Source organism: Paenibacillus tundrae (assembly GCF_036884255.1).
Classification (GTDB): domain Bacteria; phylum Bacillota; class Bacilli; order Paenibacillales; family Paenibacillaceae; genus Paenibacillus.
Genome location: NZ_CP145605.1, coordinates 3,481,929 through 3,539,599 on the forward strand (window position 1 = coordinate 3,481,929; position 57,671 = coordinate 3,539,599).

At 41.8% G+C, this 57,671-nt stretch carries 42 protein-coding genes and 4 pseudogenes (2 of these 46 cut by a window edge); 10 read left to right on the plus strand and 36 right to left on the minus strand.

The window, feature by feature from the left end; translation table 11 throughout:
• On the plus strand, positions 1-1,149 hold the 3' portion of the coding sequence (locus V6W81_RS15615) for a glycine betaine uptake BCCT transporter (RefSeq protein ID WP_145047761.1). It extends 408 nt beyond the left edge of the window; only the last 1,149 of its 1,557 coding nucleotides appear in the window; its start codon lies off the left edge, out of view; it ends in the stop codon at positions 1,147-1,149.
• A 991-nt stretch (positions 1,150-2,140) separates the two neighbouring features.
• Here the strand turns inward: V6W81_RS15615 and V6W81_RS15620 are convergent.
• The 5 genes from V6W81_RS15620 to V6W81_RS15640 form a co-directional block, all read right to left on the minus strand.
• A complete protein-coding gene (locus tag V6W81_RS15620; protein WP_338539637.1) occupies positions 2,141-2,992 on the minus strand; it encodes a PRD domain-containing protein in 852 nt (283 codons plus the stop codon).
• Between the two features lie 16 nt (positions 2,993-3,008).
• Positions 3,009-4,451: a glycoside hydrolase family 1 protein gene (locus tag V6W81_RS15625; RefSeq protein WP_338539638.1), complete on the minus strand. Its 1,443-nt coding sequence runs from the start codon at positions 4,449-4,451 to the stop codon at positions 3,009-3,011.
• Positions 4,452-4,502: 51 nt separating this feature from the next.
• Entirely contained in the window at positions 4,503-6,467 is a 1,965-nt protein-coding gene (locus V6W81_RS15630) for a beta-glucoside-specific PTS transporter subunit IIABC (protein WP_338539639.1), read from the minus strand.
• Positions 6,468-6,783: 316 nt separating this feature from the next.
• Positions 6,784-7,671 carry an RCC1 domain-containing protein gene (locus V6W81_RS15635; protein ID WP_338539640.1) on the minus strand — a complete coding sequence of 296 codons (888 nt, stop codon included), beginning with the start codon at positions 7,669-7,671 and terminating at the stop codon, positions 6,784-6,786.
• 85 nt (positions 7,672-7,756) lie between these two features.
• A complete protein-coding gene (locus V6W81_RS15640) occupies positions 7,757-8,521 on the minus strand; it encodes a pentapeptide repeat-containing protein (RefSeq protein WP_338539641.1) in 765 nt (254 codons plus the stop codon).
• Between the two features lie 329 nt (positions 8,522-8,850).
• Here V6W81_RS15640 and V6W81_RS15645 point away from each other — a divergent pair, with 329 nt between their 5' ends.
• On the plus strand, positions 8,851-10,173 hold the full coding sequence (locus V6W81_RS15645) for a hypothetical protein (protein ID WP_338539642.1): 1,323 nt from the start codon (positions 8,851-8,853) through the stop codon (positions 10,171-10,173).
• A gap of 342 nt (positions 10,174-10,515) precedes the next feature.
• Here V6W81_RS15645 and V6W81_RS15650 read toward each other — a convergent pair whose 3' ends face one another.
• On the minus strand, positions 10,516-11,010 hold the full coding sequence (locus V6W81_RS15650) for a hypothetical protein (protein WP_338539643.1): 495 nt from the start codon (positions 11,008-11,010) through the stop codon (positions 10,516-10,518).
• 314 nt (positions 11,011-11,324) lie between these two features.
• Between V6W81_RS15650 and V6W81_RS15655 the strand changes: the two genes are divergently transcribed.
• Positions 11,325-11,834, plus strand: a complete 510-nt coding sequence (locus V6W81_RS15655; RefSeq protein ID WP_338539644.1) for a hypothetical protein — start codon at positions 11,325-11,327, stop codon at positions 11,832-11,834.
• A gap of 57 nt (positions 11,835-11,891) precedes the next feature.
• Here the strand turns inward: V6W81_RS15655 and V6W81_RS15660 are convergent, their stop codons facing one another.
• Positions 11,892-12,326: a hypothetical protein gene (locus V6W81_RS15660; protein ID WP_338539645.1), complete on the minus strand. Its 435-nt coding sequence runs from the start codon at positions 12,324-12,326 to the stop codon at positions 11,892-11,894.
• 204 nt (positions 12,327-12,530) lie between these two features.
• On the opposite strand from V6W81_RS15660, the gene V6W81_RS15665 reads away from it, so the two are divergent.
• Positions 12,531-13,007 carry a hypothetical protein gene (locus V6W81_RS15665; RefSeq protein WP_338539646.1) on the plus strand — a complete coding sequence of 159 codons (477 nt, stop codon included), beginning with the start codon at positions 12,531-12,533 and terminating at the stop codon, positions 13,005-13,007.
• A 977-nt stretch (positions 13,008-13,984) separates the two neighbouring features.
• Here V6W81_RS15665 and V6W81_RS15670 read toward each other — a convergent pair.
• From V6W81_RS15670 to V6W81_RS15680, 3 genes and pseudogenes are all read right to left on the minus strand, one after another.
• A complete protein-coding gene (locus V6W81_RS15670; RefSeq protein WP_338539647.1) occupies positions 13,985-14,893 on the minus strand; it encodes an AAA family ATPase in 909 nt (302 codons plus the stop codon).
• A 323-nt stretch (positions 14,894-15,216) separates the two neighbouring features.
• A pseudogene (locus V6W81_RS15675) lies at positions 15,217-15,844 on the minus strand (IS3 family transposase); the annotation flags it as partial.
• Positions 15,840-15,971: pseudogene (locus V6W81_RS15680) on the minus strand (alpha/beta fold hydrolase); the annotation flags it as partial. The pseudogenes V6W81_RS15675 and V6W81_RS15680, both read right to left, overlap by 5 nt.
• Before the next feature lie 291 nt (positions 15,972-16,262).
• On the opposite strand from V6W81_RS15680, the gene V6W81_RS15685 reads away from it, so the two are divergent.
• Positions 16,263-16,814 carry a glutathione peroxidase gene (locus tag V6W81_RS15685; protein ID WP_338539648.1) on the plus strand — a complete coding sequence of 184 codons (552 nt, stop codon included), beginning with the start codon at positions 16,263-16,265 and terminating at the stop codon, positions 16,812-16,814.
• Positions 16,815-16,917: 103 nt separating this feature from the next.
• On the opposite strand, the gene V6W81_RS15690 is transcribed toward V6W81_RS15685, so the two are convergent.
• On the minus strand, positions 16,918-24,249 hold the full coding sequence (locus V6W81_RS15690; RefSeq protein WP_338539649.1) for a DUF5695 domain-containing protein: 7,332 nt from the start codon (positions 24,247-24,249) through the stop codon (positions 16,918-16,920).
• Positions 24,250-24,489: 240 nt separating this feature from the next.
• Positions 24,490-24,800 (minus strand): annotated as a pseudogene (locus tag V6W81_RS15695) (arabinose transporter permease); the annotation flags it as partial.
• Positions 24,801-24,938: 138 nt separating this feature from the next.
• Between V6W81_RS15695 and V6W81_RS15700 the strand changes: the two are divergent.
• Positions 24,939-25,862, plus strand: a complete 924-nt coding sequence (locus V6W81_RS15700; protein ID WP_338539650.1) for a helix-turn-helix transcriptional regulator — start codon at positions 24,939-24,941, stop codon at positions 25,860-25,862.
• A 167-nt stretch (positions 25,863-26,029) separates the two neighbouring features.
• Here V6W81_RS15700 and V6W81_RS15705 read toward each other — a convergent pair whose 3' ends face one another.
• The 5 genes from V6W81_RS15705 to V6W81_RS15725 form a co-directional block, all read right to left on the minus strand.
• The gene (locus V6W81_RS15705) at positions 26,030-28,015 is read right to left on the minus strand and encodes a glycoside hydrolase family 127 protein (protein ID WP_338539651.1); all 1,986 of its coding nucleotides are present in this window, start codon (positions 28,013-28,015) and stop codon (positions 26,030-26,032) included.
• Between the two features lie 248 nt (positions 28,016-28,263).
• A complete protein-coding gene (locus V6W81_RS15710; protein ID WP_338539652.1) occupies positions 28,264-29,100 on the minus strand; it encodes an AraC family transcriptional regulator in 837 nt (278 codons plus the stop codon).
• A gap of 242 nt (positions 29,101-29,342) precedes the next feature.
• Positions 29,343-31,406: a beta-galactosidase gene (locus V6W81_RS15715; protein WP_338539653.1), complete on the minus strand. Its 2,064-nt coding sequence runs from the start codon at positions 31,404-31,406 to the stop codon at positions 29,343-29,345.
• 291 nt (positions 31,407-31,697) lie between these two features.
• On the minus strand, positions 31,698-32,291 hold the full coding sequence (locus tag V6W81_RS15720) for a hypothetical protein (RefSeq protein WP_338539654.1): 594 nt from the start codon (positions 32,289-32,291) through the stop codon (positions 31,698-31,700).
• Between the two features lie 155 nt (positions 32,292-32,446).
• Positions 32,447-33,337, minus strand: coding sequence for a LysR family transcriptional regulator (locus V6W81_RS15725; protein WP_338539655.1), 891 nt, complete (start codon positions 33,335-33,337; stop codon positions 32,447-32,449).
• Between the two features lie 131 nt (positions 33,338-33,468).
• Here V6W81_RS15725 and V6W81_RS15730 point away from each other — a divergent pair, with 131 nt between their 5' ends.
• A complete protein-coding gene (locus V6W81_RS15730; RefSeq protein ID WP_338539656.1) occupies positions 33,469-34,326 on the plus strand; it encodes an alpha/beta fold hydrolase in 858 nt (285 codons plus the stop codon).
• Positions 34,327-34,452: 126 nt separating this feature from the next.
• Here V6W81_RS15730 and V6W81_RS15735 read toward each other — a convergent pair whose 3' ends face one another.
• The 5 genes from V6W81_RS15735 to V6W81_RS15755 form a co-directional block, all read right to left on the minus strand.
• Entirely contained in the window at positions 34,453-35,223 is a 771-nt protein-coding gene (locus V6W81_RS15735) for an SDR family oxidoreductase (RefSeq protein WP_338539657.1), read from the minus strand.
• A 378-nt stretch (positions 35,224-35,601) separates the two neighbouring features.
• Positions 35,602-37,647, minus strand: a complete 2,046-nt coding sequence (locus tag V6W81_RS15740) for a methyl-accepting chemotaxis protein (RefSeq protein WP_430700880.1) — start codon at positions 37,645-37,647, stop codon at positions 35,602-35,604.
• Positions 37,648-37,832: 185 nt separating this feature from the next.
• The gene (locus V6W81_RS15745) at positions 37,833-39,023 is read right to left on the minus strand and encodes an MFS transporter (protein ID WP_338539659.1); all 1,191 of its coding nucleotides are present in this window, start codon (positions 39,021-39,023) and stop codon (positions 37,833-37,835) included.
• 371 nt (positions 39,024-39,394) lie between these two features.
• Positions 39,395-40,213: a DUF5605 domain-containing protein gene (locus tag V6W81_RS15750; protein WP_338539660.1), complete on the minus strand. Its 819-nt coding sequence runs from the start codon at positions 40,211-40,213 to the stop codon at positions 39,395-39,397.
• Positions 40,194-40,880: a DUF5060 domain-containing protein gene (locus tag V6W81_RS15755; protein WP_338539661.1), complete on the minus strand. Its 687-nt coding sequence runs from the start codon at positions 40,878-40,880 to the stop codon at positions 40,194-40,196. The genes V6W81_RS15750 and V6W81_RS15755 overlap by 20 nt, the downstream gene beginning before the upstream one ends.
• A 370-nt stretch (positions 40,881-41,250) precedes the next feature.
• On the opposite strand from V6W81_RS15755, the gene V6W81_RS15760 reads away from it, so the two are divergent.
• Positions 41,251-42,138 carry an NmrA family NAD(P)-binding protein gene (locus V6W81_RS15760; protein ID WP_338539662.1) on the plus strand — a complete coding sequence of 296 codons (888 nt, stop codon included), beginning with the start codon at positions 41,251-41,253 and terminating at the stop codon, positions 42,136-42,138.
• 216 nt (positions 42,139-42,354) lie between these two features.
• Here the strand turns inward: V6W81_RS15760 and V6W81_RS15765 are convergent, their stop codons facing one another.
• Positions 42,355-42,843: an NUDIX hydrolase gene (locus tag V6W81_RS15765; protein WP_338539663.1), complete on the minus strand. Its 489-nt coding sequence runs from the start codon at positions 42,841-42,843 to the stop codon at positions 42,355-42,357.
• Positions 42,844-43,038: 195 nt separating this feature from the next.
• On the opposite strand from V6W81_RS15765, the gene V6W81_RS15770 reads away from it, so the two are divergent.
• Positions 43,039-43,998: an oxidoreductase gene (locus V6W81_RS15770; RefSeq protein WP_338539664.1), complete on the plus strand. Its 960-nt coding sequence runs from the start codon at positions 43,039-43,041 to the stop codon at positions 43,996-43,998.
• A 106-nt stretch (positions 43,999-44,104) separates the two neighbouring features.
• Here V6W81_RS15770 and V6W81_RS15775 read toward each other — a convergent pair whose 3' ends face one another.
• The 13 genes and pseudogenes from V6W81_RS15775 to V6W81_RS15835 all read right to left on the minus strand — a co-directional run bounded on the left by V6W81_RS15775 (position 44,105) and on the right by V6W81_RS15835 (position 56,950).
• On the minus strand, positions 44,105-44,836 hold the full coding sequence (locus V6W81_RS15775) for a hypothetical protein (RefSeq protein WP_338539665.1): 732 nt from the start codon (positions 44,834-44,836) through the stop codon (positions 44,105-44,107).
• A gap of 56 nt (positions 44,837-44,892) precedes the next feature.
• On the minus strand, positions 44,893-45,240 hold the full coding sequence (locus tag V6W81_RS15780) for a DUF3221 domain-containing protein (protein ID WP_338539666.1): 348 nt from the start codon (positions 45,238-45,240) through the stop codon (positions 44,893-44,895).
• Between the two features lie 115 nt (positions 45,241-45,355).
• A complete protein-coding gene (locus tag V6W81_RS15785) occupies positions 45,356-45,607 on the minus strand; it encodes a hypothetical protein (protein WP_145047782.1) in 252 nt (83 codons plus the stop codon).
• 385 nt (positions 45,608-45,992) lie between these two features.
• Positions 45,993-46,547, minus strand: coding sequence for a helicase (locus V6W81_RS15790; protein ID WP_338539667.1), 555 nt, complete (start codon positions 46,545-46,547; stop codon positions 45,993-45,995).
• Positions 46,548-46,808: 261 nt separating this feature from the next.
• On the minus strand, positions 46,809-47,438 hold the full coding sequence (locus V6W81_RS15795) for a copper amine oxidase N-terminal domain-containing protein (RefSeq protein ID WP_338539668.1): 630 nt from the start codon (positions 47,436-47,438) through the stop codon (positions 46,809-46,811).
• Between the two features lie 196 nt (positions 47,439-47,634).
• Positions 47,635-48,566 (minus strand): annotated as a pseudogene (locus tag V6W81_RS15800) (glycoside hydrolase family 5 protein).
• Positions 48,567-48,792: 226 nt separating this feature from the next.
• Complete coding sequence (locus tag V6W81_RS15805) at positions 48,793-50,097, minus strand: alpha/beta hydrolase family protein (RefSeq protein WP_338539669.1); 1,305 nt, start codon at positions 50,095-50,097, stop codon at positions 48,793-48,795.
• 176 nt (positions 50,098-50,273) lie between these two features.
• The gene (locus tag V6W81_RS15810; protein ID WP_338539670.1) at positions 50,274-50,702 is read right to left on the minus strand and encodes a DUF3021 family protein; all 429 of its coding nucleotides are present in this window, start codon (positions 50,700-50,702) and stop codon (positions 50,274-50,276) included.
• 12 nt (positions 50,703-50,714) lie between these two features.
• Positions 50,715-51,161, minus strand: coding sequence for a LytTR family DNA-binding domain-containing protein (locus tag V6W81_RS15815; RefSeq protein ID WP_338539671.1), 447 nt, complete (start codon positions 51,159-51,161; stop codon positions 50,715-50,717).
• Positions 51,162-51,381: 220 nt separating this feature from the next.
• Positions 51,382-52,419, minus strand: a complete 1,038-nt coding sequence (locus V6W81_RS15820; protein WP_145049106.1) for an NAD(P)/FAD-dependent oxidoreductase — start codon at positions 52,417-52,419, stop codon at positions 51,382-51,384.
• Between the two features lie 172 nt (positions 52,420-52,591).
• Complete coding sequence (locus V6W81_RS15825; protein ID WP_338539672.1) at positions 52,592-54,181, minus strand: helix-turn-helix domain-containing protein; 1,590 nt, start codon at positions 54,179-54,181, stop codon at positions 52,592-52,594.
• A gap of 147 nt (positions 54,182-54,328) precedes the next feature.
• Complete coding sequence (locus tag V6W81_RS15830; RefSeq protein ID WP_338539673.1) at positions 54,329-55,339, minus strand: ABC transporter substrate-binding protein; 1,011 nt, start codon at positions 55,337-55,339, stop codon at positions 54,329-54,331.
• A 306-nt stretch (positions 55,340-55,645) separates the two neighbouring features.
• Entirely contained in the window at positions 55,646-56,950 is a 1,305-nt protein-coding gene (locus tag V6W81_RS15835) for a helix-turn-helix domain-containing protein (RefSeq protein WP_338539674.1), read from the minus strand.
• Between the two features lie 171 nt (positions 56,951-57,121).
• On the opposite strand from V6W81_RS15835, the gene V6W81_RS15840 reads away from it, so the two are divergent.
• Positions 57,122-57,671, plus strand: partial view of a GNAT family N-acetyltransferase gene (locus tag V6W81_RS15840; protein ID WP_338539675.1) — the 5' portion only. The gene runs 68 nt beyond the window's last position; only the first 550 of its 618 coding nucleotides appear in the window; its start codon is at positions 57,122-57,124; the stop codon falls past the right edge of the window.

The following is a 57,671-nucleotide window of genomic DNA, read 5'->3' on the forward strand; positions in this document are numbered from 1 at the left end:
TGGGCTATCTATACCGTCATCGGCCTAGCACTTGCTTACTTCCAGTTCCGTAAAGGCTACAAAGGGCTGATCAGTTCCACCTTTATTCCTCTAATCGGTGAGAGACTTGCTACAGGCTGGCTTGGCAAGGTCATTGATATTCTGGCGGTCATTGCCACCATCTTCGGTGTTGCAACCTCGCTTGGGTTGGGTGCGCTTCAGATCGGTGGGGGTCTCGATTACTTATTCGGTATTCCTAACTCGACAATGTCACAGATTATCATTATCTCGGTTGTAACCGTACTGTTTCTAATCTCAGCAACCTCCGGTCTGGATAGAGGTATTAAGATTCTGAGCAACACCAACCTCGTTTTAGCTGTGCTATTGATGTTGTTTGTATTAGTGACTGGACCGACTTCTTTTATATTTGACACATTCACAACAACCTTGGGCAGTTACATGCAGAACATTATTAACATGAGTTTGAGACTGACGCCGTTCTCAAGAGAAGCCTGGATTGGAGCATGGACATTATTTTACTGGGCGTGGTGGATCTCGTGGGCGCCTTTTGTCGGTACTTTTATCGCAAGGGTATCCAGAGGAAGAACTATAAAGGAATTTGTAATTTATGTCATGCTTATTCCAAGCCTTTTCGGATTTATCTGGTTCTCTGTCTTCGGCGGTACAGGACTTCATATGGAATTGTTCAATGCCGCTCATCTGGCCGAAGCCGTCAAGGAAGATACGACGACCGCTTTATTCCTTATGCTGGAGCAGCTGCCTTTGGGCACAATCTTAGCAGTAGTCGCTACACTCCTGATCATGTTCTTCTTTATTACGTCGGCTGATTCCGCTACGTTTGTGCTGGGCATGCTGACCTCAGATGGCAAGCTAGATCCGAGTATTAAAGTGAAATTAACCTGGGGATTCATGCAATCCGCCATCGCGGTAGTACTGCTGTTCAGCGGGGGACTGAGCGGACTGCAGACGGCCTCCATTGTGACCGCACTGCCGTTCGCCGTTGTTCTTATTGGTATGTGTATCTCTCTGCTCAAAGCTCTACAGGCTGAGGACAGGGAGCGCCGACAGAAGGAAAAACGGCAGCGCCAAAAGCTAAAACGACTGCTGGAGGAACAAGAAAACCCACTGAATGAAATCCTCGGCGGATAATGTATACGTAATCTCGGAACAGATGGTACCCGTCTTTGTCTTTAGGCGGGTATCTTTTTTTATCGCTCCAGACTACTGAAAAATCGCTCAACAAAAACATCGCAATATTTTTTTTTTCAGATACACCGTGTTAAAAATATATTGTTCTATATGCTCAAGCTTGCGCAGACTGCGTACCAGTACTTTCCAATCCTCTTCAGACAGATCAGGATCATCGTCTATCTTCATCAAAGCATTTTTTACACGTCTAGATAACTGTTTAACATACAGATGGTTTTTGAATTTTGGCAGAATACATTAAGTTAAGTCACAGCTCACAAAACGAACACCGTCTAAAATGCAGTTTTCAAAATCAGCGATTAGCTTTTGTTTGCCATTTCCCTCAAACGTAATATCCACTAGCTTACCAGTAAAGGAACAATTGACGATATTAGCGACTTGTAAAATTCGGTCGTTGAATTTACATTTATCAAAAAACGTAGCATTCTCCAATGTCATACCTCTCATATCACAAAGAGAAAATTCACAGTTGGTGAAAATTGCTTCGTCTTTGGCAATGCCAACCGAGCTTAAGTCAGAACGAATAAATGTACAATTATCAATTCTACTAGCAGCAAAAAATCTTGCATTCGTAAGAAAGTATCAAATACAAGATGACGCAGGTGACAGCTCCAAAATATAGGTGAACCAACATTTGAGTTTATTTGGGTCGTTCCACTTATCGTTTCGTGTTCATAGCTTACAATATCAGCAAATAATTCGTTGTTTAACGACACACCTGACTCAAGTCTTCTCATCCTACTACCCTATCATTTCTTCAGAATCTTTCACAATTACGAATACCTTACATGATTTTATAAAACTATACTAGTGTATGTTCAATTAGTTATTAGTTCCTTCTCTAAATTCCTCTTTTGCTTTTTGTGAGAATGCAATTATTGAAATTTCAAATACAACAAAGAAACCGCTGTAATAGCGGCTCCTTTGTATTTTAACCCTTTTGCTCGTCCCCTTGCTCTTCCTGCACAATTCGAGCGATGTGAATCATTAGATACAATAGTTCCTCGTTTGATATAGAGATATTTAACATGTTTTGCACATATGTTTTGATCATCTCCGCACATTTGTATTCAAGTGGATGCTCCTTCACCATATGCTGGAAGATGAATTCTTTCGGCGAATTGCCTATCCGACCCTCTTGTAAACGCTGGATAAAAAATTGTAGGTGAGTGACGAGTCTCACATAATGGATGGAGTTTTTGTTTATTTGCATATCAAAGCTGTATTGGATAATGTTGAAAATATCTTTTAACATTTTGACGGATTGCATCGTGCGCTCCATATTCTGTTCATGCGTTTGAGCATTAACAAAATGAAAAGCAATATTTCCCGCTTCCTCTTCCGTAAGCTCGATGCCAAGTTCCTGATTGAGCATGTGGACGGCTTCCAAGCCTAGTTCGAATTCGACAGGGTGAAACCGCTGGATTTCCCACAACATGCGATTCTGTAAAGATACACCTTTTTTCCAGCGTTCTATGGCAAATGATAAGTGATCCATAAGTGTAAAGAAGATTTGATCGTCAAGTGAGAGCTTTTCTTTGGCATTTGAAATGAGTTTGTTAATGACGTTCACATGTGATTCCGGCATCTTTTCAATGGTTCGTACATAAGCCTGAGCGGACGGATTATTTAGCAGAATGAATCGTTTCTGGATATGCTCTTCATCGAGTTGCTCCCCGACTTTTCCCTTGAATGCCAAGCCTTTACCCATGACAATCACTTCTTGTCCCTGTTCATCTTTGGTCAGCAGCAAGCTGTTATTCAATATTTTGATTACTTTCATGCTTTATCACGATCCTTTATTCTTTCGTGACCGCCTGATCCGAATTTCCGATACCTCTACCATTTTGTTTAATGACCTCCTGATACCACGAGAAGCTTTTCTTCTTCAAGCGTTTCAAGTCTTTGAGATCATGTTCACCACGGTTTACATAGATCATACCATAACGTTTCCCATAGCCCTGATGGGTGCTTACTACGTCAATAACGGACCAAGGGCAGTAACCGATTACATCAACACCATCTGTTAGAGCCAGCTTGATCTGCTCCAGATGTTTCTCGATAAAGTCAATTCGGTACGTGTCGTTAATCGTGTAATCTGCTTCCAATACATCCGGAGCTCCTATGCCGTTTTCCGTAATTAAAATCGGGAGACCGTATCGTTCACTTACCTTACGCAATGTCAATCTTAGGCCAATCGGGTCAATAACCCAGCCATACTTGGTTTTTTCTGTATAAGGATTCTCCGCAGCGCGGTACACTCCCTGCTCGCCTAGCATAATTTGTTGATCACCCGCTCGAGCTGAAACGTCCGATGCATCGCCCGTGCTGGCGGCAATGGTTGCCGTCGAATAATAATTGATAGCTATAAGATCGGGACGACCCGATTGAATATCCTCCATGTCACCCTGCTCCATAATTAGCTCGATTCCACGTTCCTGCAAATAACTCCAGAATAATGGATTATACCGTCCCCACACCGATAAGTCTAGAAATGCCCATCCGCGAATCGTCTCCCAGTTATGTGCAGCGATTGCGTCTACTGGTCTGCAGGTTGCTTGATACATCGAAGTCATGTTCAACGCAGGACCAATCTTACCTTGCGGTAACATTTCATGAAACAGTCGCATCGTTCTGCCTTGTGCCACAAACATGTGATGATTTTGTTGATAAAGTTCCTTACGAGATGGCAAACATCCGCCTTTTGGTGTACCAATGGCACCTGGGTGGAGAATCATCGTATTTTGCTCATTAATGGTCAGCCAATATTTCACTTTATGCCCGTATTGCTCAAACAAGATACGCCCGTACTCGACAAAGGCATCTATCGTCTCCCGGTTGTTCCATCCTCCAGTTTTCTCTAGTTCATAGGGCAAGTCGAAATGGTACATGGTCACAATGGGTTCAATACCATGGAGCAGTAATTCGTCAATCAATTGGTGATAAAAATCGAGTCCCTTCTCATTGATAGCTCCTGTCCCTGAAGGCAAGATTCGAGTCCAGGCAATTGAAAAACGATACGCCTTGAGACCCAGCTCTGCAAAAAGCTTCACGTCTTCTCTGAATCGGTGGTAGTGATCACTTGCAACCGTGAAATCGGCTGTTCCAGACGGATGATCACACATATCGATGACGGACAGGCCTTTGCCATCTTCGTTCCAGGCTCCCTCCACTTGATAGGCAGAGGTAGAGCCACCCCACAAAAATTCTTCGGGGAATGGTTTGATGTGTTGATATAACATCTCAAGCACTCCTTCAGTTTAAATGTTGATTATGATGTATAACGGACTGTATTACGCTTGTTTTGAAAGATGGATAATTGTCGTTCCAACCTCCACACTACTCTGGTTCTCCAGCTTAATATCCGGGAAACGATCCGAATTGGCAATAATGATCGGGGTTATGACTTCGTAGCCTTCTGCCTTGATGGCTTCGATATCAAAGCTGATTAACAAGTCACCCCGTTGTACCCGATCCCCTACTTTAATAGAAGAGTCGAAATGTCTTCCCTTCAGATTGACGGTATCCACTCCAATATGAATGAGTACCTCTTCTCCATCGGAACCATTTATTTTGACCGCATGTTTGGAATCCATGAAAGCCGTGACTTCACCTGTAATCGGCGCATATAGTTCTCCTTTTGCAGGAATAATTGCAGTGCCCTTACCTAGTAATCCCAAAGAGAATACATCGTCTGGTACACGATCTAGATGGACTAATTCACCTTGCAACGGGCTGGCGATCGTATGTGTACGTAATTCATTATGAACCGGTACAGCAGCATTTGTTGTTTCAGCAGACTGTGTGCCTGAAGTGTTCTCTTTAACGTGCTGCTCAGAAATCGCCTTGTCATCTTTAACGTTTGTATCGCCTTCTTCTTCATCCACTGGATCCTCAAAACCAATGACCCATGTCAGAGCAAATGTCACGACAAAGGCGATCAGACAAGTCACAATGGCATGAACGATATTCATCGGATTGCTTCCAATGAAGGCAGGCAGTGCAGCAAGACCCGGAGAAACAAAGGCATAACGTACTAGTCCAGTCAGACCAGCGTACACCCCAGCTACTCCACCACCAATCATTGCGGCAATCAAGGGTTTCTTTAGTTTCAGCGTTACGCCATACAAGGATGGCTCCGTGATACCCAGAACAGCAGTGAAACCAGATGAGGCAGCGAGTTGCTTGAGTTTTTTGTTTTTTGTTTTTAGGGCTACAGCTAGCGTCGCACCACCTTGAGCAATATTCGAGGCAAGCATGCCCGGACCGTTGATCATTTCATATCCACTCTTCGTTAATTGACTCGTTGCAATAGGCGTCATTGCCCATGCCGTACCTGTAACAATTAGGAATGGTTGTAAAGTTCCCATTAACAATGGAATCAGCCAACTCGCTCTGTTATTAATTGCTTCTGCGCCCATTGCAACCAGATCATTCAGGTATGTTCCGAAAGGCCCGATCGCCACTAATGCAAGTGGTGCTGTAATCAAAAGCACAAGCATCGGTTTCGTGAAAAATTTGATCATCGAAGGTGATACGCGATCTGCGAAACGTTCAATATAAGACATGAGCCAAACAACAATAATAATCGGCAGAACGGAGCCTGCATAATCGGTTAATCGCACTGGAACACCGATGAAAAACACATCTTTCCCTTCACTCATCAGAGCGCTCCAACCTGGGTGCAGTAACACGCCTGCAATCGTCATCGCCAGAATTGGACTTGTTTCAAACTTAATGGAAGCACCATAAGCCAGCAGGATAGGCATGAAATAGAACGCTGCGTCAGCAATGGTGTTAAGGATATAATAGTTTTGACTCTCCGTCGTTACGAGACCTGTCAGTACAAGTACAGCCAATATCGCTTTGATCATACCAGCACCAATGATTGCCGGAATGACGGGAGTAAATGTTGTAGAGATTACGCTAATAAATCTAGAGATCCAGCTATGTTTTTGTTTTGGTGACTTACTATTGCTTGAATCAGATTGAGAGCCCTCACTTCGACTTGCTGATCCCATCTGCTGAGTAATAGCTCGGTAGACTTGCTGCACCTCATTACCTACGACCACCTGATATTGCCCACCATTGTTCACAACGGTAATAACGCCTGGAAGTGCTTTGAGCTTTTCCGTTTCCGCTTTGGAGATATCGTGCAGTTCGAACCGAAGTCGGGTCGCGCAGTGCGTAAGCCGAACGATATTATCCTTTTTTCCAACCAACTCTGTAATCTCATGTGCCAACTTGCGATAATCCATACCTATGCCTCATTTCTAAATTTTGGGTATAAAAAAGACCAAAACGATAAGCCTTCCCCTATTCACATAGGGAAATGCAAAATCATTTTGGTCATGCCTGCATTACCAGTAACAGCCAAACACTGCTGATATTAAATTTGCTTTTTGTGTAAACGTTTACTCGATCATATTATCACACAACAAGTTAATTAGCAATCCGTTTTTTCGACATAATTCTACTTTTTTTAAAAAAAGAACTGCAACAAGAGAGTAGACCTCTCGGAGGTTTGAAAATTGAATGAATCTAACTTAATTACTCCACTCTCTTCTATTTGATTTACAACTGGATGCTGCTCCATCCGCTTACATCACATTGCCCATGATCATTATTACCCACCGCAACCATTGTACCATCAGATTTAAGACCAATAGTATGAGCACAGCCTGCCGAAACAGCCCTCATGTCATGCCAACCACTTACATCGCATTGGTGATGTTTATTTAAACCCACCGCAACCAGCGTACCATCAGATTTAAGACCAACGGTGTGATAACTCCCCGCTGCAACTGCTACAATATCGCGCCAGCCGCTTACGTCGCACTCACCATCATTATTTCTACCCACTGCCACTACCGTGCCATCCGATCTAAGTCCAACAGTATGAAGATACCCCGCCGAAACAGACGATATGCTGCTCCATTCGTTTACGTTGCATTGCCGATATTTATTGTTACCCACCGCTGTTACCGTGCCATCTACTTTTAGCCCTACTGTATGCCAGTCACCCGCCGTGACTGCTACAATATCGCGCCAGCTACTTACGTTGCATTCACCTTCATTATTTCGACCCACCGCAACCACCAACCCATCTGATGTTACCCCGACAGTACGACACCAACCTGCTGCAACTGTTACAATATTGCTCCAATCGCTTACATTGCATTGGCCATGCTTATTCCAACCTACGGCCGTTACAGACCCATCAGATATAAGACCAACGGTATGGGCATTTCCCGTGTTTGTCGCCATATGTACATTACCAGCAACGACTGTGACGATACCACACCAATCGCTTACATTACATTGACCGTGTTTATTATCACCTACTGCCGTTACCGTTCCATCAGAAATAAGACCAACCGTATGACGACGACCCGCCGCTATGGTAACGTTACGTAAACGTATCGTCTCAAACTCCGCTTCCTTTCGTGAATTGTAGTCCATATTTTGCCTCCACAACAATTTAAAATTCTGTCAATTCTCCGTTAGCTCAACAATAATTCATCCGTTTAGGCGAGAGTCATCTCGTTCAACTAAAATTGTTACATTCTAGACTACTGAAGAATCGCTCAACAAAAACATCACCATATATTTTCTTCATATGTGCGGTGTTGAAAATATATTGTTCCATCTGCTCAAGCTTGCGCAGACTACGTACCAGTACCTTCCGATCATCGTCAGATAGATTATTGTCATCCTCAATCTTCGTCAAAGCATTTTTCACACGTGCGGATACCTGTTCAACATACAGATGATTTTTGGATTTTGGTGAAATACATTGTGTCAGGTCACAGCCCACAAAACGAACACCATCAAGGATACAGTTTTCAAAATTGGCGATTAGCTTTTGTCTGCCATTTCCCTCAAACGTGATATCCACTAGCTTGCCGGTAAAGGAACAATTGACGATTTTTGCCGCTTGTAATATCCGGTCATTGAATCTACATTTAACAAAAGTACAGTCGATAAACGTAGCATTCTCCAATGTCATGCCTCTCATATCGCAGGAGGAAAATTCGCAATTGGTGAAAATAGCTTCGTCTTGGGCAATACCAACTGAGCGCAAGTCGGAACGAATAAATGTACAATCATCAATCGTACTACCGGCAAAAAATTTCGCATTCGTAAGATCGCAGGTATCAAATACTAGATGATGCAGGTTACAGCTCCAAAATATCGGCGAGCCAACATTCGAGTTTATTATGGTTGATCCACTTATCGTTTCGTGTCCATACCTGACAATATCAGTAAACAATTCATTATCTACCGATATTCCTGACTCAAATTTTCTCATCCCTATCACCCTATAATTTCTTCGTTTAGATTATTGTTAGTATTTTTCAAGTTCTGATTTTAAATCCTCAATAAGCGTATCAACATCTAATAAAGCCTCACACTTCTTCTGAATCTACCACTTTTTTAATGAAGTATTCATAACGTATATTTGCAGGCAGATTGATGACAGATTCAAATTCTTTCTGATTCATAGTTCCTCCTAAGTGCTTAAAACACGGTTCGTTAGACTAGCGATTTGTATTGGTATAATTTACTCATTAAACTGTGTTCTCATCTTTGTTAAAGTTTACAAGCATTATGAAGACAAAGACAGGAGTTTTAATTGACATGAACGTTCTCAGTAAATCCATCATTACTCTGCTTTGCGTCACGACATTGGCGGGCGCGTATTTCAGCTTAACAGAGCATCAGAGTAAACGACAATTTGAGCAGCAGCAACAGAGCAATACGCAATACTGGTCGTATATGCAGTCGATCTACTTGCGTGAATTTGACTATGCGCTTGCGGAGTCCCTTGCAGCATCTTCAATTACAGATCGGCAAGCAGCACTTCAATCTGCGATTGAAAACGCCAATTATATCTTGCAATATGTAAGAATCGGATCCGTTACAATGAACTTTCAAAATGGGTCATTTGAGTCCTTTATCACGGACGCCAGCCGTTATTTGGCTTATCCTGCCAGCGAAAAGGAAATCTCGCTCAACGCGGATCAATTAGAACAAATTGAGCGTCTGAGAAAGTTTGCAAAGACCGCTCTGCCGTATCTCGAACAGATGAGATATAAAGCTGTTTACTCCTCTATATCAGATGTACAACAGGTCTCGACCGAAATGGAAGAGGCTTTGTCTCAACTCGACTCAGTCTCTACGTATGGCAATAAAGCTTTTAACGAGTTCCTGTACAACCAGAATCCTTACATACCTCCGAAGCCTGGAACCGTGTTCGCTGGTGAAACCACTTATAAGGCAACAGAGCTTGCAGCCAAAGCGAAAATTTTCATGGGCGAGGCATGGAATAAGGGCGTAGGTAAGCAAATCGTCCACATGTCCTCTGGCGGGAGTAGCCCCCAGTACGGAGAAGTTATGGATTTCAATTTATCGGACACCAATGGGAAATCAACCAGCTCCTATACTGCAACGCTGAGTAAAAGCGGACACGTGCTCCAAGTAACAAGCAACGGCTCGATCTCTAATGAAGCAGCTGTAAAGCAATCTATGGACTTCAAGCAAGCTGTCGCGGTTGCCGACAACTGGATGTCGCGTTGGTCTGACGAAAGTATGACATTAGTAGCGAAAAAGTTAAATGATACCTCCATTTTTCTCACGTATATTCCAGTTCGGGAGCAAGTTCCCATTCCACAGATGAAAGTTGTATGGCAATTTGATTCGCGTACTGGTGCGTTGAAGAGCTTTGATGCGTATCGTTATTTCTCTCATTACAATAAAACCTTCCCACTTCATCCGAAGCTGACAATGGAGCAAGCTTCCATGAAGCTTAGCTCAATAGTAAAGGTTTCCGGTAAGCCAAAACTGGAAATCCACAACGACAAGCTCGTATATGCATTTCCCGTCACAGGGATCGAAGGCGTTTCTCGCGTCTACATCAACGCCCGCACAGGCGCTGGTGAAGGCATCAATTATAGCCTGTAACCTCACAAATCTAGGCAGTCTCATGAATGCTCTCGCGCAGGGCTGCCTTAGATTTTGCACATGCCAATTTTGTATTTTTAGCATCCGCAATATCATAATCTAAAATGGCTGGATACATCCCACCAATTGGTTTTATGTTTAGAGTACCTGCTGATGATTAATACAACTCCAAGTAAATGCCAAATTACTTTACTATCCAATATCCCTAAAGGTATATAAAAAAAGGATCGATAGCAATTCTGCAACGATCCCAATTGTCCACCCGTTAGTTGTAAACCGCAGGTAATCACGTTGATTCTTTTTTTACTAAACTACCGCTTCTCGTAGCTTAATGTCGAACTCCTAAGCATACATCTTTTGAATTGCCATTTCAATTTGTTTGTTAAATTTCGCATTCTTCGAATTGTCTGCGTTTTCATGATGCCAATACAGAATAAGAACATTTTTGTATTCATAGATGTTTGGTATTTGCATATCATACTTTTCTTTTTGATGATTGAAATCATTAAGGCCTTCTTTTCGAGCTGCCTCTGAACTAAAAATGTATACTGAAATGTACTCTTTATAAACTTCTTTTACATTTGGTCGGGATACAGAAAACCTGTTGGCGTTAACGTTATTTAATACCCAATTATTATTCGGTTCCTCTTTAAACATTTCAATTCCCTCAGTTTTCAAAGCGGCTGTCACTTTATCCAAAGTAAGATTATTTTCGTTTTCCGTCGCAAGTTTCTTCTCTTTATCATTCACATTCACTTGCTCATTTCCCGTTTGACCAGAGAAACATCCAGTTAAAATGAGGCAAATGGCTATCAATGTAATTAATATTTTTTTCATAATAATCCCCCTTTTCATGAGTTATCGACGTTAGAATATGGGGGAAGGTTGCTAAGATAAGGAATTATGCTATCCTGCACTTTAGCTTAATGATGTCATCCGTCTAATATAATTTTTCCGTTCGATACTGTCCCTAAAGTTATACCTTTATGGACAGAAAATAAGATTAGCGTTAACTAAGCTTATTTAAAAATAGACACAACGAGATAATAGCAAAAAGATAGTAGTATATACCTATATACCAAGATTTGATATATGGATATATTTGTTATTGTAAGGTAACAATTTCAAGAAATCGAGGAGTTATTTAATCAATGTTAATCTTCTCTAGAAACTACAAAATTGCCTTTGCCTTGTTATTTGCATTTTTGCTGTTGAGCACCTCTGTAAATCCTTCTTATGCTGAATCTTCTGAAGATGTATCCTCACAATTGGTTGTAAAAGAAGTCGAAACGCCAAAAATTAAATTTGAAACCCAAGCAGTTAAAAAGTGGGGGCCTTACAGTGTTAGACCTCGCAACATAGGGGATTACGATGGTGCAAGTGTTTATACAAACAGTGGCGTAAAAACATTTCAAATTACTGATGTGCAGATGGTAGGAATTCATGATGGTGAACCCGCCTATTTCACTTTAAAAGTTACAGACTTTACTACAGGAAACGTTTTATGGAGTAAGACTTTTACTGAAGATGTTAAAGGGAGAAGTTGGGATGTAAGTAATGCAGTTCCAGGTAGAACTTATCAAGTGATTATTGAGTCACATACCAATAATGATACTGATGGTGGTTTCTGGATTACTGTGGACGGGTATGCATACCAATAAATTTATAAAAAGTAAAGAATGCCAGGACGAGAACAACGTCCTGGCATTCTTTATTTTTTACTTGACTGTAGTAGCGTAGTATATCATTGTATTTTTATCAAATTGTACACTACTCATTTCAAATAAAATATTATTTTTAATCCAAGTTAGCATACCACCAGGATGATTTCTAAATGGGCTATAATGATACTTAACCCCATTTTTTATTATGATCTCCGTGCGGTCTGATCGATTTATTTCTTTTCCATGATAATAGCTCTCAGAAAGACTTAGAACAGAGTCAGTATCTGACAAGTAAAATATCACAAATGAACCACCAACTTTTTTAGTGAAAATTTCTAAATTTCCAGGAATACTTGCGTAAAGCGGATTAAAGTTCACCGTCTTATTATCAGATATTTTTTCCTCCACTTTTAATGGTTCTGCATTTACCGAATTCACATATACAAACATTGAAATTAAATACAAAGCAAGAAGCATTTTCTTTTTCATGGTTTCCTCCACTAAAGTTTACTTATGAATATCATAAACCTTAGATAATTAAACTATACCTTTGCGGACAATAAAAAAACTTCCTAACTATCTCCAACTTTCTAGTAATCTACTCCGTTATAATTAGTAGACTTAAAGAAAAATATGATTAGCATTGCCAACTCTTTAGTTAGGGAATTTAACATCAAAAAGGAGTCTCAGTCTATGAAGGTGAAAAAATTAGTACCGCTTTTACTTGCTGGAATTGTTGGTGGTTCGATTTTAGTAGCGACGACTACAACTGCGGAAAGAGTTATTGCCCAAACTCCGATGGAGGCAGCAACTGAGTACTTCGATGCTTACATTGCTAAGGATGCAGAGGGAATGATGTTCTATTCAAAAGATACAAACTATTTAGATGAGAAAAGTCGTGAAGGAGGATATGTAAAGGATTTGAAAATCAATCCTACTTCTGGGTATGAAATTGTAGAAAGTACACAAATCAACAGTAATGAAGTTCAACTTTATGTAATTCAAAAATATGCAGGACAAGGGTACAAACAGTCACCACCACTCCCATATAAAGTTTTCAAAAGCGAAAATGGATGGAAGGTTTTAGTAGAACCTTTAGAGATCAACACAGTGACAGGTGAAGTTACTAAAGGTACGTCGATTCACGAATGGAAGTATACGGATAATTAGCTAGAAGATGATATTAAGAGAGGCCAAGAAATTCTCGACAGTATAATTAATCCTTTCGGAACTTTTAATAAGGTAGCCAAGAAAAAAGGACTTCTCCATTTCTGATGAGAAAACTGTTGATAATTTAGATGTTGTAAGTGCTGATACGATACAGATTTTTTATTACGGCATTTACTTTGTACAAAGTGATTCCTAGCTAACGTAGCCTTATTAAGCTAACGGAAAACGTTAGCTTAATAAAACTTTAGAAGGCATCACAGTGATCAGCTGCTGATTTCAACTAGCGGGCTGACAATAAGGATCGTAGCAGAAATGCTGATGATCCTTTTTTGTATACCTAAATAGCCTTTCAGATCGATTTATGACTATCATAGAAGCCTATTGGCAGGAGGATAGATCAGATGTAGAACTATATTGGACTGTTATGGAAAAACAAGGTATAGAAAGCCACTGCGCGGATCTGATGCTCTTTAATCAGTATTTATGGTGTAAAGCCAAGGAGCTGGAAGAAAATGAATCGGCCGATCTTAGGCGAATTGATCAGGTTTATGAGATGATTAAGGGCACTAGTAAGTTATTTGAGGTTAGGGCTGGACACGGGTTCATAGAAACTGACTATATATATTTCAAGACAGACGATTCTATTTTCTGGCATGGTTGCTTGTAGGGCAAGAGTGCATGTTGGAGATTAAACGTAGCAAGCGCTGCAACAATCGTATTCTTCTTTTTCATTATTAATGCTCCTCTCATTTTTCAATATAATAGTTTGATTCTATTCAGAAAAAACAGTTCCGCGCATTTATGCAACGATCCCTATTATCAGTCCGCTAGTTGAAAACAGCAGCTACCAGCCGGTGAACTGCTCCATGATGTTTTCGACTAACGTTCCCCGTTTTTAGCGTAATCAGCGATAAATAAATAAGCTCAATTTTTTTTAATATACGCGCTGGATATATTTTTGTTCAAATCTTGTTTCTCTACTTATTGTGTAGAAACAGCCCTTTATGCTTATTGAAAAAATCAAAGTACACTTTGGGGTTTTCTAATTCCCACCATTGCTTTATGTCGACTGGATTAGCTTCTAAATCATATATTTTTGTAAAGTCCATCGCCAGTAAAAAAGGTGAGTGCGTTGCAATGATAAATTGACATCCGCAATAGTGAGCCATTTCCTCTATCATTTTGACAAGTTCAAGCTGCATTTTAGGAGATAGACTGTTCTCCGGTTCATCCAAACAATATAATGTGTCATTTTTAAACTTGGAATTAAAATAACTCAGGGCGGTCTCCCCATTGCTGTTCAGTTTAATTTCGGTGCCGGCGACTCTGCGAATAAACTCCCTGCGTGAAATTGATTTTTTTCTTGAGAGCACCTGTAACCTCAATGCTTCATAATCATCCATACTATTCATTTTCACTGTATTGCCGAACTTCAGATTTCCCCATTCCGATCTTATATCTTCTGTGCTATCCACGATTTCATCGTTGTTTGTGCGGACTGTAAGCATATAATCAAAAATATCGTCACTTGTGATTATCCTGCTTCCATTTGGAATTCGATGTTTAAATCCCTCGTCGTCAAGTCCAAGTTCAAATTTACAATGTTCAACATATGAACTGAACAATTCACTTGAATTGAATGGAGCAATACGATTTAGTTCCAATTTATTCGCTATGAGATTTAGAAGTGTGCTTTTCCCCGAGCCGTTTCCTCCATATAAAATTGTGATTTTTGAAAAGCTCAATTCGGAAAACCGATTTTTTGAGAAAATGCCACATGGGTAAGTTTCGTCGACATATCCAAACCTACCGCCATTGTATGCCATTCTTTGTTCTATCAATGAGGATTCTTCATCTATAGGCAATATGAATTTATCTAAATACATTTTCATTCCTCCGTAATTCATCTAACCTGCTCTTATGTTTTCTCTTCAGTTTCAATTTGAAGTTTTCAACTAGTAAACTTCCCTCAATAATGTGGGAGCTTCCTCTTCTAAAAGCATTGATTGCTCAATCCCTTTCCATTCATAGTCGATGTAGGTATTATAGCAGACGAAATCTACTTATCTTATCTTGGTTGTTCTAATCTGCCCGTTAACTTAATGACAGTCTAATATAATTTTTACGTTCGTTACTGTCTTAAAAGGTATACAAAAGGGATTGTATGCATTTTGATCTGTACCCCTTGTCAAGGACAATTTAAAAAAGGTTAGGCTACTTCAAGCTGCTGTCTGCATCGTGCAGGCGGCAGCTTATTTAAGTTCCATTGACCTCGATAATGATTGTAATAAATCATGTAGCTTTTCACTTCTTGCTTAACCTCATCCAGGGTCATACATGTTTTGAAATTCGTTTCATCTTTAAAATGCCCAAAGAAGGACTCTTGTGGAGCGTTATCCCAACAGTTTCCTCGACGTGACATGGATTGATTTAGCCCCATTTGTTTCACAAGCTTTTGGAACTTTGGATGGGTGTAGTGAAACCCTTGATCCGAATGAATCAAGGCATCTGGAGTGAGATGGCGATGTTTTCTGAGTTGTTTCAACGTTTCGATCGCTATGTCCAAACCTAGAGAAGCGGAGACTTCAGGCTAAAATCTCATCCGTTTCAGCATCTTTAATCGTCGAAAGATAGGCTCGCTTGGTTGTCCCATAAGTTAAATATATGATGTCGGTTAAGAGCACCTTACCAGCACTCCCTGGTTTAAAGGCTCGTTTTAACGTGTTGGGACAAGTTCGATGTTCTTTGGTAGCTTTAGCCATACGACGTGCGGGATTTGCTTTTCGAATCGGACAAACGATGTTGTACTTCTGCATGATACGACGAATTCTTTTCAAAAATAGGTTCCATACACCCACTCATTAACCGATGGTCTGGTGAAAAACCATGAATCATTATAATCGGTTTACCTGTACCCATTTCCTCGTAATATATATTGGCATGCTTAAGTTTACAATATGGCATACATTCTCCTCCAATTAAGCAATCTTTAATTTGCTCGTAAAATAGAAAAATCTCGTTATTTAATTAAGCAAACAGATCTACGTTTCCGTTCTATTAGTTAGTAATATAAACCTCATATACCTCGTATGTAAAGAACGTAAGTTCCCCAACCGAAGATGAGTTCAAGTACATCAAATATTTCGATATAGGATTTACCTATGTAAGTAATTGATATTATATATTTCTCCAATGGGGTTTAGTTAGCTTAAGATGGATATGTAACCATTTGAATATAATAGGAGGATGATTCAGATGTCTTTTTATGATATGAAGATCCATACCATAGATGGAACGCCAGCTGATTTAACAAAATTCCGTGGGAAAGTTTTACTTGTTGTTAATACAGCAAGTAAATGTAGCTATTCTCGCCAATTTACGACTCTTCAGCAGTTGTATGAAAAGTACCATCATGATGGTTTGGAAATTCTCGCATTTCCGTGTAATCAGTTTAATGAGAAGGAACCCGGGGATAATTCGGAAGTGAAAGCTTATTGTGAGAATCTGTTCAAGTTAACGTTTCCGTTATTCGAAAAGATTGAAGTTAGGGGCCAAAACGCCCATCCCATTTTCCAGTTTTTAACAACTCAAGCGCCATTTCAAGGTTTCGATACTGAAACCGCCAGCGGGGAATGGATGAAGAATTTTCTAAACGAGAAGTTCCCTGATATATATATGGGTGACGGGATTAAGTGGAACTTCACTAAGTTTCTGATCGATCGTGACGGTCATGTGCACGGGAGATATGAGACCACAACTGAACCACTTGAAATAGAGCCAATAATTAAATCGTTGCTAACAAAGTAGTTGAACAATGTATTAAACTTTTTTGTCGGTTAAAGACAGCATTTCCTGAATAAGAAAACGATCTTGACCCTAGAAGAAACAGGATCAAGATCGTTTTCTTTGATTATAATTGCAAGAAAATCTTATAGAGAACCTGAGTAGCTTCTGCTCTGGTTGTCATTCCAGTAGGACTCAAGGTGGCATTGCTTCGCCCATTGATGAGACCCATTTTAACCATTGCAGCCATATCATCAACTGCGTACTTGGCTACATTTACGGCATCGGCAAATCTCTTGAGATCCTCTGCTGTACTATTCAGCTCGGTTTTCTCCACTGCCCGCAAAGCTCTCATGGTCAGCACAGCCAAATCTTGTCTAGTAATTTCCGTTTCCGGATAGAAGCTGCCATTCGAGCCCAGGGCGATTCCGAGTGCTTTTGCAATTCCGATTTCTTCATAATAGAGGTCTTCTAGCTCAACATCATCAAATGTGATGTTAAGTTCCGCTTTAAGCCCCAGTGTCTTTACTAGCCAGGCTAGATACTCACCCCTTGTGACCTGTCGGCCGGGACTAAAGCTTGTTGCTGATGTCCCTTCGATGAATCCTTTGGACGCCATTGTTTGAACAGCTGGTGCATACCATGAATCCTTAATAACGTCATTGAAATACTTCTTAGTATACACAACTGCATATTCACCTGTATTTGCAGCTGTAAAAACCATGGCTTGTAAATCGCTATCGTATCTGCCATTCAGTAGCTCTACAAACGTACTGTTTGCAGCCATATACGAAACGGTAAGGTATTTGGAATTAGCTAATTCTTCAACACGAGGAGTGTAAGGCACTCTGATTTCAGCCGGAGCATTCAGGGCTACCATTTCTACTCCATCTAAGTGAACAGTAAATGCAATAACAGGCTTGTCGTTTGTCACAGATTTTACTTCTGAATGAAGCTTTGTAGGATCTAACTGGCTTATTGCCAGTTCTACATTCTTCGCACCTGATACATACTTCAGCATATTAGAAGGCACGGTAATGGTACCAAATTCCGTGTTAATCACTATCTTGATGTTGCCATGATCTGCGGTTAGCGTAGCTGCAGGAAGCTCGACTGCATAGGAACTGGCTCCCGTTGCTTTCGGCATTTCCACTACAAGCGTTTTAACATTACCTCCATTCGCTTGCGCATGATCAATAGCCTTATTAATGTGTGCCTGCCGGATGGATGCTCCTTTAGCTATACCGGTTTTGCTATCCGTCTTTGGTGCCAAAATCTTAATCCAATTCCCTTCGACTTTTATGTTTTCAGGAGTTACAGTTGGAGTCGGAGTAGGTGCAGTGACTGACACAGGTGAATGCGTTGAAGGCGGTGTTATTGTCGGTTCTGGATTGATAACTGGATTGCTGATAACGACAGTAAGGGATGGGCTCGCATAATGAGTTGCCGTTTCTTTATATCTCACTTCGTAGATTCCGTTGCCAAGACCTCTAACCTCTGTGCCTGTAATCGCATCCCACTTTACAGCGTCTCCTCCCTCTTGCCGGTATTCCATCGCAGGACTTACACCAGTGATCTTACCGTCCTTAACACCCACTGCACTGACATTTACAGCCATGACCTCTTGACTGGACGGTGGATTCTGCTCCTGTTTAGTTCCTACAGGGACGATGATTAGAATAGTAGGGCTAGGATTGGTTAGATCCGTTCCGGCGTACCGGAGATCATAACTGCCTGCCTCCAGGCCTTCAATGCTGGTTCCACTGACAGACATATAATCACCTTGATCCGTCTTCCGGTACTCCATATCGGCAGTCACATTTTCAATTCTGCCATCACTTCCGCCTGCTACTGTAGGCGGTGTAATGATCAGTCCTTCCGCTGTTGGGGGCTCTCTGTCTTCCTTGGCTTCATTGCGAATATCTACGCTTACCGGCAGACTTGCCTTCAGGCTATCTGTGGCTGCATACCGAATTTGATAACTGCCAGGGTTCAGATCACTGATCGTTGTACCTGTTACAGGCGTATAATCCGCTTCCCCCAGTTTCCGGTATTCCATCGTATCATTCAAACCCTCAATTTTACCTTTTGTCTCAGTATCCGAATTGGCGTGTGAGATTACCCAGCCACTCGCATCGGGTGCAGCTTGCTCCTGTGTCTGCCCTTCTGGTATAAAGACTTCCTTATCCAGGCTGGCGCTCAGCGAATCGGTCTTCATATACCGGACATAATATTTACCAGCGGTGAGGTTCGCAACCTCCGTTCCTGCAATTGCAGTATATTCTTCTTCGCCTTCTTTCTTATACTCCATTTCACTTGTAACACCAAGCAGTTTGCCGTCTTCTCCATGGAGAACCGACGGTGCCACCCCGGTAGGTGTGACTGGAGCTTCACGATCAGGCATAGATACCGCCTGGTGAACTTCCCATTCCCATAAGCCTACACCGTTATCTCCTGCCCGTGATTGCTTAGTCAAGGTAACCCGCAGTGCCTTTACCTCCAGCGCCGGATCAAGCGTGTACGGATTGGAGGATTCTGCAGCAGAATGTTCAACCACTATAATTCCTTCCGTAATCGTTCCTACGGTTACCCATTCATTCGTAGCGCTATCTGCTGGGATGTAGGAATACTTAATTTGGGTAGGCGGCTTAATCCCACCCGCGTCTGACCACAGCACCAGATCAGAACTGCGGATGGAGGCACCCTGCGGCCATTCATATTGCACCCACTCCTCTGCGCCTTCATGACCCCAGGTTCCCCAATGCGGGATGTTGTTGCCTTCCTTCTTACTGTCATTCACTGCGGCCAGACTCTCCCAAGGAGACGTGTAGCTGGAAGAAGCATTGGCGAGGAGGGCCATATTGCCATCTTTCGGGCTCAGCAGAGTCAAATCCGTCAGCAGTTTCTCCAGCGCCATCTTTATTTCTCCGTCTGTGGCATTCATATTCTTGATTACAGCAGAAGCTTCTGTCTTCGCCGCTTCAATGGGCGACAGGCCAGAACCTATAAAGTTCGAAGCATTTAATGTATTTACATAGTTATAGACCTTGATCAGTTCTGACTTATCTTCTACAGCGCCAGTATAACCATTTACCTTCCACTCCAGAATACCGATACCATTAACGGAAGGCTTCATGTCCATACGGACACCTGTAATGTATTGAGGCTCAAAGGTCGTTGTATTGAATTTATTAAGTTCATTGCCCAGTCCCTTAATGTCCCGCGGGGTGTACCATTTCCCATCTTCGCCGCGGAGCATAAGTTGTATATCCTTCGGACGGAAGTTCCCGCCGTTGTCCTGAAATACATATACATCCATCGAAGTGGCCAGGAATGGCTGATCCCATTCATACGTCACCCATGCCGGATCTCCTTCTCTTCCCCAGTTATGCCATGCACTGTTGGCGGCACCGCGGTTCGGTGAAAAATCTGCTGAGCTCTTAGGTTCAATACCGTTATTCATCGCTTCCGGATAGCCGTCGCCACCAGAGAAGCTGGCGGAGGCTTTAGCTGTGAGAGCTGCATTCTGTAATCCTTTATCTACGACATATACGGTAGCCCAAACCTCCAATGCACTACCATTGACGTTTCCTCTGATTTCAACTTGCCCTGGACTCGCATAGCTGCTTGGATCAATAACATCCCAAGTAATGTCCTGCTGAACGTAGCCGTCCTCTGACAGAATATAAATTTGTTTAGGGAGTTGTGGTGCAATATCCTTCTTGGTCACTACACTGAGTGCCCGGTAAACAGCAACTGTATCTTCCTTAATCTCAAGAGTTACATCCTTGCTAGCTTTCTTGTCTCCATCTGCCGCACTGAAAGTAAACACGTAAGTGCCTGCCTTACTTACACGCGCATAGGCCGATGCCTTATCACCATCCACAAAAGAAATATCAGCTGAACCCTCAGGCTTTTGCTTCACGGTCCAAGTGTAGTTTAACTGCGATTCTCCTGCCTCGCCATGCACAGGATCAGGAATAGCCTCACCAGACAATACCACGATACTGTTATTGCTAACATCCTGAACCGCAGTCGCCTGGCCAATTGCTGGAGGCTGTTTATCAGGTGGAGCAGCCAACTCAAAGGTTACCGGACTGGAACCAGTCAGTGTTCCATCACTTGCGCTAAGCTTAACTGTATATGTTCCCTCTTTCGTACCTGTAGCCTGTGTAATGCTTGCTTTCGGATGATTAAAGGTGAGCTTGCCGCCTTCCGGAGCGCTGACGACTTCCCATTGATACGACAGTGTCCCTTCTGGCGCGCCATCATCGGTTACAATTCCATTCAGCATAAATGGAATTAACGCCTGCGGGTGTTGTGTCGCCAATTCAACAGTCATTTGCGGAGCTTCATTTTCACCGCCGGCTGATTTTTCAATGGACAATTCAGCTTGTTGCACGCTGCTCATTTGGAACATCGCAACGCCTGCATTATTCTTAACATAGAACTGTCCGGCTTTTTCACCATTCAGCTTCATCGTATAATAGCCATTCTCCATCCCTGCGCCATCGAACGAAATCCGTGAGGTATGTTCTTTTCCGGAAACGTTGAGAAGTTGAAGAGTGTAGCCCTTACCGTCTTTTTGAATTTGTGCGCTTTCTATTTTATCGCTTTCGAGCTCCAAATAGATTTTCTCATCGATCAGATTGATCCGTTTACCGAAACCGTCTTTCGGTGTAATGTTGTAGCTGTCTCCTTCGTCAGTCACCAGCACCCCATATCCGAACAGCCCAAATACGGGATCTGTCACAATATCGGAGCTGATGCTGAGTAGGGAACCATAGAGTCCTTCTTCCGATTCGCCCGAAAAGTCATTCCAGCCATTACTCATGACGCGTGAGCCGCCATCGTATACGTCTTTAGTTCCTGTTCCTCCCTTATACATCGAATATCGCCAAGAGGTGCTGCCAACTGAATTAGCGGAAATCTGACCCATATTGACAGCATTGAAGTTCGAAATCTTCGCAGCGTAATTACGCTGCTGTGCAATTGCCTTCTGCTCCACCGTCCTGCCATCATTCTCATATCGGAGCCAATCATCCATAATGTATCCTGCTAAAGACGCAGTGTATTGGAAATTCCACCAACCTTCACCGCCGCGGAAGACAGGCACTGAATAATGGAACCAGGTAGGCTGTATCCCGCGCATGGCACGTGTTTTCCAGTCGGCCATTTCCATACTTTTCTCTGCAGCACCTGTAAGCGTGTCTGTTGGATAGTACGTACGCAGCGCCTTCGCTGCTGCATAAGCCCCTTCTTCGCCGGTATTATCATATTCAAATTCGGATCCGTATGGATACGCGGCTCTCGTCATATTTCTTCCCTTATCGAGGGCAAACTTCTTCTGCAGATTGGCTGACTCGGTCTGCATCCCCTCTTCCTTCAGTGCTTCAATCATATCTGGGATTTGCTGCTCGCCATAGAATCCGATGGCTCCGGTTGAAACACGCTTATAATAAATGTTATATGCCTTCTCCAGATAAAACTGAGGTGATTCCCGATACTCGATGAGATTAGGATACGCCTTCTGAATCCGGTACATGTTGAAGAATCCGGTAGCTTCCATGATTTCGGAGAATGTACGTGTATAGGGCTTATCTTTGTCCGTATATGCCCCAGAATCTTTTAGCCAGTTTGCAACGATGTAGCTATCCTGCGTATTCTTCATGTATCTTTCCCACATGAAGTCAATCAGGTATGTCTCGATAGAGCGAATTTCATCCGGGTTAGGTTCCAGATAGTTCTTCATTGTCATGAAGTTGATGTTGTCATGGCTCCAGTCATCCCCCCAATGGTTTATGTTGAGATCCTTGCCGCTTGAAAGATACCAATCGAAATAGTTACCATAAGTCGGACTTTCCGGGTTCATGTCCTGTGTCTGCTCGACCATGAATTCGGAGTGGGCGTCCGAGATTGCATCCAGTTCGGCTAGAACATTGAATTCAAATTGAGTGAATTTATCCACCCATTCGCTGCCTTCCTTCAGCTTATATTCAACACGCACGCTGTTGTTGCCAATCGAATCAAACTGAAGGGAATAGATATGATGCTGCTCACCATTTACAATTTTAGTCTCCACAAACTCAATTGACTCGTTATAGCCGGGATTCCCATTAGGCAGTCCCCGTCCGCTACGTGAGTTGTCAACCATTTCCTGCCTACTCTTCCCAGGCTTGATATCCGGAATATGCGCTTCGTCAAACGGATCATTCTCATCCACATTCAGAATATCGATGGACTGTACATCAACGATACTGTCGTCATAGTGCAGATCAAGCTTTACAGGCATATTAATCGCAGTCTGGAAGCCCGGCACCGCTACGGCATCAATCATGCCTGATTTATATAGAATGGAGCGGAGATTGGCTTCACGGTCTTCCATTGAGGTCGAGCTGTTATTAGGGCTTTGGGCACTTTCCTGCGGCGTATTGTCGCCTCCACGGATCGCTGAGAATTTGAACTTATACGTCTTGGACTCATCCGGCCCGAGAACGAGACTGGAAGCATCGGTATAGTAACCGCGTCCTGTTTTTTGAACATCTTTGGAGTGGATATAGAGAACGTTCAACCCTGGATACCAACCGCCACTGTCCCCGGTCCAATTCTTAAATGTATCTGCAGCACGTAACTCTCCCGCCTCATGCATCCAATAATCCACATATTCGATCCGAGCACCGCTCTCCGGCACCGGAGTGAAGAGCATAAAGTTCCCCTCACCACTGGTGCGGATGGCATAAGAATATCCACTATCAGCACCTGCAAAATTATGCACTGTCACACGGTCATCATAAGTATCAGATAAGGTCTGGTATTTGTTATTCCAAGGCATCGGCAAGCCAATATCCCCGAATTCTATATACTGGTTACTCTTGTTCTTCACCGTAATTTCCCACAGCATTGAACCGTCATTGGTCTCCATATCAAAAACTGACTTCACATCGAAGCCCTTCATTACCCGCTGAACCGTAGAGTCCAGGTTCTGTCCGATAAAGTTGACTTCTACCTTCTTGCCATCTGCTGATGCTAACTTGTTAATATAGGGGTTATTAGGATTGATCGTCGAATATTGTGTAGATCCTCCAGCGGCCAATGTCTTATTGGTATCCACTTCTACAAAGCCGTCTCTGTTGTCAGGGAATTGTCCACTAGCACCCGTACGGTAAGAGAAGATCATTTCACCCATCCACTGGTGCTGAGTACCATTTTGCGGTGAAGTAGTGTTAGGTAGGACGAAATTGATTGGCTTTCCCTGTTTATTGGTAGGGTTATTGTTGATATAGAGCTCTTCGATCTGGCCTAAGTCCCCAACTTTGGCAGATAGGTTGGCATTGGAAATATCGTTCTTTACTGCAGCCGCTGCGACCTCTGGCAGCGCGCTAACCTGTAATGGCAGACTTGAAAATGCCAGTGAGAGCGCGATCATTAGCGACTTCCACTTCTTCGAAATCATTGTCATAATAACCTCCTGTATATATGTGATCATATGCATTAGGCGATTAATTCTTTTAAACCGGTAAGTAAAGTGCCCTCTACGAAATACTTCTGACCGATCCATAGAAAATGACGTTCATGCTTTCGGCGAGAGTAGAAGCATTCCTTCAGATGACCATTGAATACCCCCTTGTTCGAAGCAGGGTCAATACAAACTTAAATAAAGCTTGGGGCATCCTTTGGGTCGCATAGAAGGGAGTTTGCATTAACCTTTCACCTCACCGACTGTGAGCCCTGAGATGAAGTAGCGCTGAAAGAATAGAAGCAGAATCAAGATGGAAACAATGGCAAATACGGCTCCTGAGATCAGTTCCTCATAATGATTGCCTAATGGGGATACGAAGGAAGCCAGCCCAATCGGTAGGGTGAACTGTCCCATTGTCCGCGGCACGATGAGTGGCCACAGAAAGTTATTCCGGCTGTTCATGGCCCGCAAGATGCAATTGCACCAAACGCCGGTGCCATAAGTGGCACCATAATGCGGAAAAAGATACCAAACTCGGTACACCCTTCAATTCATACAGGAGCCGTTTGAGAATAGAAAACTCAGTTTCGTAAGCGCTTTATTTTCAATGATACTTGTTGTATCATGAAAAATAAATGATCGATGCCAACATGAATTTTAAATATTTCAACCTGATCGGAGGTGCCGGATTGGACTCGCCCATTCTTCATTTCATCACTCCACCTATTCCTTATTTCATTGATTGTGGACGTGCTTATTACGAAGCCGGTGAATATCACATCAGTCGCAGTGACATTGGTGTCTTCGATCTAATTGTCGTTACGCGCGGTTCACTCGCCATTAGTGAGAACGGGACAGAATGGCTTCTGAAGCAAGGAGAAGCACTCATACTTAAGCCCGATGGTCATCACTACGGCTACGCTGCCTGTAAGACAGAAACGGAAATGATCTGGATTCATTTTCAAACCTATGGCAGCTGGAGAGAGTCTTCGAACATGGACGAATGCTTAGCTAATCAAGCCGAACTAATTCAGACACACAAGGTAAGTGCGTATCTGAATCACTGTGATGTCTGTTCCATCTTCATCCCCAAACATATGCGTATTACAACTAAAGATATGGAACTGTTAGAGCATTTCTCTCAGCTCGATCAGGAGCCTCAGTCCATGCGCAATTGGAAACGGCAGGCGACTTTTCAGCAGTTTATGCAGCACCTGGACCTTGGACTGTCCTCACTAACCGACGTTGCTGCCATCCGGATTGCCGAGAAAGTTGAACTCTATATCCGTCGCAATTACCCTCTACCGATCTCCAATCCGATGCTGCAAAAGGAACTCAACTACCATCCAAACTATCTCGCACGCAGCATGCTGAAAGTGTATGGGATGACACCTATGGAATATCTGCTACATTACAGAATTGAACAGGCCAAAAAGCTGCTGCTGCAAACCGCCTGGCCCGTTGCCCGGATCGCAGAAGAGATTGGCTTCAATCACGTATCCTACTTCTCTTCATGTTTTGCCAAAAGAGAGGGTATCTCTCCTTCCAACTTCCGGAGCAAGTTCAACAACACAGAAATTAAATCAACGACTCATTCTGGACGGATGCTCTGAAAATAAAAAAGCGTCCGCTCACCAGATATTACGTTATCCTGCAACGCGATCTCTGAGTGTATCAGACGCTTCCCTCTTTGCTTATCAATTAAAGAATTACTTTTCAACGTAAGCTTACCTAGCCAGTTTTGTTCACTCACACTCTATCATCCTGTTAGATAGTCCCTTTATTCGCACTCCCGAATCCAAACGCTCATTTCTCCTTCATCCCGGTTGGCCCAAGTAAAGTATGGAATGAAGCGAAGCTCGGCTGGCTGGATATCCCATTGAACATCACTGCGATATAAATGTGTTCCCCAGTCATCATCGGATACCATTCGCCGTCCAATCGTTGTAAGTGCCGGAACCCCCAGAGGCATCCGCCCCCCGCTACCAATAGAAAACTGGGTCTTCCGGGGCAACTGAATGCGATGCAATCCGCGGCCATTATCGACTTCTTCGAGACAATACATAAACGGTCCCCGCTGTAAGGCTACTTTACCGAAAGTGGCTCTGATGTGATCGTGCCCTTTCATTCGCAGCAATTCCATAGGGAAGTGAAGCCTGATCTCATCACCGGATTTCCACGTACGGGTCACCTTCATATAACCGGATTCAAGAATAAACCCATCCTGATCTGTTTTCTCCCCATTAATCCACAGCTCGGGATTCACGCACCAGTCCGGTTTTCTCAGAGCTACTGTAAACTCCATTCCCTCCGAGGAGTCGGGTCGAACAATCAGCTTCACTTCTCCGGTGGAAGTATAGTCAGAGTCCATGGTTAGCCTTGCTCTTCTATCCTCAAGTGTGAATTCTGCTTCTCCGCCAATGTACAACTGCACATATAACGTAGCTTGTTCCACAACCGGGGTAAATACATATTGATCCAATGAGGCGAGTAATCGTGCAATGTTCGGTGGACAGCAGGCACAACCGAACCACCCTTGCCTACGTGTTCTTACATGGGCATAATTAGGATTCAGACGTTGAATCTCCGGATCGACTTCAAGTGGATTTACATAGAAAAAGCGTTGACCATCCAGGGACATTCCACTAATCACCGTATTATATAGGGCTCGCTCCATAACATCCGCGTACCGGCTATCTTGATTCAGCTGTAACATGCGCTTCGCCCAAAAGATCAGGCCAATTGAGGCACAGGTCTCTGCGTAGGCTGTATCTCCCGGTAGATCATAATCGCCTGTAAATGCTTCTTCTTTGGCTGATGAACCAATGCTTCCCGTAATATACATTCGCTTGCTTACAATGTTGCTCCACAACCGTTCACTGGCTTCTCTCAGTGATGTATCTCCCGTCTCAGCAGCTACATCCGTCATAGCTGCACACATGTAAACCAGTCGAACAGCATGGCCTTCTGCTGTTGACTGCTCCCTAACGGGGAGATGGGACTGGGAGTAAGTGTGCCGGTGAACCATGTCCAACTCGCTAAAATGTATGGTACGCCCCCGTTTTTCCCATTCCTCTACAAAAAAATGCGGACTCGCTCCGCGCTGATCCAGAAAATAACGGCTCAATTCAAGATATTTCTTTTCCCGTGTCGCTTCATACAGTTTGAAGAGCGCAAGTTCAATCTCCTGATGCCCATCATAACCTGGCAATTGTCCCGGTTCAGCACCAAACACAGTGCCTATATGATCCGCTAGGCGAATAACTACATCCAGGAGCATACGCTTACCCGTGGCATGATAATACGCCACACCCGCCTCAATCATATGTCCTGCACAATATAGTTCATGGCACTCGGCGAGATTCGTCCAGCGCGCTCCGGGTTCACGCAAGGTAAAGTACGTGTTCAGATAACCATCGGGTTGCTGTGCCCGGGCTATGGTCTCAATAACGGAATCCACAAGGACTTCCAGTTCAGGGTCGGGCTTCGCAGAGAGGAGGTATGCCGCTGCCTCAATCCATTTCGCAACATCGCTGTCCTGAAACACCATGCCATAATGAACACCCTCTTCCTCCCCTGCTGCAATGCGGAAATTTCGAATAGCCCGACTGGGTTCTGCTCCTTCAATACGGTCATTGAGCGCTTCCCATTGATAAGGAACAACCACACTGCGCACCAACTCAATATAGTGTGACCAGAATGGATCATTAATTTTATGACTATAGACTGGTGTCTGAGGATGATGCCGGACATCTGGTTTTGTCATGAGAACCTCTCCTTGTTCTACTTAATATCCTTATTTTACAAATCATTACATCAGCGCGAAATCATCATTTACAACTGAAATTTACATAATTACAACCTTCTACGACGGCAGCAAATAACCATGATCAGAATCTGCGAATACGAGCATCATTTTCATGTCCTTTCCAACAATTGATATAACAAAAAAGCCGCTAAACTAGCGACTTCAATTGGGAGACTTTGCCGTTATCTTACAGAAAGTCGGTGCTACTAAACCGTGAATCGATATTTGGCAGGAGTGATTCCATGCTCTCGTTTGAATATACGTACAAAATAGTTTAATTCCATACCTACCATTGTCGCGATCTCACCTACAGACAACTCTGAATGTTCAGATAGAAGCTCTGCCCCTCTGTGTAATCGAAGGCGTTGCAGGTAGTGACTGGGATTCACGCCATATATCTCTTTGAACTTACGTTGAAAATGTTGCTTGGAATAACCGACCGTATCGGCAATATTAGCAAGGCTTAGATTTTCCATATAATGCTGCTCCATATATTGTACCGAGGCGCGAAGCATCTCTTTCGCGTTTGTGGTGCTTCGATAGTTTTGCATTGGTTTCTCGCTTTGAGTCGTTGTAGCGATGGACGTTAACATACTATATATTTTCGTAGAGGCCTTATGATAAGGGTCGCTCTCCTCAGGATCACTTACATGCCATAGCTCCCTGATATCTGATTCAAGCTGCTGTATCTTTGGTTCATTTACTGAGATTGATTTCATGATTGGAAGTTGTAGTGCGTTAACAAGGGACTCAACAAAGCTTCCCTCAATGCCCATAAATCCTAATAGCCAGGGTTCATTTGCTGATGGACCATAATCATGAGCGAGTTTGCTAGGCACAAATAAGATATCTCCCCTTCTCATCTTGATATAAGGCATGTTCTCAAAATGAAAGGCACCTGATCCTGCAAAGCAAATCATACATTGAAATGTTGGATAACCAATAGGCCGATGCATCATGTGCTGGTGATGTAATCCGCAGCTATATAATGACAAAGGTAATTCAATCTTGCCTTTATTATGAAAAAGCCTGAATGGTAACATGCTCCTCTTAGATCTCCTTCAAAATGAGACTACAATACGATATTGAAGTACTATAATCTGGCGGATGTTGTGTTCTAATCTTAGACTCGTTCAATTATACCATTTTTAAATAAAACCAGGATCCTCTCAAATAGAGGTTCCTGGTTTTAAATTCCTGAATTCAAGGAATATGAAGGCTGTTTAATACATTTGCGATATTTTCAAATCTGCTGTATAACATCCCTACTTAGCGGTTCTTACACTCAAAATTCTCGATAGAAATCGTTTCGCATTTCCGATACCGCAAGGTAACAATCTTTACCGGTGAGCAATCTTGCTGGTACCCTCCACACATCTCCGTAATAATAACTGTCAGCAACGAGTTCTTCATCTGCGTAAATTTGAGCAACATCGCCATAATAATCAATATCTAAGAATCCTTCGGATCCTGTGACGGTGATCTTTTGCCACTTAACTTCTCTATCACCGCCCATATGCAGTTGCTCTGTATGTTTCGGTTCAAATGGAGGTTGTTCTACATCTTCGAACGTAATTGCAGGTGCTGTATAAGATTGCTGAATGGATCTCTGATTAAAGCTTACACCATTCCAATGCCAATATTGAAACCCACCGTCTTCCACAGAACGAATTTCGTTATCAGCTTTGTACAGATCACATCCATCGCCTACATAAAGCTCTCCATCCAGTCTGCGCAGATATCGTGCCTGATCCCAGCTCAGGGTAACCACTGTAGTGCCGTTGACCTGAAATGCAGAATCAAGCCCTGCTTGAGCTGTTATATTCTGTCCATCACTGAATTGATATTCGGGTGTAATTCCAGGTATTTGCGCAAAGAAGTAGGTATCTCCTTCTCTGCATAACGGTTGCACAGTGCCATAGTCGAGAACAATACCCGACAACTCCATACGGAACGGCATGAAGAAACTCACTTCTCCACACACATTAATTGACGGGAATATGACACGGCCTGTATCAATGACAACGTTCCGCACATCCTGAAGCTGAGTAAGCCTTTGATAATGATTAACAAATACATATCCACTCACACCATCTGTCCGCATCACATAACGCAATGATGTAGTATCCTCTCTTGAAACTGAATTCTCCGCTTCCACTCTGGTCATCGGTGCGAGTGTCTCCTCAAAGTCCTGTACGAACAAGTGCAGAATATTCAGCAGTCTGTACTGTTCTCGAACTTCGCCATACTCCGATAAAGCACACTGAAAATCATATGAAAGAATGGGATAATCGTTCGGATACCCTGTTGCTTTTGATTCCTGAAAAGTCGACAGCTTGCCAATTTTATTGGTTCCGCCATGGTACATATAGTAGCCAATCAGATTGTTACCATCACCAATCTTTACCAGCGATATGCTATAAATATCCATACCTCTAATTCGTGGTCTACGGTGATGTGTAACTTGAATACCTCCACCCAATTCGCAAGTTGCAAATGGATATCGTTCATACGGCAATCGCCACTGCCCATCATCTTCAATTTCTTGTGGAAGGAGATCTGCTCCTATGCCTGTGTCATTTCTCATACCCGTAAAGAAATAATGAGGAGATGGCGGAAGTTGATCTAGGTGATCGTCCCATGGAGCATCACAGTATCCTCCGAATACAGGAAACACTTCATCTACTGGTATTCGCGCTCCCTCAACAGCATTCCAACCAGTTACCGTATATATGGGGGCAATCATGCCACAATCCACAGCCATTTCTTTTAGTGTAGCCAGATGCTCGGCATCATTTGTTAACTCATTCTCTAACTGCACAGCAATGATGTTTCCACCATCTTTGTAGAAAAGTCCTTGTACCTGCTTCGAAATATTCTCATAGAAGGTACGTACTTTCTTAAGATATTCTGGATTGTTTTCACGCAGCTTAAATGGTTTTTGGAGCAGCCAGTCCGGAAGTCCTCCGTTTCTGCATTCACCATGTGCCCATGGTCCAATCCTTATGACAGCTTCAAGCCCGGCCTTCTTACATTCCAATATAAAAGCACGAAGATCATTGTCACCCGAGAAGTCGAATACCCCTTCGCTCTCTTCATGGTAGATCCAGAACACATAGCTAGATACAAGCGTAATTCCGCCTGCTTTCATTTTACACAGCTCTTTATACCAGTCGCTTCGATCATATCTGGAATAATGAAATTCACCCATGACCGGAATAGAAGGCTTGCCACTACGTGTAATATATAAACTTGTTACATCAATCTTTTCTCCTGCAGGATTTTCCCCACCAAGATTTAAATGATTTTGTAAAACTTCAGGTTTCTGATATTTTTTGAATGTATACATTAAAGTCTTCCTCTCTTCATTTGAATCATGTCTTATACTGATGTCATTGTAACGTAGAGAAAGATTGATACGTTAGGATTATCATGATGATAAATAGCACAAAATGAACAATTGTATGAAAGTAAGTATGTAAATTGAAATGTCAGTAGGTCATAGTGAAGTTAGAGAACAAAAAAACCTTGAAAGCAATTAGCACATCAAGGTAACTCAAACTAACCTATATAAATTAACTCATTATAACAAGGATCCCAGTCCCCTAATTATCTTCAATGATGGAGTTTACAGTCTGTATTAATAAAAGGATTGGGTTTGACGTGTGCCGACTTGGCCACCGTCAAATTGGGCGTCTATACCATATCGATAGAAAAAATACGGGCTGAGTATCCTATTTTGCATCGTTGCATGCGCTTCTATGACACATTGAGGATCAGATACAAGCTGCTCGATCAATGGAATCTCGTGCTGTGTAATATAGTCAGTAATCGATAGGATACTATCCCTAAACGCCTCTTTACCAAATAATTCATACCATGTTATCTCCGAATGTTGATAGTAGCTTTCCGGTAAAACTGTATGTGCCTTTCTTTTGTTATGCGTGACATTACAGTGCACCATGACTTCTATACTGGTTCCAGCTACATTATGTCTATTAGCCTGAAGATAGATGGAGATCATAAATTCCTGCGTTTTCAGCTCGAGTGCTTTGCGGGATTTTACATATTTAAAGCCAACGAGTGGCAACAAGTCCTGTAGCGCTTTTAACGTAAACTCTATTAACTCATGGGCGGAGGTCTGCTCGCTAAATGCATACTGACTAAGAATAGAGTCTATGCTTGCTTCTATACTTAATTCCTTACTTCCACGTGGACTAACGTTCTTGTTCATTCTAGATCACTCCTTTTAAAAAGAAAGCAACAACCTTACAGCCAAGCCAAGGTTACTATAAAGTGGAACTCATCGTCAATCAAGTCACATGAGTGATACATGCCCGTAAAGACTTGTCTACTTTTTGTTTAACATTATTTTACAGGGGTAACAAATTAACGATGATAATAATCCATTAACGCCGCATGGAAACCTTTAGCGGTCGGACTATGTTCTCGATTTTTATGAGTAATCAGGCCGTGAGTAAAGCTCATTGTTGGTGCAAAGGGGAGAATCTGCAGGGTACCCGTCTCGAGTTCATTCAGAATTGCTATTTCAGGGATCAGGGCGAACCCTTTACCGCAGCCTACATATTGTTTAATCATCTCCAGACTGGGCAGCTCTAACGCATCTTTGACTGTAACGCCAGCTTCTTTCAAAACATCCACGGCAGACGTATGGTACAAGCATGATGTGCCGTTACTGATGAAAAGTTGATTATTCAGAATCTGCGCTCCTAAGTCTCTCACGTTCTGAGCGATTTGCTCCGATGCAACCAACACAATCGTTTCTTCCACAATAGGATAAAAATGTAGCTCATGACGATTGGGGTTCTGTGGAACGATGCCGTAATCCAACTCATAGTCCAATACACTATTCAGAATGTCCTGATGTGTCCCATGTTCTATGCGCAAATTTACATTTGGCATGTTTCGTGTGTATTCCTGTATGAAAGGAAGCATACGTGTAAGAAAAAAAGATTCTTGTGTTCGAATACGTATCGTACCAGAAGGCTCATCCAGCTCATGGATATGTTCATCAAGAGATTGAATCAAATGCACATACTGATACGCATATTTGGCAAATACCTTTCCTGCATCCGTTAACTCTATCCCTCTTGGATAGCGATGTACTAATTTATGTCCAATAATCTTCTCTAACTGCTGGATGTGAGTTGTCACAGTAGATTGCACATAACCTAAACGTTCAGCAGCTCGACTGAAGCTTTTTTCTTCCGTTAAAGCGATGAAAGCCAGAAAAAATCGTCCTTCTAATGCATCAACCACTTCAGATCAACCTCTCTTATTTCATTTTGAAATAGTAAGCATTCGATATATTCGTTAGTCAAATAGATAGTTGTATTATACGATATCCTTAGTTGGTCGTGTTATTAAAAATAGTGAAGGAGATGTAATGTATGCAGGTTCGTTATCTGAATCAAAAGGTTGGAGATGTCGACGTTTTTTATCGCGAGGCCGGTTCTAAGGATGGTAAGGTTATTTTATTGTTACACGGCTTTCCATCTTCAAGTCATATGTTCCGTGATCTAATTCCCAAGCTTGCGGAACATTACCGGGTCATTGCTCCTGATCTTGCTGGTTTCGGACATACCCAAACGCCACCGCGTGGTCAATTTAACTTTACCTTTGATAATCTCTTCAAAGTCATTGAAGGTTTTACTCAGGCATTAGACTTGAATAAGTATGTACTATATGTATTCGATTATGGTGCACCTGTCGGGTATCGACTCGCCGCTGCTCATCCGGAGAAAGTTCAGGCGATCATTAGTCAGAATGGGAATGCTTATCTGGAAGGGTTTAGTGAAGCTTGGGGCCCTTGGGAGAACTATTGGCGCTCTCCAACACCAGAGAATCGTGAAGCATGCCGTGATTCCCTGACTCCAGAAACGATTCGTAACTTCCAATACCTGCACGGAGCAGATGCCAGCCTTGTGTCACCAGATGGGTATTCACTGGATATTGCATATATGTCACGTCCCGACGCGGAGGAGATCCAACTGGATCTGATTTTGGACTATAGAACTAATGTGGATCTTTATCCTGAGTTTCAGGCTTATTTCCGTAACTATCAACCGAAACTACTAGCTGTGTGGGGAAAAAATGACCCTGCCTTCCTTCCTGCTGGAGCTAAGGCTTATAAGCATGATCTCCCATCTGCAGAAATACATCTGCTGGATACAGGCCATTTCGCACTCGAAACACATGCTGACGAGATTGCTTCGCTTATGCTGCAATTTTTGGCTGATGTGAAATAGATCAGTCATCTAAAAAATAGGCTGAGCAAGTTAACAAAAACTAGCTCAGCCATTATTCATTATCTTTTAATTTCGCATATAGATTCGTTTATCGAACACACCATATCTTCTTTCAGTTAATTTATTTTATTGAACCGTATATCCACCATCAACGGATATAGCCTGACCAATGATATAGCTTGCGGAAGAAGAGCATAACCAAAGTACAACGGAAGCTACTTCCTCTGGTTTCGCTAAACGACCAATGGGAACTTGTTTCATTAATTCGTCCATAGCATCACTTTCCGTGGCTAACATATTTTCTACCATTGGCGTTTCAATGATCCCAGGACAAACTGCATTAATACGAATTCCTCTTGAAGCGTACTCTAAAGCAGTACTTTTCGTTAAACCCAATACGCCGTGTTTAGATGCATGGTATACAGAACGTTCGGGAACACCTATTAATCCACCCATTGAAGAACAATTAACGATCGCCCCTTCTGTCCCTTGCTTTCTTAACTGTAACAACTCATGCTTCATACAAAGCCAAATTCCCTTCGTATTAACGTTCATAACATCATCGTAAACGTCTTCGTTCAAATCAACCGTATCTGTCGCAGCATTTTGAATACCAGCATTATTATAGGCATAATCTAGTTTTCCAAATGTAGCTACTGTTTTCTCCACCATGGATTCAACAGATCTCTCATTCGAAACATCACATTGGATGGATATTGCCTGGTAACCTGCATTGATCAAGTCTTGTGCTTCTTGTTTAGGTTCATTTATATCCACTAAAGCTACGCTTGCACCTTCTTTAGCAAATAATTGTGCGGTTGCCAGTCCGATACCACCTTTTGCTCCAGTTACAATTACCACTTTATCTTTCATAGATACTGTCATTGTTGCTGTCATGAAAATTCCTCCTAATAATAAATTGAACTGCAATTGTTTAATCAACTCATGTTAATTATTTTAAACAAGATCCGGTTTCTTTCAATAGTCAATAATTCAAGATCTGTGCGTTTATCAACAGCCCAGCCATAATTGCCGATTATCTTAAGCAGAGCGGTCTTAAAAATGAGCAAAGCAATCACTAGACGTTTTGTCATTGTGTCGTGACAAGAACTTGTGTCGATATAACAAAAAAAGCCGCTAGATTTAATAGCGACTTTTACCGATCAACTCTTTTTAAAATCCCTCTTAGAGATCAAAAAGCATTCCATAATTTTAATTTTCAGCAGAATAAACCATCTCATAGGCTTTGCACCGTTGTATGTTATCTCGTACCATCTACACAGTAAAACGTTGAACCAACTTTTGCATATCTTCGGCCATTTTGGCGAGTTTTACTGAGGAGGAAGAGATCTCTTCCATCGCCGCCATTTGCTCTTGAGCTGCTGCAGATGTAGTCTGCGCACCACTAGCCGATACTTTAGATATGTTAGCCATCTCGGCAACTGTAGCAGAAACTTGTTCTGTGCTTGCCGATAACTGCTCTGATACAGCGGATATATCCTGTATTTGACCGACAATGTGGGAAGTAAATTGTTCAATATTCGATATGGTAACCGAAGCTTCTTGACTTACGCGCATGCCTTCACCAACTTGATCACGAACCTTTTTGTTCATTAACGAAGTGGATCTATCGATTAGATCAAACATTTTTCCAATTGTTTCCCCAATTTCGTCTGCACTTTGTTTGGATTGCAGCGATAGTTGGCGAACTTCACCTGCAACGACAGCAAATCCTTTACCATGCTCTCCTGCTCTCGCTGCTTCAATCGATGCATTTAGAGACAGCAGATTTGTTTGCCGAGAAATATCAGCGATGGCTTCATTCATTCGATTCGCTTCAGTTGAGAGCGTAGACAGCTCGTTAATCAATACTGATGTTTCTGTGACAGCATCAAGGATCTGTTCCATCTGTTCTCGAACACTGGTTATGGTTGTACCACCAAGCACGACAGCTCGCTCTGTTTCCTCTGCTGAATACACAATCGCGCCTGCAGACTCAGCAATTGTGCTGATCCCTCGAGCCATTTCTTCAACTGCATTTGCGGCTTGTTCAGCATTTGCGGCTCCGATTACAGCTGTTTCGGCCGTTTGTTGAACTGTCTCAGTAACATGCTGAACAGACAATGTAGTTTGTTTTGTGCTCTCTTGTATCATTTGCGAAGAATTGTTCAGCATAGATGATGTCTGATTAAGTTCACTGACAACCGATTGTAGTGTAATGGTCATTTGGTCAAAATCATCTGCCAATAGCCCGAATTCGTCCTTGTTGGTGAGTCCCACTCGCTCAGACAGATTTCCATCCCTGACATTGCGGGTAGCTGTGCGCAGTTTCTGCATTGGCACCGTGAATGATCTTAGAATAACAAATATAATCAATCCTGCTATAAGAACGGAAATGCTAATGACAATATAGCTTGTAACCATAATCGGTTTTGCTGCTGCTATAAAATCTTCATGCCCCATTAAAGCAATGACATTCCAACCTGTTAAAGCATTGACACCAGTATAGACTTCCAAGTCATACGCAAGGTCAGTCCTGACAAAGTGGGAAAATGCCATAGGCTCATCAGCGCTTAAAGCGGAATTGGGCTGGAGAGGAATTCCACCAACAAGTTCTCCGCCAAGCTCGCCGCCTCCACCTTGCGTGATCGCACCCGTCCAAGCTGCAATTGTTCGATTGGAGTCCACGACAACCAAACTTCCGTTTCCACCAACATTCACGATGGATAACTCTTTTGCGAGAACATCCAAGTCGAGTCTAATACTAGCTACACCTTCTCCTTCTCTAAGAGATTTAGATATGTCCACAACAATTTTACCGGTTAGTTCATCCTTCATGATATTAGAAAAATAAAACTTCCCATCATTGCTTTTTCCATTGTTGTACCAATCATTCTGACGCGGATCATAGGTTGAATCAGCAATTTCTGGGGTAGCTATATATTCCCCCTGTTCGTTTCCAATTGTAATAGAAATAATATCAGGATATGTAGAGGTTAATCGATCCAACTCGGTATGAATTATATCTGCGCTCTCCGTAAGTGAGCTAGGTTCAATCATTGTATCTATATAATGTAATAGTTCTGCTTTAGCACCTACGATGTTATCGATGTTCTGCCCTGTCATAGTTAGAATGGTGTTTATCGGCTCTGTCATTTTCTGCTGAACTTGATCTTTAGCACTTTGATATGAATAATATCCAATCAGTGCAGTTGGAATAATGAGAACACTAAGAAATGCTACAGTTAGTTTAGTACTCATTTTGTGGAAAATGCTAAGTCCTTTCTTGATAGATAATAATCTTTTGCTTTTTTCCTTCAAGTGTATCATCCTCTTTCTCTTTCTATTATGCTTGCTTCGCATTTAAGTCAATAAACGCAAAAAAACCCATATATACACACACTCAAAGAAACGTTGAGCATGTATATACATAGGTTTTGCCTGAAAATTCAGTAACAAGCCTTATTTGATCTGTATTATATCATAAATATGGAGTAAATGGGCTTTTATTCTGGGACTAACGGTCTAGCCGATCGGGTCAATGTTCCTGAGATCATCACACCAATCAATACCGCAATCATGGCATTCAGCAATCCAAAATGCTCTCCCAAAAAACCTAAAGCAGGCGGTCCTACCAATGATGCAATGTAACCGGAGGTGGCAACTGCACCGACTCTAGCTGCTGCCCCCTGTGGATCATCACCGGCTGCGGACAAACCAACGGGGAAACCTAAGGAAGCACCAAGCCCCCATAGAAAGACTCCAGTAGATGCAAGTAGGTAATGTTGACCCCATATCACAAGAACCAAGCCGCAGATCGCTGAGATCGCACACCCCATTAAGACACGAACTCTTCCATACCGATCTAATACCCAGCCACCCGAGAATCGCCCAAGAGTCATGGCTCCTACAAAAATGCCGTAGACAATTGAGCTCGTTAATGAGTTAACACCATATCCATCCACCATAATTAACGGTAACCAGTCATTTGCCGATCCTTCAGCAAACGCCATACCTAAAACCATAATACCTATTAATAAGGTTCGTTTTTCCGTCCAAACTTTTAGCGGCTTCTTGGGCGCAGTTCCCCTATTATCAAGACTTGGGACAATTTCTTTACCTGTTGCCTTCGGAAGATAGCGGAAAGAGCTCAATAGCGCTATTGAAATGAACAGAGCTAAGATTAAAAAATGAATCAGAATAGGAAGCTCTATCGCCTCTGCTCCAACCCCAATAGCAGCTCCAGCCAGTGTACCTACACTAAAGAAGCCATGAAAGGCAGGCAAGAGAACTTTACCCATTTCTTTTTCCACCGCAGAGCCTTCCATATTTAATCCTACCTCGGCAGCACCAAAACCAGCTCCAAATATGAATAGTCCAATCATTACAATGGCCAATGTCTTCGCTTCTGCTCCTAGGCCTATAGCAATAAATCCACATACAATCATGATAGAACTTACGATAATAACGAGTCGTGCGCCTTTTCGGATAATCACCGATCCCGCAGTAAGTAACCCTGTAAGTGAACCTATCGCTAAAGCAAAAATGATCATACCCATTCCCGACGTAGATACATTCAACTGATCCCGCACGGCTGGTGTTCTTGCCACCCATGAAGCAAAGGCTAGACCGGGTAGTGCAAACAATAAGAATAAGATGTTTCGTAGCATTCGATTCTGATCATATACCGTTGTCATATGTACTTGGTCTCACCTCTTTCTCTTTCACCAGTTTGGTGAATTCCATACTTTTAAATCACTCTTTTGATAAGTATTTTAATAAGTAATAATTTATATGAGATTAATGTAAAAGTCCACTTCTTTTTAGTCGCAGGTCAAAACTAAACTGGTATTCAGTACGAGATCTGTTCCGCTTTTTTTGAGCTATTAAAAAGTTAAAACCGAAAAACTAGCGATTCTCAATATAAGTATGCTGCTATCTTTTCCACCTTATTTACTAGCAAAAAAAGCTAATACGGTCTTATCAACCGCATTAGCTCTTGGATTTAACCTAGAAATGGAATCGTTCGCTTAGGAGTCACTAGATGCCTTCTCCCTGTCTTACATGCCTACTCTACAACTGGTTGAACAGCACTTAAGCGCAACGCAAAGTAAGGTCGACTGGGCAAAGGAATCCGGCTCTTTCCTCGATACGTCTCCACCAGCCTTGTAATCTCCATCTCCTGCGTGTCGATCCATTCAGCAACAAATTCTTGCTCTTCCGGTAGGTCTACTTCTCGGTATCCTGGCTGGTGTTGACCATAATAATGTAAGTAATATTCACCCTCTACCCCCATTACTGGTACGTCGCGGAGCGGAATGGGCATAGTGTCAGTTGGCATGTGCTCCGCCACTTGACGAAGAAAGCGGATATGTTCATGACTTCGTCCGTATAACGTTCCGCCTTTGGCCCACCAGATCTCATCTTCTGGATGCAAGAAAGTCTCACCATGACTGGCATAACCACCTCGTGCAAAGCTTTCCCATATCCGGTGTGTCATTTCTTCCGCGCTAAGATTGCCCCATCGCTGCTGCAGGTTCCCTTCGTATCCACATTCATCGACGATCACAGGTTTCCCATATTGAGCTCTCCATGAAGCGACTAACGTGACGTCCCAGTGCTGAATGCTGCAATGTGTAATTTCCGGACGAGTATGATCATACATAACTATACTTTCTGGGATATACATGGCTGTACCGTTATGGATGGATAACAGATGTGCATACGGATCTTCCTCTGCAGCGAGACTAATCAACCTATCCCAATCTGACATCGCTTTTTCACTCATAAAATCATATTCATTCGCCATCGACCACCAGATATTCCGGTAAGCCGCCAACCGTGCAATTGCGTATTGAAGATAACGATTATCTTCCTCGGCAGTCATACGATCGAAACCCCATCGTCCCTTTATCGTATGGGTGAAACAAAATCAGATCCGCTTCAATCTGCAGCTCAAGCAATGCTTCGATACAGTTCTCAACATGCTCCCAGTAAACGGGGTTGAAGCGAGTATAATCAAAGCCCTTTTCAGAAGAACCGACAAAAGGAAAAAATGCAGGTTCCTCCGCGTTAAATGAGTAATTTTTCGGAAATAAGCACATGCGAATTTTATTAAATACCCCTTCGGCAAGAGTGTTCAGCGTTGCCGTACGTAATGCCTCCGATTGATATATCCATGCATAAGCAGTTGTACCAAACGGATAGAATGGTGTGCCATCCGCATAAGCAAAACGAATTTCATCCAGGGTTCTGACCAGTCCATGAACCGAAGCTGCTGCCGGTATACATGTAAAACTTCCGTGCAACCCATTCAACTCGGGAAGATTACTAAACGTCTCATAAGTCCAGTCCCCAATGTCAGATGGCATAAATCTGACCACATACTCCCCGTTTCCGGCATAAAAACCGGAAACCTTCTGTTCCGTCTTGTCATGACGAAAAATGACCGTCCAATCGGTATCCAGATAAGGATTACCTTCAGTTGAGCCAGGCAACTGAAGTTCAAACCGTGCCCATTGGGGCACAGGTTCATGAAACATCGCGTTTTCCATAACGAACCCTCCACCTTTCCTTGTGGTATTTCAGAATTGTAAACGCATTCAATTTAATCAACCATATTTTAGCACTATTTTATATTAAGTTCAGCAATTTTCACTTAACTTATAGGTGAAAAACGTAATTTATTTTTATGTACGGTAATCCCCGTCCCAATCGTTACTCCTGAATTAATGATTCCCTTCGTTGATATAGCCTCTGGACTCACGATCCCTCTCATCACATAATTATCACTTCTTGGTTACTATATAACCAAAAAGTACGTACTATTTTTAAAGTAAACCATGGTACATAATGAGCCTAGTGATCATGAACAAAAGCAAAGCCGTTTCTCAATAAAACGATCAAAGCAAAGGGGTTATTACGATGGGAAAAATTCTTATTACTGGGGCAACAAGTAATCTCGGCAGCAGGACACTAGAGCTTCTTCTTACTAAAGTGCCATTCAATCAGGTCGCTGTATTGGTACGTAATACCGAGTCCGAACAAATCAAAAGGTATGTCAAAGAAGGTGTAGAAGCTCATCAGGGTGATTATTTGGATTATAACTCCCTTCTGCAAGCGTTTAATGGTGTTGAAAAAGTGATGCTGATTTCCGCGCCAGCATTTACTGACCGCAATACACAACATTTCAATGTCATCGCAGCTGCCAAACAGGCTGGTGTGAAACAAGTACTCTTCACGTCGATCATACGAAAAGAAAATTCAAATCTTATCATTCCTGAAGTCACGATATCAGATATATTTGCAGAACAAGCGCTTAAAGCATCCGGATTAGCCTATACGATTCTACGGAATCCACCGTATCTTGAAGTCATGCATTCGTATTATGGAGATCCACTTAAAGTCGGCGTAAAAGTACCAGAGGGGTTGGGTAAAGTAGCCGCTGCATCTCTGGATGATTTGGCTGCAGCCAACGTAGCTATTCTCACTCAGAACGGTCATGAAAATAAATCATATACGCTAAGTGGCAGCGAAGGAAGCTCATTTGCGGACATTGCTGAAGCACTCTCTGAGATTCATGGGATACACATCCCTTATGAAGCAATTAGCGAAACAGAATATTCAGACACGATGGTAGCGAATGGATTACCTGTTCCTATGACCGACTTCTTATTAGGTTGGGTGCGAGCGATCAACACTGGGGAATTCTCGGAGACATCTGGGGATCTTGAACGTCTAATTGGCCAAAAACCAATGACATATAAGGATTTCTTGAAAAATAAATTTCCGTATTCTAAAGTAGAAAATTAAAAATTAAAAGCTAGCATGTTTTCCAACATACGCTACCCAATGAGCTGCTGTAGTATTGGCCAGTCGAGAATGACTGTATTCTCACTGGCTCTTTTTATGTAGTAGAGAGTGCCTGCCGTTAATTCTTCATAAATAGCCGATCATGCTGATCGGCTGTTAATCTTATCGTCATAAAGTTACAGTTCACGATAGTTTTAATATGCGTCCCTCATAAAGTTAAACATTCCGTTGAAGCTTCACATTAAATTCTGTCATTGACGAAGTGACATACTCCATATAACTCACAGACCCGTTAAAGTTTAGATAGGCTTCATAACGCATACGGATTCCTGGTAAAGTAATCAAGTCCAGCACATTTTCCTTTGGAACCCATCTACATTCGCTCGTTTCATCAGACGTAGTTAACGTTCCACCTGTAGCTTTACAGACGAAATCAAACATGACCTTCGTAGGAACATCAGTCACACCGTCATACCACTTATGGATTGCTGTATTCGACACAACACTAATTAAATGACTGACCGTGGCTTCAATTCCACTTTCCTCTTTGATTTCACGAATGACTCCATCAATCAGATTTTCTCCAACTTCAGTTATACCTCCAGGATACACCCAACCATCGTCGTGGGCTTTTACTAAAAGGATATTTCCATCTCCATCTTCTACAATTCCACCTGCTGATACGATATGTGTCGGGAAAGCCATTGTACAACCTCCAAATAAGATGAATTTGTATAATTATTCCACACAGTTCCCGCACTTTCCTTTTTGGATGGATAAAAGATTACTTAACTAACTAAATATATCTGCAATGAAAAAATCACTTTGTGTTTTCCTTGACCTATAGTTGACTCTAGTGTGTATAATGTTAAACCAAATGAACAATAAGGAGCTCAGAATATGACATCAAACCAAAATTACAATATCACTCCGCAGAAGCCCCTTTCTAGTGGCTTCGATAAACATTCAACGGCCAAAGATATACTGCAAGGAATCGACCTCAGCAATAAAATTTGCATCGTGACTGGCGGATACTCGGGAATCGGACTTGAGACCACTCGTGCGTTAGCGGAAGCCGGTGCAACAGTCGTAGTACCCGCTCGTTCTATGGACAAAGCACGCGCTGCTTTATCGAATATTCCACGCGTGGAATTGGCAGAGCTTGACCTAATTGATCCGGAGTCTATTGACACGTTTGCAGAGCGCTTCCTGTCTTCAGGACGCCAGATTGATATTCTGATTAACAATGCGGGGATCATGGTTCCTCCATTAACTAGGGATTCCCGTGGATACGAATCTCAATTTGCCACAAACCATCTGGGACATTTCCAGTTAACAGCACGCTTATGGCCAGCATTGATAAAAGCAGGTAACGCTAGAGTCGTATCTGTATCCTCTTCAGGAATCGTATTGGGTGGCGTGGAGTTCGATGATCCGAACTATGAGCAACATCCCTATGATAAGTGGAAAGCTTACGGACAATCCAAATCAGCCAATGCTCTCTTTGCAGTTTCATTAGACCGATTAGGTTATAGTCACGGTATCCGTGCGTTCTCAGTCCATCCTGGCGCAATCTATACAGATCTGTCCCGATTCTTGTCAGAAGAAGAGCTCGGAGGATTGGATTTTGGAAATGATCTCAAAACAGAAGCTCAAGGTGCAGCGACAAGTGTGTGGTGTGCAACCAGCTCTATTCTGAATGATATGGGCGGAGTATACTGCTTGGATGTGGGTATTGCTCAAGTGGTGTCTACACCAGAAGAAATGCCAGGTGTTTTGCCGTGGGCCATAGATCCTGAGGCTGCAGACCGACTGTGGAAACTTAGTGAGCAATTGACTGGCGTAAAGTTTGGCGAATAAATTAGTGGATAACCTTTTGCATCAGGATGTAATTGCAGGTATGGGAAGTTAGACACTGATTACCTTTTTGCTTAAGAAGGCTTCACTAGTTGATTAATATATAAAGTTACTTTATGGCCACTACAAATTTTTCATTTCCTTTTTTATTAATCAAAGCCACTTCATAATCGGATTCCCATGTAAGTGCACCTAAATGTCTAGCATAGGCAAATTCATCTGGCTGAGCTGATTTTACCTTCTCTAAAAGCACTTGCGTACCATCTCGATGTGAAATAGCTATGTATATATCCATCGTTTTCACGTTATGCTGGCATATCACTTTAGCATTGTACTTCTTATTCGGGCTTGTTATGGCTTTTTTCCAAGTCCATTCGTTTAAGTATCCTAACTCTTCAATTTTTAGAGCTGTCTCCTTAAATGGTTCGACTCGCCAATTATGACATACAGCAATTTCCTCGATTCCGCTCATTAGCAGTTGAAGCGTAGTCTTTTTCTTCTCCAACTCACTTTTTGCACTAAATTCACTTAAATTAATTTGAATTGGCACCGACCATACGCCTGAATCGTTGATAATTCTTTTGTCTGAAGTGTCTTCTACACATTCTATAAGGACTTTCCAACAATCATTCGTTTGGTATATCCCGAATAAACGTTCATACATCGCTGTAATACAACGCGTTTCTAATCTAAATGAACGTCTTTTCCATTTCCAATTCAATTCATAATCTAGTTTCGTTGCTTCGTTGTAATCACACTTTTGTGTTCTCATTACAGATTCAATAATTTCATCATTAATAATATAGGGTAAGTCTAGGTCAAATTCCTTTAAGATTCTCATTATAGCTACACCTCAGTATTTGAATTACATGAATATAGCCCTAATCACCTTCCATATTAATCAATCTTAACTTTATCAGCTAGAGCTTGTGGGGGTGATGATTGGGCTATTAGATTTTTAATCCATACTTCAACTTTTTTATTTTGAAATGACTTCTCAAACTTAGTCTTAGCTACGCCAGCGACAATTATTGCACTATCCTGATCTTGACTAATCCAAATTAGGTTTGATGCTGAGTCATCTGCGTTATTTTGTTCAATTAATATTTGATGGTCTTGCTCTCTGACTTCTATAATTGTACCAATGATATCAGCATCAGATTGAATTTGTTCGTTAGGCGAACTACAGCCGATTGTTAATATTAGTACCATAACGGATGTAAGTCCACTCACTAATTTAGCCATATATTCATCACCCTCTTCTTCCATTATTAAATCCAGCATTACAGTGCGAATTTCTTAACTCTTCTTAAACTCTTTTTAACACCAGTCAACATGTTAGTTGTTAGCACAGCAAGTACTAACCTTTATTACTTTCAGTAGTCTTTTTGTGTTGTCTGTACCGCATAATGGCAAATGGTAGATTAATTATTCCCGCAATAAAAGGAGACACAATAGATATCCATTGAGGTATGGTAGGATAAATAGGTTTTCCATCTCCAACAGGTCCTACCTTGGGTTGGCTGCTGTCCCACAAACCATATAAGAGACCAATAGGAGGCAGTAATATGCAAAATACACTCGCAACGATATGTACGACATACTTGTTCATTCCTTATCCTCCATTCAATGTATTCACATTTACATCTATTAAATTATACATTATTTAGAAGTTGGAAATTACACTAATTTGGATTAAGCACATTTCATGTCCAATTGAAATGTAACAAAAAAAGCCGCTAATTTAGCGACTTTGATAAGAACAGGTAATTGCTCTTGAACGTCTTGTATTCAATATGTTTTAGACACACATTTCCTCGGAAAATCCTCGGAACGAAGTACCTCCCAAAAAGTTTCCTCATGGGTTTTAACATGGACAAAACCTTTTTCAAATTGACAAACATCAGTATGGAATATACTAACTACCGCCAATGGGTCATGTAAGGTCAACTTGTTTGAACTTTTCAGCCACGAGTAACCAAAAACAATGCTTAAATTCAATCCTTCAATGTCTTATCTGATTGTCTAAAGATAAAATGATCATCAGGATTCCAGACGTGCAGATGATCAGCGCAGTATCCACGTAGCCATAATACGCCATCCATTTTTCTAAGATAGAAACCTTTTGGAAAATCCTCGTCATCAGTTAGAATCTCCGATGCAATCGTGACGGAACCCACTGGAGCTCTATGTTGTTGCACAGGTTTTCCCGAATAACCCTCAGGCTGATCCAGATACACTAGTCTTAGGTAAGGTCCTAATTCTAACGGACACAATTCCAAATCTAGTTCAATCGCTTTCGCAAAGATTCGACTCGTAGTAGCTCCATCTGGAAAACCAAGTTCTCCAACGGTTAGTTCTACGATCTTCACACTATACTTCGTTTCGGATGTTCTAAATTTAACATCAGCTAATAGCTTCTTTCCTAATTCATTCATTAAGATAGTATTTTGCTGTAACTTCTGGATAAGTTGCGTTATCGTAAGTCCGCCAACCTCTACTGTTCGCTTTAGTCTTTCACCATTGAAGGATTTTTCATTTTCAATACGCATTCTTAATCACTCCTAACAAATTGGGTTAGGCTCAAAACAATATAATAGACTGAATTTACATATTCCAGAATTTGAAGTACATTTCCTCTTTAATTGCACTCCGTTTTTGAACAAAATCTGCTCCGATGCTTTAAACTCTTTTTTTCCCGATTAAAACAAGCATCATTTTCATTTGTAGCTTCATCAACAACCTAAATTTTCTTGAGATTATAACAGTGAATTGAGTAATACAAAAAGGAGAGCCTCTGCCCTCCTTTTCATTTATATCTCAATATTTAATGTGTTTTTGCTACCATTCAATTGCAGAATAGCGCCTAATCCTTTAATCGATTGTACTGGAATATACGTAACCCCGTTAATCACTTTTGGAGCTGTGCTTAATGTAGAAGCCTTTCCGTTGTAAAATACGGTTTTACTCCCCATGGTCAGAGTTACCTTGAATTTATCTTTAGTTAGACCTATCGTTGCACTGTCCTGATCGTATGTAAATGTTGCATCTAATGCATCGGCAATGTCTCGTAAGGGAAGCAAGTTACTTCCTTGATATTGAACAGGTTTATTAGTAAAATCTACTTTTTTATCATTCACATATACTTTTAGTGAAGATTCCGTATATTGTGGTTTAGTTTCTTTGGGTTTTGCTGGGGTTGTTTTTTTGGAAGATGATGATGAAGATGATGAAGACGAACTACCTGATGACTTGCTACTTGAAGAAGAACTCCCACCATTATGATAATGATACTCTCCGTACTCTAATCCCCATTTGGCACAATTTGTCCAACACGTATGACCGCCATTAGAATCTGTTCTCCCCGGATGAGCAAACACACTTGTTGCACTGGATAGAAGAAACAGAGATAACACGGAAGTTACAAGTACCTTTTTGTTCATATCTAGCACTCCCTTACTGGTTCTATTTTCCTATGTATAATAACATACAATATAGGTACATACTAGATTTATAATTAACAATGGATAAATGCTCTCTTCCTTTATGTTGAACTCAAAATTGTAGCGATTAATTAAGAAAAGCCGCTAACTAGATTAGCGACTTTCAATGTAATTATATTTTTGTTCCTCATTACTATTAAAAAATACCTGCTTTAACTGAAGTGTTTTTGATCCCATAGGTGTCATTCACTACGGTGTTTCCAAAGCTGGTCAAGCTTCCGTTAGGGCCAGTGGCCATATCTAGATATTGCAGCCCTGAGCCATTACCGTACCAGGACCAAGCCAGCCAGCCTACCCCTTTTTCCTGACCATATTTCATAATCGCATATTCATCAACGTCTCCATTAGTGTGGTATCCACCGAACTCACCAATAATTAAGGCTAACCCTTTGTTCAGAACGTTTTCCATATTAGCTTTTACCGTTGCAGCATCTTTACCAGCATACTCGTACATATGAATGGAGAAAACGGTGTTTTTCTGAGTGTCAGCCGCGAAGACGCTTTGTCCATAATCTACAATGGATTGTGGGTATTGTCCCCAGCCAGCTGCGTCAATAATGAGTGTGTTTTTGATTCCCGCATTTCTCAATTTCGGAATAGCTTTCTTATACCCATCTGCCCACGCACTTCCATTCCATGTTCCGTACCACTCATTAGCAATATTTACAATGACACGATCTTCCTTGCCAATCAGCGCTTCCTTAATGCTAATCCAGTAATTAACTGCAGCGTCTAACGAATTATAATCGTCTTTTCCTGTTGCATCATGCACTTCAAGGATAGCAATCATTTTGTTAGCATTCACAATATTGATGATATTTTTAACTGAATTTAAATCATCTTTCGTATATTGGGTACCGTTGGATAAAACAATAGGACCGTATTCGCACCCGTTTTTGCAATGGCAGGAATGGCCGTGTTCAGATCGTTTTTGTACCACGAGTGTCCATGGTTAATACCACGCATGTAAAAAGGCTTACCTGTAGAATCATACAGCTTACCACCACTGACATAAAAACCACTAGCAGCTGATACTTGAGGTGCTGTACTTCCCAATACCGCTAACATAAGTGCAGCAATTACAGTGAAGATCGTACACTTCTTCCATTTGACCATGCGTTTACCCTCCTAATAACTAATATTACTTTATCGATTAGCTAACATTAGTTATAGTAAATTGAAAACGCTTACTAGTCAACAATTTTCTATTTATATCCATAATTAAAAGGCTGATTTCATAACTCTTCCAATCGAAGCGTTTAACGTTTACAAGTGTTCTGCATAAGACAAATCCTTAATACGTTGCTTTTGGAGCAAAATGACCTTTGTTCTTAAGCGTATAATCAAAAAAGCGAAGGATGAGTTCATTTTGAGTTTCGATCGCAACATATTTATCAATGTCTGCTTTTCTACCTTCATGTAACAGGTTTGCTAAGAAAGGAGAATATAAGGGTAGATCAGTTAAACTTAAGTGTTTAGCACCTTTAAAATGAACGGTGTACGCATCTTTAAAATTTTCATTAGATATACGATTCGCAATATATGAAGAACTGCTACCAAGCTGTATCCACACATCATCCGAATAAATATTAAGAAGCGGGATCAAGAAAGGTGCCGATTTTGCAGTTAATTCGTTCGCAACGTGATCATACTCAAGCTCGCTAAAGAACGGAGCATCTATATTTACTACGGCGATAATATCATCACGCTCCCTGCTCAGAGCTACGCTTGCCGCTCCCCCCATCGAATGACCGAACACGCCTACTTTCTGTGTATTGATGAGTTCATATACAGCGTCTTTTTTTAGCTCAACCTGCTCCAGAATCGTATCCATGACAAAATCCATATCATCCATTCGCAATTTCATCCATTTCTGATTGAGATCGAAATACTCAGCAAGTGAATAAACCCCTTTATTGGCATCGTTAAATTCTTGCAGGTATTCTGAATTTATCGTCACTACCTTCCCATCCTCGGCAACGGTATAAAAAGAATGATAGGGATGGTCAATTGAAACGACGACATACCCATGGCTTGCAAGCTCTGTAAAGGTAGACGCGTTGCTCGTTTTAATACCGAATGCTCCATGTGAGAATACAAGCAAAGGGTACGTTCCTTCTGTCTGTTCAGGATACCAGAATTCCACGTTAACAGATCGCTTGTCACCCTGGTTCGAGAATTCTTCGATACGGTTCTTGTCCTCATAACTGTAAGTGGCGGTCGCCACTGGATATGGCCCTGTCACTTGAGGCAGCCTATGCTGTGGAAAAAGTAAAGCAGGTACAAGAGTAATGATAACGACCAACGCTAACAAAAGGTATTTCCATACCGTAGAGAACATTTTGTAAGGACGAATATATACTTGTTTGCGCAAGAGTGTAACGATTCCCTTGAACGCTAATAGTAAGAGCAAGCCAGCAAATAGTGCCCAAGTGTACTCCCATACAACAACTCCCCCTAAGATCAACATCACAAATCCTATACACATTATTATTCTCGTCCAACTCTTAATCCTGCTGCGACTTTGCTTCGTTTCAATGGAATAAACGGCAATAGCTAATTCAACAACCAACGTAACAATAAGTATTACAATCTCCATAAGCTTCTCTGCTCCTTCTCCAACTTTTTATGCGTTCATCATAATAAATGGAAGAGAAGGTGTATACGTATAAACGATAAGCTGTAGCTGAGAGCTAATAAGTTGTAACATAAAGTGCAATTTTTGTATTTTTACTGTGAATACGACTCTATTGAGAAGTCATTTGTGTGTATCTTCTAAAGCTCTTTCTTAAATGTTTTTAGTCTTTCATTAATCTGTTGAGCTTCCTTCTTGTCAGTCCTATAGGTCAGCAGACGAACGATCGTGTATACTGCGGCAATCTGCAAAACCAGTAATAGTATGCTGGAAGTAGAATTAGTAAGATTTAATAGGATAGCCAGAGAGATTAGAAGAGCTTCAAGAATAAAGAAATGCAAAACCACCCGGAAACGCATTGCATTCTCACTAATCGGATGCCGTGTATGTAAAATAAGTCCAGTTAAAGCACCGAGAAAAGAAAAAGCCATAATGACAAAAACCGAATTCAATTCGAAACTTGCATCAGGAGTATAGACTTGTCTCAGAACAGCGATGATGATCATGATGGAAGCAAATATGATTAAGAAGTCTCTGATGGTTTCTCTGATAAGATCGGAATACTTCACATTATCCCCCCTTTATAATCCAAGCATTTGTTTAAGTATTGGCACATACTGACGAGATATGATTACCTTTTCCCCATTATCCAATAATGCTAGAAAACGACCGCTAATCGACGGATGAATACTGGCAATCTTAGCTATATTTAGAATGGTTGATTTGGAAGCACGAAAACAATGTTTATCTCTATAAAGTTCCTCCAGTTCATATAGTTTTTGTTTAACTTCATGAACATTGTTCTCACCATATGCGAATACTTTTCCATCCACAGCTTCAAAATAATAAATATCACTAAGTTTAATGCGGCTGATCTCATCCTCATGATAACCAAGAATAATGCACGTTTCGGTTTTAATTTTATTAACGAGTCTGTGTACTTCTTCATTTTCTTCGTGACACCTGATGCGGATTTCTTCTTCTTCAGTATGGTCTATTACTTCAATAGAAATTTTGATCGAAATCACCCTCGAACTTTTAAATTAAACTTCAAAGAGAGAATTAACTTAACAGTCCACGTTTTCTCCTAATCACCTCCAAAAGCTTATTATTACTATTATATTTTATAAGAACTACTTCTTCTTTATTTTTTTACACCAAAAAAGCGCCCCTAGGCGCTCTTATTGAATCATTAATTTTTTCCACTATAATCTCTTCTCACAACTTCGCCCTAATGATAGCAAACCTCTATTCAACAGATACGCCAAGCGCCTTGTTTTTTTCTTTGAACCTCTCGTTATGAGACGATACATAGGCCATTCTCGGCGCCTCGGGATCCAAATACAGTTTAGCGCTATTAAGCGCTAATGCTGCATCCGTGAACGCTCCAGCAATCAGGTTGAGCTTACTTTCGTAATTGGCGAAGTCGCCAGCCCCGAAGATGCCTGGTAAGTTCGTCTCCAATTTCGGACTGACAAATATGTTCCAGTCATCCATGTCCAGTCCCCAATCCTTGATACCTGTAAAATCGGATTTTAGACCGTGGTTGACAATAACCTCGTCTATTTCCAGCTCGCGTGATTCCCCTGATTCGATATGTGCAATCGTCACTCGTTCAATTGTATTCCCATTACCGCTGTATAATTGCGTGACTTCATATGGTGTGAGCACCTCGGCAGAAGACTCTTTCATTCGAGCAATGTTTTTCTCATGTCCGCCGAAACGGTCGCGCCGATGTACGACTGTAACCTGAGCAGCGATAGGAACTAACTCGTTTGCCCAATCAACAGCCGAATTCCCCCCACCTGAAATAAGCACCCGCTTTCCTCTGAATGGCTCCAGCTCCTGCACCGTATAGTGCAGATTGGATACCTCATAGCGCTCAGCCCCTTCCAGCTCTAGCTTCGCCATACGCAGAATGCCGCGGCCAATAGCCAAAATGACCGTGCGTGTCCAGTGCCTCTCTCCCGTCGCCGCCTCCAGAATGTACGTTGAATCCGCTTGTTTCTCCAAACCGATAATGTGCTGACCAAATACAATGGTTGGGTCGAACGTCCTCGCCTGCTCAGACAATTGTGCTATCAACGTCTCACATAGGATCGGTGTTACCCCTCCAACATCCCATATCATTTTCTCGGGATATATCAGCATCCGCCCGCCAAGCTCGTCTTTCGCTTCGATTAACTTCGTCTTCAAATCGCGCATTCCACTATAAAATGCAGTATACATTCCTGCAGGACCACCGCCGATAATTGTCACATCGTATAATTCAAGCTGATCTGTCAATGCATATCCTCCTCTAGCCAACTCATCTACACCCAAGCTACTGATAATCATTATCATCTTCATTGTAGCTTCGGCAAAGGCCTAATAACAATGGACAGAATCGACAGTGGCTTTGTACAAAATGGAGAATGCAAATCTTCCAGACGCAGCCACAACTATATACCCAGTTATATCAAGCTAAAGATCGTAGGATATCATCAATTTTTTTGCTGTTCGAAATAATTCCGTTATTCATCCAGGTTAGAAAATCCACTTCGTAAACCTGGTTATGCCGTACAGCTGGTAGATCAAGCCACTCTGGCTGCTTCAGAAGTTCCCTCTCCTTACCTTCTGCCTGGCTGTGCCACTTATCAAATGTAATAAACAGATGATCCGCATGCAACCTATGTAAATCATCTACAGAGAGATTGAACATACCTGGTCTATTTGCCTTAGAAAATACACCTACTGCCGCATGGGAGTGTAAACCAACATCGCCATAAAGGACAGTTGAAACAAAGCCTTGACCTTCATTGGTATATTGAATGATGTGATCTGCCGAAATACGCAGAAAAGCAACCGTTTCGCCTTTCATCATCTGACTCAGTGTATAACTAGCGCTCCTTGCCTTGAAATCATACTTGGCGATCGCATCATCGGCTAACTCCATCCGACCAAAATAATCAGCAACGGTCCGTAGGAGTGTACGCCAGTTATTGGTCTGCTCACGTAGAATACACGTGTTGGATATGCGTCGACACTGCGAATACTGCTGTTGCTCATAACGATCCATAAGTAATATTAGATCCGGTTTATAATTGGAAAGTGTGTCAAAGTTACCACCATTTTCGTCGAACGTCGGAATATGATTTAAGCCTAGGTAGTCTTGTTTACCCCACTTTGCATGACTATATTGGGCGATAGGCTGCATATCTAGAGCAACGATAAAATCCTCCAAATACGGTGCGACTACTCTAAGCTCTCCCTTACGACTCCGACGATATTGTCCTGGAGACATACCCACCGTCTGCTTGAAACGACGATTAAAATAATATTCATTGTTAAAGCCTGCATTCAGCGCAATATCGAGCAACTTATCATCGGCACTTGTGAGCCACCTCTTGGCTTGATTAATGCGTACTTCATTTAAGTACTGGAGCGGTACTTGACCCGTAGCCTCTTTGAACAGACGGGTATATTTCCAGCGATCAATACCTGCGAGAGATGCAAGCTCCTCTACAGTTAGAAGCTCGCGGTAGTATTGATGAATATGCTGTATGCTAAGCTCCACGCCTTGCTGTTCAATATCCGTACCCTTATCTTCGCACGTAAGTGCATTCTGCCGGAATAAGAAGAGCAATAGCTCTTGGAATCTCACAAACCGTTGGAATACTTCAAGCTCATCTCTCGTTCCACGAAGACCATATAATTCATCAAGCAGCTCGATCATCTTCGCAAAAGGTGAGCAGACAAGCTCATCCTTATCCGGTATCAAGCTCGAAGCTGTCATACTATCGCCTGTTGTAAAGCACACTCGGTAATGACTGCAGCTCATAAGTTCCTGATCAACAGATAAAGACCTCCCAGGCTTCTGTAAATAGCATTTCCCCTGTCCCGATCCGCTCGTTAAAATAATCAGTTCATAGTCTTCCTTATCGTTTTGATCCCTGTCGTGCAAATCATTCACTTCTGCTTGCTCACCCGCAACATTGAAGCGAATCGATTGCAGCACGTATTGGACTGCTCGCGCCGTCCCAGCTTGATTGCGCTGTTCAATATCCATCGTTTCAATCTACCGCCTTTTAATTGATATTCATTCTCAATGAATATAGTGTAAAATAAAACGAGCCGCCTATCAACCTTCGTTGAAAAGCAGCTCTTGTTTTATTCTGACGGATGATTCTCCGTCCATGCACTTCATTACTCATGTTTACTTCTGAGAAGTTAGCAAGCGAAGTAATTCATCCATTTTCAGACCATTAGCCGTAATAGCTCCCGTCTGCCAATATGATCTTTCTACTGGATATACATGGCCATTCTTAAATGCAGGAACATTCTTCCACAAAGGATCTGTCTTCATTTCCTCAAGTGCTTTTGTGTTGCTCTCTTCCTCCCATGTTCCGTTGGATGGCAAGATAATAATATGATCTGCGTCAAGCTCTGGAACGACTTCCTTCGACAGGACGATATTGCCCTCCGTCATTGCCTCAGCGAACCCTGGTGCCTTCAGCCCAAGATCTTCATACAAGAGTTGTCCTACAAACGTGTTATGAATACCGAAAATATTAATCGATTTGTCTACCACGTTCATTCGTAAAACAACAACCTTTTCATCCCCGATCGCTTCGTTCAGCTTCGCCTTCACATCGACAACACGTGCATCGTAATCGGCAAGAACCTGCTCCGCCTTGTCACTTAGACCAAGCAATTCTGCAATCAAGGTCAATGTTTTGCGTGAATCTGGAATAACGTCGTCCGGTATGCGAAACGTCGGCGCAACCTTGGAATAGAGTTCGTATTGTGCTGCATCAACCTCTCCAGCGGCGATGATTAAGTCGGGCTCGGCTACAAGCAAAGCTTCGATGTTGCCGGTCACGTCGAACAACGGAACGTCCAGTTTCAAATAATCCTGCTTGCCCCACATTGGGTTGTAATATTGGACAATAGGTGTCACCCCAAGCGCCACCAAGTAATCTTCACGATAGAGAGCAGAGATTCGTTTTGGATTGGTTGGGACCTCTACTTCTCCGAAGCCGTCGTTTACAACGCGCGTTTCCGCCTGAGACGGTACCTCGTTTGATGCTGCAGTGGTCTGTGCCTGCTGATCGGTTGTCACTGGAGCCGCAGCTTGCTCGCCTGCCGAGCCGCAACCCATCACCGTAATCATTGCTGCCGTTATAAGCGACATCCATCCTGTTTTCATAACTCCCCATTTACCCATGATCTAATCCACTCCTAGATGTTTTATGTTTTGTAGCAAAATAATTCGCTTATGTATAATGATAATCATTATCATTTCGCCTGAATAGATTTTACTCCATATTAGAGGCCATGCTCAATATACATTCTCTACAACTGGCCTTATACAAACTCGTCACTAGATTACTCACAAAGATACAAATAATACATTAGTGATCCTGATTCTTATTCAGTTCATCAGCTTACCATTTGCAATAGTTAGAACAAAGGCAGCCCATCAACGTGATGGGCTGCCTTGAATGATAGGTATAATTTAACTACGTTCATTTTATCGAATTTCAATCTTCCATCCTTTTAAATGTTCTGCTCCATAGATAAGGGCATAGTTTTCAATGAATCGTTGGATTGCTGTGATCTGTTCTGACATATCTTTGCGATCCGCTCCCACAATAAATGCAGGATGAATATCATTATCGCTAAACTGTTTCATAAACCACGTTAGTGATTGTACATCCTTGTCTAAGGTGAAATTAAAAGGTTCTTCGAATCCAAAAACTTGATACGGAATTAAATCATGAACCTGAAGAATCCGGTTAAAATTGTTATCTAGGTTACTTATGAGTAAATCAGTAATTCTGATCACATATACAGAAGTTGATCTCGGATCGTAATACCCAAATAGATCAAGATTTATCCATTTATTCGGTATATTGCTTACTGCTTCGTGATTGTGAAATAACCCTTTATGCCTTGGAAGAACGAATGCTGGATCCTTACTCTCTCTGAAGTGCTCCATCATCTCTTGCTTTTTTTTATTTTCATGGCGAAATTCTTTGGGTCCTTCTGGGAAAATCTTATTAAACTTCTGATAGAAATATCTTGGGGAAGAAAAGCCACTATCCATGGATATGTCCACGAGACTTAGATTTGTCGTTAATAATAGTTTTATCGCGTGCTCGATGCGTAAGTAATGGAGTAAATTTTGCAATGTATCTCCTATTAATAACTTAAATTGTGACGATAAATAATCTAAATTCAAATACTCATCCGTCATTGCGGCAATTTCATTCAGAGAAGCTTTGTTGGTGTATCCTTGGTTATTGAATAAATAATTATAGATTTTCCATATTCGTTGCAGCTTAATTGGGTTGCCTTCGAACATTCTTTTGACATCTAAATTCGTGATAAGCAGATCCAACAATGACTCGATTATATTCAATAAAGTCAAAAAGCGTAGCTCACTCTGGTTGTTTACTACTGGAGTTATCAGCGTGCAGATTGCTTCCGATATTTCTTTGACTCGCTCCGAGCCTAAGTATGTTCCAGGGCCGAATTCGTGTGCAAACCAGACTGTGGATAAATCTGAACAGTAATCCTTAGCCAATTCAGCATCAATATTGATAAGTAACACCAAATTCTCATCATTGGTATGTGACAAACGATGAACTTGATTGATATTGAAGATTTCTAGTCCACCAACACTCAATATCCTATTCTCGTCTGCGATGGCTACTTGAATGCTACCCTCTAGCACTATTACCACTTCAATGGAGTTGCTCCAGCGAAACGGCTCATCTTTGATTCTTAGAAATTCCACTTTTAAGGGAGGACTTTGGTTCTGATTACTGTTCACCTTCATTTCCTCCTTTCAACTCAGTGACGATAATTAAGCCACAGACATTATCATTATCTAAGAAATGTACCTTAACCTCTAAGAAATGTGAATTGTTCACTTGGCTTTTTTCTAGGAAAATGAGCTATAGAACAGCAATAAAATTTAGAAAACAGGTTAGGGGAGATTACCGTGGATCAAATTGAAATCACATCGAAGCTTAATCCTCAGCAACAAGCACAGGTGGCTCATTTATTTTATGAAGCTTTTCCATTGAAAGTAAAATATCTTTGGTTTTTTACCAAAACGAGAGAGCAAGCTGTTGAGCTATTAGCTCAATCTATTCAATTTGAACAAGGTATCTATGCAATACGAAATGATGAAGTCATTGGCTTTCTCGGCTACAATCTAGGTAAAAAAGCCTTTGCACCTGCGAAATATAAGGCATTTCAGAAGGTTTATCCTCCATTCGCAGCGATGTGGCGATATTTCTTTTACACCATGTATTTAAGGTTCCATATGTACAATGAGGATATATTACAGATTGACCCTATTGCAGTATCTGAAAAAGCACGTGGTACAGGAATAGGCAAACTGTTGTTAAAGGAGGTAGAACAGCTTGCAAAAACGATGCAAATTACCAAAATAAATCTTGAAGTTGTTGATACGAATCCATCAGCACAGAAATTATATGAACGTTTCGGTTATATGATCAAAAAAGAACTTACATCCGGCTTATTTA

What these genes read in the sequence shown, in the direction of transcription:
- V6W81_RS15670 (WP_338539647.1), bottom strand. Translation starts at nt 14,893, where the DNA reads ATGTATTTAGATAAATTCATATTGCCTATAGATGAAGAATCCTCATTG.
- V6W81_RS15750 (WP_338539660.1), bottom strand. Translation starts at nt 40,213, where the DNA reads ATGACTGCCGAGGAAGATAATCGTTATCTTCAATACGCAATTGCACGG.
- V6W81_RS15655 (WP_338539644.1), top strand. Translation starts at nt 11,325, where the DNA reads ATGTTAATCTTCTCTAGAAACTACAAAATTGCCTTTGCCTTGTTATTT.
- V6W81_RS15775 (WP_338539665.1), bottom strand. Translation starts at nt 44,836, where the DNA reads ATGAGAATCTTAAAGGAATTTGACCTAGACTTACCCTATATTATTAAT.
- V6W81_RS15755 (WP_338539661.1), bottom strand. Translation starts at nt 40,880, where the DNA reads ATGGAAAACGCGATGTTTCATGAACCTGTGCCCCAATGGGCACGGTTT.
- V6W81_RS15630 (WP_338539639.1), bottom strand. Translation starts at nt 6,467, where the DNA reads ATGGATTATCGCAAGTTGGCACATGAGATTACAGAGTTGGTTGGAAAA.
- V6W81_RS15745 (WP_338539659.1), bottom strand. Translation starts at nt 39,023, where the DNA reads ATGACAACGGTATATGATCAGAATCGAATGCTACGAAACATCTTATTC.
- V6W81_RS15760 (WP_338539662.1), top strand. Translation starts at nt 41,251, where the DNA reads ATGGGAAAAATTCTTATTACTGGGGCAACAAGTAATCTCGGCAGCAGG.
- V6W81_RS15805 (WP_338539669.1), bottom strand. Translation starts at nt 50,097, where the DNA reads ATGGAGATTGTAATACTTATTGTTACGTTGGTTGTTGAATTAGCTATT.
- V6W81_RS15795 (WP_338539668.1), bottom strand. Translation starts at nt 47,438, where the DNA reads ATGAACAAAAAGGTACTTGTAACTTCCGTGTTATCTCTGTTTCTTCTA.
- V6W81_RS15690 (WP_338539649.1), bottom strand. Translation starts at nt 24,249, where the DNA reads ATGACAATGATTTCGAAGAAGTGGAAGTCGCTAATGATCGCGCTCTCA.
- V6W81_RS15685 (WP_338539648.1), top strand. Translation starts at nt 16,263, where the DNA reads ATGTCTTTTTATGATATGAAGATCCATACCATAGATGGAACGCCAGCT.
- V6W81_RS15720 (WP_338539654.1), bottom strand. Translation starts at nt 32,291, where the DNA reads ATGAACAAGAACGTTAGTCCACGTGGAAGTAAGGAATTAAGTATAGAA.
- V6W81_RS15710 (WP_338539652.1), bottom strand. Translation starts at nt 29,100, where the DNA reads ATGTTACCATTCAGGCTTTTTCATAATAAAGGCAAGATTGAATTACCT.
- V6W81_RS15785 (WP_145047782.1), bottom strand. Translation starts at nt 45,607, where the DNA reads ATGAACAAGTATGTCGTACATATCGTTGCGAGTGTATTTTGCATATTA.
- V6W81_RS15790 (WP_338539667.1), bottom strand. Translation starts at nt 46,547, where the DNA reads ATGCGTATTGAAAATGAAAAATCCTTCAATGGTGAAAGACTAAAGCGA.
- V6W81_RS15830 (WP_338539673.1), bottom strand. Translation starts at nt 55,339, where the DNA reads ATGGGTAAATGGGGAGTTATGAAAACAGGATGGATGTCGCTTATAACG.
- V6W81_RS15705 (WP_338539651.1), bottom strand. Translation starts at nt 28,015, where the DNA reads ATGACAAAACCAGATGTCCGGCATCATCCTCAGACACCAGTCTATAGT.
- V6W81_RS15730 (WP_338539656.1), top strand. Translation starts at nt 33,469, where the DNA reads ATGCAGGTTCGTTATCTGAATCAAAAGGTTGGAGATGTCGACGTTTTT.
- V6W81_RS15660 (WP_338539645.1), bottom strand. Translation starts at nt 12,326, where the DNA reads ATGAAAAAGAAAATGCTTCTTGCTTTGTATTTAATTTCAATGTTTGTA.
- V6W81_RS15825 (WP_338539672.1), bottom strand. Translation starts at nt 54,181, where the DNA reads ATGGATATTGAACAGCGCAATCAAGCTGGGACGGCGCGAGCAGTCCAA.
- V6W81_RS15735 (WP_338539657.1), bottom strand. Translation starts at nt 35,223, where the DNA reads ATGACAGCAACAATGACAGTATCTATGAAAGATAAAGTGGTAATTGTA.
- V6W81_RS15770 (WP_338539664.1), top strand. Translation starts at nt 43,039, where the DNA reads ATGACATCAAACCAAAATTACAATATCACTCCGCAGAAGCCCCTTTCT.
- V6W81_RS15640 (WP_338539641.1), bottom strand. Translation starts at nt 8,521, where the DNA reads ATGAGAAAATTTGAGTCAGGAATATCGGTAGATAATGAATTGTTTACT.
- V6W81_RS15765 (WP_338539663.1), bottom strand. Translation starts at nt 42,843, where the DNA reads ATGGCTTTCCCGACACATATCGTATCAGCAGGTGGAATTGTAGAAGAT.
- V6W81_RS15780 (WP_338539666.1), bottom strand. Translation starts at nt 45,240, where the DNA reads ATGGCTAAATTAGTGAGTGGACTTACATCCGTTATGGTACTAATATTA.
- V6W81_RS15635 (WP_338539640.1), bottom strand. Translation starts at nt 7,671, where the DNA reads ATGGACTACAATTCACGAAAGGAAGCGGAGTTTGAGACGATACGTTTA.
- V6W81_RS15665 (WP_338539646.1), top strand. Translation starts at nt 12,531, where the DNA reads ATGAAGGTGAAAAAATTAGTACCGCTTTTACTTGCTGGAATTGTTGGT.
- V6W81_RS15715 (WP_338539653.1), bottom strand. Translation starts at nt 31,406, where the DNA reads ATGTATACATTCAAAAAATATCAGAAACCTGAAGTTTTACAAAATCAT.
- V6W81_RS15620 (WP_338539637.1), bottom strand. Translation starts at nt 2,992, where the DNA reads ATGAAAGTAATCAAAATATTGAATAACAGCTTGCTGCTGACCAAAGAT.
- V6W81_RS15625 (WP_338539638.1), bottom strand. Translation starts at nt 4,451, where the DNA reads ATGTTATATCAACACATCAAACCATTCCCCGAAGAATTTTTGTGGGGT.
- V6W81_RS15650 (WP_338539643.1), bottom strand. Translation starts at nt 11,010, where the DNA reads ATGAAAAAAATATTAATTACATTGATAGCCATTTGCCTCATTTTAACT.
- V6W81_RS15645 (WP_338539642.1), top strand. Translation starts at nt 8,851, where the DNA reads ATGAACGTTCTCAGTAAATCCATCATTACTCTGCTTTGCGTCACGACA.